At 55.2% G+C, this 57,671-nt stretch carries 47 protein-coding genes and 1 other annotated feature (1 of these 48 only partly in view); of the genes, 11 read left to right on the top strand and 36 right to left on the bottom strand.

What is annotated here, in order from left to right:
- The 7 genes from KXG62_RS01430 to KXG62_RS01400 all read right to left on the bottom strand — a co-directional run.
- Positions 1-644, bottom strand: partial view of a spermidine synthase gene (locus KXG62_RS01430; RefSeq protein WP_425517316.1) — the 5' portion only. Its footprint begins 115 nt before the window's first position; only the first 644 of its 759 coding nucleotides appear in the window; the start codon lies at positions 642-644; its stop codon lies off the left edge, out of view.
- Positions 645-846: 202 nt separating this feature from the next.
- Positions 847-1,212, bottom strand: a complete 366-nt coding sequence (locus KXG62_RS01425; protein WP_218090111.1) for a hypothetical protein — start codon at positions 1,210-1,212, stop codon at positions 847-849.
- Between the two features lie 225 nt (positions 1,213-1,437).
- The gene (locus tag KXG62_RS01420; RefSeq protein WP_218090110.1) at positions 1,438-1,776 is read right to left on the bottom strand and encodes a DUF1904 family protein; all 339 of its coding nucleotides are present in this window, start codon (positions 1,774-1,776) and stop codon (positions 1,438-1,440) included.
- Between the two features lie 209 nt (positions 1,777-1,985).
- Complete coding sequence (locus tag KXG62_RS01415; RefSeq protein ID WP_218090109.1) at positions 1,986-2,324, bottom strand: DUF1801 domain-containing protein; 339 nt, start codon at positions 2,322-2,324, stop codon at positions 1,986-1,988.
- A 126-nt stretch (positions 2,325-2,450) separates the two neighbouring features.
- A complete protein-coding gene (locus KXG62_RS01410) occupies positions 2,451-3,182 on the bottom strand; it encodes an SDR family NAD(P)-dependent oxidoreductase (protein WP_246627245.1) in 732 nt (243 codons plus the stop codon).
- A 290-nt stretch (positions 3,183-3,472) separates the two neighbouring features.
- Positions 3,473-4,888, bottom strand: a complete 1,416-nt coding sequence (locus tag KXG62_RS01405; protein ID WP_218090108.1) for an MBL fold metallo-hydrolase — start codon at positions 4,886-4,888, stop codon at positions 3,473-3,475.
- Between the two features lie 119 nt (positions 4,889-5,007).
- Positions 5,008-6,693 (bottom strand): glutamine--tRNA ligase/YqeY domain fusion protein, encoded by a 1,686-nt coding sequence (locus KXG62_RS01400; protein WP_218090107.1) that lies wholly within the window; start codon positions 6,691-6,693, stop codon positions 5,008-5,010.
- An 81-nt stretch (positions 6,694-6,774) separates the two neighbouring features.
- Positions 6,775-7,029: a binding site (T-box leader), on the bottom strand.
- Between the two features lie 156 nt (positions 7,030-7,185).
- On the opposite strand from KXG62_RS01400, the gene KXG62_RS01395 reads away from it, so the two are divergent.
- Positions 7,186-7,923, top strand: a complete 738-nt coding sequence (locus KXG62_RS01395; protein WP_218090106.1) for an SDR family oxidoreductase — start codon at positions 7,186-7,188, stop codon at positions 7,921-7,923.
- A gap of 99 nt (positions 7,924-8,022) precedes the next feature.
- On the opposite strand, the gene KXG62_RS01390 is transcribed toward KXG62_RS01395, so the two are convergent.
- From KXG62_RS01390 to KXG62_RS01370, 5 genes are all read right to left on the bottom strand, one after another.
- The gene (locus tag KXG62_RS01390) at positions 8,023-9,546 is read right to left on the bottom strand and encodes an MDR family MFS transporter (protein ID WP_218090105.1); all 1,524 of its coding nucleotides are present in this window, start codon (positions 9,544-9,546) and stop codon (positions 8,023-8,025) included.
- 101 nt (positions 9,547-9,647) lie between these two features.
- Positions 9,648-10,094: a MarR family winged helix-turn-helix transcriptional regulator gene (locus KXG62_RS01385; RefSeq protein WP_218090104.1), complete on the bottom strand. Its 447-nt coding sequence runs from the start codon at positions 10,092-10,094 to the stop codon at positions 9,648-9,650.
- 222 nt (positions 10,095-10,316) lie between these two features.
- A complete protein-coding gene (locus tag KXG62_RS01380; RefSeq protein ID WP_218090103.1) occupies positions 10,317-12,368 on the bottom strand; it encodes an ABC transporter ATP-binding protein in 2,052 nt (683 codons plus the stop codon).
- A gap of 15 nt (positions 12,369-12,383) precedes the next feature.
- Positions 12,384-14,138, bottom strand: coding sequence for an ABC transporter ATP-binding protein (locus KXG62_RS01375; RefSeq protein ID WP_218090102.1), 1,755 nt, complete (start codon positions 14,136-14,138; stop codon positions 12,384-12,386).
- A 516-nt stretch (positions 14,139-14,654) separates the two neighbouring features.
- Positions 14,655-14,861, bottom strand: a complete 207-nt coding sequence (locus KXG62_RS01370; RefSeq protein WP_218090101.1) for a DUF3973 domain-containing protein — start codon at positions 14,859-14,861, stop codon at positions 14,655-14,657.
- Between the two features lie 198 nt (positions 14,862-15,059).
- On the opposite strand from KXG62_RS01370, the gene KXG62_RS01365 reads away from it, so the two are divergent.
- The gene (locus tag KXG62_RS01365) at positions 15,060-15,938 is read left to right on the top strand and encodes an AraC family transcriptional regulator (protein WP_218090100.1); all 879 of its coding nucleotides are present in this window, start codon (positions 15,060-15,062) and stop codon (positions 15,936-15,938) included.
- Between the two features lie 251 nt (positions 15,939-16,189).
- On the opposite strand, the gene KXG62_RS01360 is transcribed toward KXG62_RS01365, so the two are convergent.
- From KXG62_RS01360 to KXG62_RS01350, 3 genes are all read right to left on the bottom strand, one after another.
- Positions 16,190-17,440: an MFS transporter gene (locus KXG62_RS01360; protein ID WP_218090099.1), complete on the bottom strand. Its 1,251-nt coding sequence runs from the start codon at positions 17,438-17,440 to the stop codon at positions 16,190-16,192.
- 307 nt (positions 17,441-17,747) lie between these two features.
- Positions 17,748-18,515, bottom strand: coding sequence for a TIM barrel protein (locus KXG62_RS01355; protein WP_218090098.1), 768 nt, complete (start codon positions 18,513-18,515; stop codon positions 17,748-17,750).
- Positions 18,516-18,540: 25 nt separating this feature from the next.
- Positions 18,541-19,509 (bottom strand): Gfo/Idh/MocA family protein, encoded by a 969-nt coding sequence (locus tag KXG62_RS01350; RefSeq protein WP_218090097.1) that lies wholly within the window; start codon positions 19,507-19,509, stop codon positions 18,541-18,543.
- A 312-nt stretch (positions 19,510-19,821) separates the two neighbouring features.
- Here KXG62_RS01350 and KXG62_RS01345 point away from each other — a divergent pair, with 312 nt between their 5' ends.
- Entirely contained in the window at positions 19,822-20,289 is a 468-nt protein-coding gene (locus KXG62_RS01345; RefSeq protein ID WP_218090096.1) for a DinB family protein, read from the top strand.
- A gap of 115 nt (positions 20,290-20,404) precedes the next feature.
- On the opposite strand, the gene KXG62_RS01340 is transcribed toward KXG62_RS01345, so the two are convergent.
- Complete coding sequence (locus KXG62_RS01340) at positions 20,405-21,409, bottom strand: SDR family oxidoreductase (protein ID WP_281426586.1); 1,005 nt, start codon at positions 21,407-21,409, stop codon at positions 20,405-20,407.
- Between the two features lie 247 nt (positions 21,410-21,656).
- On the opposite strand from KXG62_RS01340, the gene KXG62_RS01335 reads away from it, so the two are divergent.
- Together KXG62_RS01335 and KXG62_RS01330 are read left to right on the top strand one after the other, a co-directional pair.
- Positions 21,657-22,295 carry a TetR/AcrR family transcriptional regulator gene (locus tag KXG62_RS01335; RefSeq protein ID WP_218090094.1) on the top strand — a complete coding sequence of 213 codons (639 nt, stop codon included), beginning with the start codon at positions 21,657-21,659 and terminating at the stop codon, positions 22,293-22,295.
- Positions 22,296-22,460: 165 nt separating this feature from the next.
- Positions 22,461-23,504 carry an LLM class flavin-dependent oxidoreductase gene (locus KXG62_RS01330; protein ID WP_425517321.1) on the top strand — a complete coding sequence of 348 codons (1,044 nt, stop codon included), beginning with the start codon at positions 22,461-22,463 and terminating at the stop codon, positions 23,502-23,504.
- A 151-nt stretch (positions 23,505-23,655) separates the two neighbouring features.
- Here the strand turns inward: KXG62_RS01330 and KXG62_RS01325 are convergent, their stop codons facing one another.
- The 5 genes from KXG62_RS01325 to KXG62_RS01305 form a co-directional block, all read right to left on the bottom strand.
- Positions 23,656-24,441, bottom strand: coding sequence for a hypothetical protein (locus tag KXG62_RS01325; RefSeq protein WP_218090092.1), 786 nt, complete (start codon positions 24,439-24,441; stop codon positions 23,656-23,658).
- 108 nt (positions 24,442-24,549) lie between these two features.
- Positions 24,550-25,764 carry a cytochrome P450 gene (locus KXG62_RS01320; protein WP_218090091.1) on the bottom strand — a complete coding sequence of 405 codons (1,215 nt, stop codon included), beginning with the start codon at positions 25,762-25,764 and terminating at the stop codon, positions 24,550-24,552.
- 348 nt (positions 25,765-26,112) lie between these two features.
- Positions 26,113-26,739, bottom strand: coding sequence for a chloramphenicol phosphotransferase CPT family protein (locus KXG62_RS01315; RefSeq protein ID WP_218090090.1), 627 nt, complete (start codon positions 26,737-26,739; stop codon positions 26,113-26,115).
- A 252-nt stretch (positions 26,740-26,991) separates the two neighbouring features.
- A complete protein-coding gene (locus KXG62_RS01310) occupies positions 26,992-28,290 on the bottom strand; it encodes an ABC transporter substrate-binding protein (RefSeq protein ID WP_218090089.1) in 1,299 nt (432 codons plus the stop codon).
- A 16-nt stretch (positions 28,291-28,306) separates the two neighbouring features.
- Positions 28,307-29,869 carry an FAD-dependent oxidoreductase gene (locus tag KXG62_RS01305; RefSeq protein ID WP_218090088.1) on the bottom strand — a complete coding sequence of 521 codons (1,563 nt, stop codon included), beginning with the start codon at positions 29,867-29,869 and terminating at the stop codon, positions 28,307-28,309.
- Between the two features lie 150 nt (positions 29,870-30,019).
- Between KXG62_RS01305 and KXG62_RS01300 the strand changes: the two genes are divergently transcribed.
- Positions 30,020-31,075: a LacI family DNA-binding transcriptional regulator gene (locus KXG62_RS01300; RefSeq protein WP_218090087.1), complete on the top strand. Its 1,056-nt coding sequence runs from the start codon at positions 30,020-30,022 to the stop codon at positions 31,073-31,075.
- A gap of 178 nt (positions 31,076-31,253) precedes the next feature.
- Here the strand turns inward: KXG62_RS01300 and KXG62_RS01295 are convergent, their stop codons facing one another.
- The 5 genes from KXG62_RS01295 to KXG62_RS01275 form a co-directional block, all read right to left on the bottom strand.
- Positions 31,254-31,976: a glycerophosphodiester phosphodiesterase gene (locus tag KXG62_RS01295; protein WP_218090086.1), complete on the bottom strand. Its 723-nt coding sequence runs from the start codon at positions 31,974-31,976 to the stop codon at positions 31,254-31,256.
- A gap of 28 nt (positions 31,977-32,004) precedes the next feature.
- Complete coding sequence (locus KXG62_RS01290) at positions 32,005-32,904, bottom strand: NAD(P)-dependent oxidoreductase (protein ID WP_218090085.1); 900 nt, start codon at positions 32,902-32,904, stop codon at positions 32,005-32,007.
- 30 nt (positions 32,905-32,934) lie between these two features.
- On the bottom strand, positions 32,935-34,383 hold the full coding sequence (locus tag KXG62_RS01285; RefSeq protein WP_218090084.1) for an aldehyde dehydrogenase family protein: 1,449 nt from the start codon (positions 34,381-34,383) through the stop codon (positions 32,935-32,937).
- A gap of 145 nt (positions 34,384-34,528) precedes the next feature.
- Positions 34,529-35,635: a mandelate racemase/muconate lactonizing enzyme family protein gene (locus KXG62_RS01280; RefSeq protein WP_281426601.1), complete on the bottom strand. Its 1,107-nt coding sequence runs from the start codon at positions 35,633-35,635 to the stop codon at positions 34,529-34,531.
- Positions 35,636-35,757: 122 nt separating this feature from the next.
- On the bottom strand, positions 35,758-36,498 hold the full coding sequence (locus KXG62_RS01275) for a GntR family transcriptional regulator (RefSeq protein ID WP_218090082.1): 741 nt from the start codon (positions 36,496-36,498) through the stop codon (positions 35,758-35,760).
- 353 nt (positions 36,499-36,851) lie between these two features.
- Between KXG62_RS01275 and KXG62_RS01270 the strand changes: the two genes are divergently transcribed.
- Positions 36,852-38,216, top strand: coding sequence for an MATE family efflux transporter (locus tag KXG62_RS01270; RefSeq protein WP_218090081.1), 1,365 nt, complete (start codon positions 36,852-36,854; stop codon positions 38,214-38,216).
- A 296-nt stretch (positions 38,217-38,512) separates the two neighbouring features.
- Here the strand turns inward: KXG62_RS01270 and KXG62_RS01265 are convergent, their stop codons facing one another.
- The 4 genes from KXG62_RS01265 to KXG62_RS01250 form a co-directional block, all read right to left on the bottom strand.
- Positions 38,513-39,238 (bottom strand): metallophosphoesterase family protein, encoded by a 726-nt coding sequence (locus KXG62_RS01265; RefSeq protein WP_218090080.1) that lies wholly within the window; start codon positions 39,236-39,238, stop codon positions 38,513-38,515.
- Between the two features lie 278 nt (positions 39,239-39,516).
- Complete coding sequence (locus KXG62_RS01260; RefSeq protein WP_218090079.1) at positions 39,517-41,229, bottom strand: arylsulfatase; 1,713 nt, start codon at positions 41,227-41,229, stop codon at positions 39,517-39,519.
- A 94-nt stretch (positions 41,230-41,323) separates the two neighbouring features.
- A complete protein-coding gene (locus tag KXG62_RS01255) occupies positions 41,324-42,313 on the bottom strand; it encodes a glycoside hydrolase family 43 protein (RefSeq protein WP_218090078.1) in 990 nt (329 codons plus the stop codon).
- A gap of 225 nt (positions 42,314-42,538) precedes the next feature.
- Complete coding sequence (locus KXG62_RS01250) at positions 42,539-43,882, bottom strand: ABC transporter substrate-binding protein (protein ID WP_218090077.1); 1,344 nt, start codon at positions 43,880-43,882, stop codon at positions 42,539-42,541.
- Between the two features lie 319 nt (positions 43,883-44,201).
- Here KXG62_RS01250 and KXG62_RS01245 point away from each other — a divergent pair, with 319 nt between their 5' ends.
- Positions 44,202-44,918 (top strand): sulfite exporter TauE/SafE family protein, encoded by a 717-nt coding sequence (locus KXG62_RS01245; protein ID WP_218090076.1) that lies wholly within the window; start codon positions 44,202-44,204, stop codon positions 44,916-44,918.
- Positions 44,919-45,155: 237 nt separating this feature from the next.
- Here the strand turns inward: KXG62_RS01245 and KXG62_RS01240 are convergent, their stop codons facing one another.
- The 3 genes from KXG62_RS01240 to KXG62_RS01230 all read right to left on the bottom strand — a co-directional run bounded on the left by KXG62_RS01240 (position 45,156) and on the right by KXG62_RS01230 (position 49,799).
- Positions 45,156-46,937 (bottom strand): ABC transporter ATP-binding protein, encoded by a 1,782-nt coding sequence (locus tag KXG62_RS01240; RefSeq protein WP_218090075.1) that lies wholly within the window; start codon positions 46,935-46,937, stop codon positions 45,156-45,158.
- Entirely contained in the window at positions 46,934-48,679 is a 1,746-nt protein-coding gene (locus KXG62_RS01235) for an ABC transporter ATP-binding protein (RefSeq protein WP_218090074.1), read from the bottom strand. Before KXG62_RS01235 ends, KXG62_RS01240 begins: the two co-directional genes overlap by 4 nt.
- A 217-nt stretch (positions 48,680-48,896) precedes the next feature.
- Positions 48,897-49,799 (bottom strand): class I SAM-dependent methyltransferase, encoded by a 903-nt coding sequence (locus KXG62_RS01230; protein WP_218090073.1) that lies wholly within the window; start codon positions 49,797-49,799, stop codon positions 48,897-48,899.
- 657 nt (positions 49,800-50,456) lie between these two features.
- Between KXG62_RS01230 and sigV the strand changes: the two genes are divergently transcribed.
- The gene (gene sigV, locus KXG62_RS01225) at positions 50,457-50,975 is read left to right on the top strand and encodes an RNA polymerase sigma factor SigV (RefSeq protein ID WP_218090072.1); all 519 of its coding nucleotides are present in this window, start codon (positions 50,457-50,459) and stop codon (positions 50,973-50,975) included.
- Entirely contained in the window at positions 50,965-51,831 is an 867-nt protein-coding gene (rsiV, locus tag KXG62_RS01220; RefSeq protein WP_218090071.1) for an anti-sigma-V factor RsiV, read from the top strand. The genes sigV and rsiV overlap by 11 nt, the downstream gene beginning before the upstream one ends.
- Before the next feature lie 277 nt (positions 51,832-52,108).
- Here the strand turns inward: rsiV and KXG62_RS01215 are convergent, their stop codons facing one another.
- Entirely contained in the window at positions 52,109-52,930 is an 822-nt protein-coding gene (locus KXG62_RS01215; RefSeq protein ID WP_218090297.1) for a squalene/phytoene synthase family protein, read from the bottom strand.
- A 217-nt stretch (positions 52,931-53,147) separates the two neighbouring features.
- Between KXG62_RS01215 and KXG62_RS01210 the strand changes: the two genes are divergently transcribed.
- A complete protein-coding gene (locus KXG62_RS01210) occupies positions 53,148-53,771 on the top strand; it encodes a GyrI-like domain-containing protein (RefSeq protein ID WP_246627244.1) in 624 nt (207 codons plus the stop codon).
- Between the two features lie 268 nt (positions 53,772-54,039).
- Here the strand turns inward: KXG62_RS01210 and KXG62_RS01205 are convergent, their stop codons facing one another.
- Both KXG62_RS01205 and KXG62_RS01200 read right to left on the bottom strand, forming a co-directional pair.
- Positions 54,040-55,152: a Gfo/Idh/MocA family protein gene (locus KXG62_RS01205; protein ID WP_218090070.1), complete on the bottom strand. Its 1,113-nt coding sequence runs from the start codon at positions 55,150-55,152 to the stop codon at positions 54,040-54,042.
- 365 nt (positions 55,153-55,517) lie between these two features.
- On the bottom strand, positions 55,518-57,506 hold the full coding sequence (locus tag KXG62_RS01200) for a heparinase II/III domain-containing protein (protein ID WP_218090069.1): 1,989 nt from the start codon (positions 57,504-57,506) through the stop codon (positions 55,518-55,520).
- Between the last annotated feature and the right edge of the window lie 165 nt (positions 57,507-57,671).

The following is a 57,671-nucleotide window of genomic DNA, read 5'->3' as shown; positions in this document are numbered from 1 at the left end:
AGTATGATGTTCCGCAGGCCGGACGTCTCCGCTCCGGGAAGCATAAGCGCCTTCGTCTCCGTGAATACCGCTTTCAGCGTCGTAAGTATCGCGGCGATTCGTTTATCGTTTCTGGGCCTTCCCATAAGATTCATGATCATGGTTCCTCGGACGTTCAGTTTTTCCTTCGCCAGCTCGAAAAACGGCTTCGTCACGAGATGCGGCGGCGTCCCTTTCGCGGAAAACGCATCCACAATAACCGCATCCAGGGCATTCGCCGCTTCTTTCTCCAGAAGCTCACGGCCGTCTCCAATGAGCACATGGTCGGAACGATAGTTAAAATAGCGCCGGCTGACTTCCACCACCTGCGCATCGATCTCGGCGACCGTAAATCGCTTGTCCGGGAAATGTCCGACGATCGTGCCGATCCCGTGACCGATAAGAAACCCCTTTTGCAAATACGGATGGTTATGCGTGAGAATGTGGATGATGGCTCTAGGATATTCGAGAATGATGCGGCTGGCATGCTTCAGATCGACAGCGCCTTGAATGGCTCCGTCAGCAAATTGCAGGCAGCGGAATTTCCCCATCTCACCGTACAGCTCGGTCGTTTCGTACACGGATATCTCGTTATACTCGCTTACTTCTCTCGTTACAAGATGCAATTCGTCAATCTCCTTCATCAACCGGCAAGAACGATGCTGAGCGCAAAAAATGCACGCCGTACTTGAACTCATCCCTAATATTAACAGAATAAAATAATTTGGTAAATTATCCAATGACGATGCTTCCGTACTCCCTTTTCTATTAAACGATAACGCAGCAAACCGGCTGTATTCCAGCCGGTTCGAGAGCGATGGGATGATGCTATTTTCTGCTGACCAGGATCGTTTCTTCTTTGCCGTTCCACTGCACGTGCAGATTGAAATGGTCTTCTTCCCGATACGGCGCCACTAGCGTCGATTTGCCGCTTAGGGTCAAATGTTTCGCCAATTCATCGCTCTTCCCTTGGCTGTCGAAATTTTTGCTGTTTTTGAATGAATAATAGACTTGGGTTACCGCCGGACTTTCGCTGCCGATATAGCGGATCGCGAATGCTTTTTCCTTAGCGGAAGGTCTTATCGTACAATCTACGCTCCAATTGTCGCTCTTCCCGGTAAATTCGATCGGTTTCGCGCATCCCGCCAATCCGATTAGGCTAAGCGCCAATAGAACCGCTAACCACCGTTTCATCATCATCCCCCCTCCTGGTTATTCGGCCGCTTCGAATCCATTCCATCTATTTAACGAGTATATCCTCCAAATCTTAACAGAAACCGGGGGCATTTCTTATTCATTTCTTATTCATTTCTTAACTAAGGAAACGTTCCTCTACAATCCCGCCAACGCAAAAAGCCGACACGGCTTCATCGCCGGTGTCGGATTCGTGGTGAGAACATTTGTTAACATGGGAAGAGCTCATCCAAGATGATGCTCCGGAATAACCTTAAGCGGCTTGCCTTCTTTATAGTAAAGCGTGGGATAAAGAATAACGAAATAAATATGAACATGATGGCATCCGAACTCATCGAAGAGTCGGTTCATCGCCGAAGCGAGGGCGTCATGGGTCTCCTGCTCTCGTTGAAACATTTGGATTTCCACGGATAAAGGCGAATGGGTGATCTGCATGACCGGGAGCAGTTCGATCTTCACTTTCTCCTTCGGAATGTTGACGATATAAGCAAATTCGTCTACGATCAGCGGCGACATTCGTTCCAGTGCTTCACGCTGAAATCCTTTGAAACGCAAATACGGCACAAGTATCCCTTCATTCTGTAAATGGTGTCTATCCTTGTGATTTTAATCACAAATCTATCGGAAGTCAACCCTGCGTAAAACAGATGCGTAAAACAGAATGCGCATACCTGCCGATGCTCACTGGTCAAAGCAGCGACAAAAAAAGCATCGCAGAGTCACGGCTTCCGCCGTGATCTCCGGATGCTTAGGCTGATACTCCAAGCTGCCGCTTACAGCGAGCTCGAAGCTTGTACAAGAAGCTGGGATAGCAGGCTGTAATCCGGTGTGTCCCCTTCGCGGATTTTGAGCCATTTGCGCTCGGCCGGCCCTTCGAACTGTTTCGGGACGTCCAGACCCGTCGCGTTCATAATCATAAACGCAATGGCATCCTTGGATGGCGAAATGACGGCAGCGTAATGCCCGTTTTTCAGAAAATGCGGCTTTTTGTACTGAATCCGTTCCTCCACTCCCGGTATGCATTCATGGACCATATGGCGAAGCTGCTTGGACACTTCGACCTGCCATGGCTGATTAAGACTTTCGATAAATGAAACGACTTCTTGATTCATTGCTGCTGCTCCTTCCTACACCTTCGATCGGATATGTCCGTTACTGTGGCTCGCTCCATAAGTATAGCATGCACGGATCCGGGTCATTTCTTATATATTGCTATTTATTGCTATGCTCGAGCTGCGCTACCATGGCAAGACGTTGCCCGTATCCGCTTCCACATACATCGGCAGCGGCTGGATCTGTTCCCCGAATTCGCCGATTCGCTTCATAATATTCGCTGCCGCTTCCTCCGGCGTATACGTTCCCGCATCGTTCCAAACACCACTCATCCGCGTCTTGACCCATCCCGGATGAATCAGCAGCACCCGCCCGCCGTCCTTGCGCATGCGGTTGTGAATCAGCGTCGAACCCATATTCAGTGCGGATTTGGCCATACAATAGCCGAACCAGCTGTCGCGGAAGCTGTTGCCGATGCTTCCCGCTTCGGATGAAATGTTGACGATCAGCTTGCCGCCGTTCATGACGGGCATGATCAACGCATTGCACATACGGACCGCACCAAGCGCTGACACATTGTACACGCGCTGAATCTCTTCAAAGTCGAGCTCGTCAACGATCGTATTCTTCGTATCCCCGAGAATCGCCGCATTGTTGATGAGCAGATCCAGCCGATCCGTGCAGCTCCGGATCAGCTCCGCCGCCTGCCTGACACTCGAATCACTTCCCACATCCAACACGAATCGATGCAGCCGACCCGGGCAAGCTGCCGCGAACGCGTCCAGCTCCATGTTGTCCTGTTGAATGCCTCCGGCAAACACCGTATATCCCTTAAGCAGCAGCGCCTGGGACAAAGCCAGTCCGATGCCCCTGTCCGCGCCTGTGACACATGCCGATTTATTGACATTCATGTTCATGTTCTCCACCACTCCTGTACCCGGATTCGTGTGATATCGCGGTTGCTCCGTGAACAACCGGGTTCAATCCCTCTCAATGCGATTGATCTCGCAATAAGTGCGTTCCCCTGTTCCGTTCGTCCCATCGAAGCCTGCCTTCATTATACGGCCTGCACCGATGCTCAACAATACGAATAGTGGCGAATACCCCTTGCCCGCCCTTACATCCAACAGCAAAAACCCTCAGAGAGAAGTCCTCTGAGGGTGGTTCACAGCGCATTGGAACGAACGGCTGTTCGAAGCAGCCGCGTTTATTGTCCCGCAGCGACGGAGGCGGCCTCAATAATGGAAGCGACTGAAACGGTCTGCCCTTTTTCCGGAAAAAACGCCTTCACGCCTCGCGTATCCAGCGAGCGCGGATGCGGGCTGTGCAGCGTAATGACCGCTTTCGGCGCGATCCGCTCGACCAGATCGGAGATCGCTTCGGGATGGGCATGCCCGCCGTTGTTCAGCGTATGTCCGGTAATGCCGAAGGTTTTCAAAAATTTGGCCACATCCTTGTGGTCGACCTTGACGCTGTAGTCGGACTGAATGAAATGCGAGCAGCCCTGCAGCTGACCAAGCGTCTCCAGCTCGATCATTTGCGCCAAATCCGGGAATTTGAAGAAGTACAAATACTGATCCTTATGCTCGGCGACTTCCTCCAGCGCGACCGTATCGTACGGCACAGTCATGCCGTCCGTCACCGTCGCGTCCAGCACCCGGATCTCCGCGTTCAGAGCCGGATGGCCTTCCAGAATGCGCAGCCCTTCCTGATTGGCTGCATGCCAGATCAGCGCGTGAGACGATTCCATGACGATTTTGCGCCCTTTCTCCACGGCGATCGCGATCATGTTCGCCATCCGCTCAAGGTCCCTCGGCGACATTTGCAAATAGACGAGTCCTTCCGCCGCGCCGATCCATTCGGCAAAATCGTTCAGCAGTTCATCTTCCGGCTGCTGATAGGAAGGAACGGCTGCCGGATCGGCCGGCAGGCGCGTCCCTTCGGTAATCAGCACATCGATGCCCTTGTTCCGGCAAAGTTCGATGAACCGGTCGATTTTCTCCGGATGCTTGCCTTGACGGCGCCAGTCTCCCGTATATGCAATCTTATAATCGCCGCTGTCGATAATAAGGCCGGCTGCGCCCGTCGCATTGTGATCCATCTCGACGATCTGAATCGTGAACTCGCCGAAATCGATGATGCTCAAGTCTTCGCACGCTTCGATGCGCGCCGCCGTATCGGGATAATGGCCGCCCGCCACGATGCCCCGGTACAGCGCGTAGGAATCGTGATTCATGTACACTGGAAGATCCGGGTTCGCATACGGAAGCGCGCCGATATGGTCGGTATGCATATGTCCGATGAACAGACTGATTCGCTCGTATTGCGGGAATTCGCGGTCGCTCCAGACGCGGCTCACAATCGCCGGGTCGATCCCCTTGATCTGCTGCGGGTCGTACAGCTCCAGCAGCGGCGCGGTCATGCCGCCCAGTAAAAATTGGCGGATTTCCCGCCCGGTTGTCGCGCCTACAGGCTCGTACAGTGTCGTTTGTTTGGGAAACAGCAGCGAGCTGTGCTCAATGCCGAAATCGAATAAAATCGCTTGCTTGCCTTTGCCGTATAATACTTGTACGCCTCCCGACTTGCTTACCCCGCCAAAAAATGTCAACTGCCCTTCGTGCAAATCGATCTCCTCCAATATGAGTTAAATGGTATAGTTCCGAAAGAGAGAAGCTGTTCCATTTCATCATACAAAGGAGACCCGGGATCGAACATACAGGAATGAAACATAGTACATATACTTTATTTCAGCGACTTGCCCCAGCTGTCCTTCAGCGGCACGATCCGGTTGAACACAAGCTTCTCGTTCGTTGCGAGCTTTCCATCTACGCTGAAATAGCCGTGGCGGAAAAACTGAAATCTTTGTTCCGGCCGGACATCTTGGACGTACGGCTCCAGGAGCGCGCCCGGGATGGCGACAAGCGAACCGGGATTGATCACATCCGCCCAGTCTCCGCTGTCATCATCGGGAATATCGTGGTTGAGCAGCAGCGATTCGTACAAATGAACGTCCGCTTGGATCGCATGCGCAGCCGTTACCCAGTGAATCGTCCCTTTCACCTTGCGTCCGGTAAAGCCGGAGCCGCTCTTCGTCTCCGGATCGTACGTGCAGCGAAGCTCCGTAACTTCACCCGTAACCGGATCCTTGATGACGTCTTCGCATCGGATGAAGTACGCTCCCTTCAGCCTCACCTCCGCACCCGGGCTTAACCGGTGAAAGCCTTTCGGCGGCTGCTCCATGAAATCGTCCCGCTCGATATAGATCGTTCCGGAGAACGGCACTTCTCTTTTGCCGAGCGCCTCGTTCTCGCTGTTGTTCTCGATCGTCAGCATTTCCGTTTCATGCTCCGGATAATTGGTAATGACAACCTTAAGCGGCTGCAGAACAGCCATCACACTGACCGTCTTTTCCTTCAAATCTTGCCTGAGACAATGGTCGAGCAAGGAAATATGCACCGTGCTTTGCGTCCGGATGCTGCCGATTTCTTCAATAAAGCTGCGGATGCTTTCCGGTGTAAACCCTCTTCTCCGTAAGCCGCGAATCGTCGGAAGCCGCGGATCGTCCCAGCCGTCCACATATTCTCCGGCCACCAGCTGGCGCAAAAACCGTTTGCTCGTCACGACGCCCGTCAGACTGAGCCGGCCGAACTCCCTTTGCCGCGGCGGCTCCTCGATCTTCAGTTCGCGGAGCACCCAGTCGTACAGGGGACGATGGTCTTTGAACTCGATGGAGCATAACGAATACGTAATCCCTTCGATCATGTCTTGAATCGGATGGGCAAAATCGTACATCGGATAAATGCACCAGTCGCTGCCCGTCCGGTAATGCTCGGCATGAATGATCCGGTACAGGACGGGATCGCGCAAATTGATGTTGGGCGAAGCCATGTCAATCTTGGCGCGAAGCACCTTGGAGGAGGCTGGATAGACGCCTTTCTTCATGCTCATGAACAACTCCAGATTCTCCTCCGCCGAACGGTTCCGGTAAGGGCTGTTTTGGCCCGGCTCGGTCAGCGTGCCCCGATAGGCCGTCATCTCCTCCGGAGACAGCTCGCATACGTATGCTTTCCCTTGCTTGATCAAGGTTACTGCGGCCTCGAATATTTCATTCGAGTAATCCGAGCCGTAATAAATATACTCTCCGGGGTCGTAGCCGAGCCATCGGATATCGTCAATGATCGCATTTACGTATTCGATGTCCTCCTTCAGCGGATTCGTATCGTCGAAGCGCAAATGAAACGTTCCGTTGAACCGCTGCGATACCGAATAGTTCGTGTGAATGGCATAAGCGCTGCCGATATGGAGATAACCGTTAGGCTCGGGCGGAAACCGCGTGCACATCTTTCTTCCGAACGGATCGCTTTGCAGCTCCTCGGCAATCAGCTTGACGATAAAGTTTTCCGCGGCGTGGTCCTTTTCATAGCCCATGGTCGATTCCTCCCAAATGTAGATGCCGGTGCGGCGATGATGCAAAAACAAAAAAACTTCGCGCCCAAGACAAAATGTTGTCTCAGGGACGAAGTTATCGCGATACCACCCAGTTTCGTCCATATGTCGCCATATGGACCTCTTCAAGTACGCATGGCCATTGCTCCATGTTATACTCTAGCTCAGTAACGGGAGCTCCCGTCATGCCATCCCCGACATCCGGTTCCGGCATGCTGCTCAGAGGCTTGGTTCAGGAAAAATTCTTCGCTCCTTTTCAGCGGCTGGAGCTCTCTGTGGAAGAACGTTGTTCCCTACTCTTCTCGTCATCGCGTTTGAATTTGCTTCTTATCATAACAAATGATTGCCATTCATGTAAACCGTTATTCAACTGCACCGATCCTTTTTTGCAAACATTCGTTATAATAAAGGCACAGGCCGAACGAGGGACAAGCAGCGGACCGGCCGCAATTGCATACAAAGGAGCGTAAAATCATGAGCTTACACGGAAAAGTCGCTATCATTACGGGAGCGTCGAGAGGGATCGGAAGACAAATTGCCATTCAGCTGGCGCAAGCGGGCGCCAAGGTCGTCGTCAATTATTCTTCAAGCCCGGGAAAAGCGGACGAGGTCGTCAACATAATTGAGCAATCGGGCGGCGAAGCGATATCGATCGGTGCCGACCTAAGCAAGGTAATCGAAGTTGAAGCGTTGTTCACGGAGACGCTCGAGCGGCTCGGACGATTGGACATACTGATCAATAATGCGGCAATGATGGAAAATAGGGCGATTGCGGATATGACGGAAGAATTGTTCGACCGGCAATTCGCGATCAACGTGAAGGGAACGTACTTTGCCTGTCAACAAGCCATGAAGCATATGGCACGCGGAGGTACGATCATCAATTTCTCGACTTCCGTATCGGGCGCGATGCTGCCGACATACAGCGTCTACGCGGCGACCAAAGGAGCGGTCGAGCAGTTGACCCGTCAGCTGGCAAAAGAATTCGGTCCCAAGGACATCATCATCAACTGTTTGGCTCCGGGGCAGGTGTCGACCGAATTATTTTTGAACGGCAAGTCGGAGGAGCTGATCGAATCGTTCCGCCGCATGAATGCATTCGGTCGTCTCGGCGAGCCGGAGGATATTGCCAATGCGATCGAGCTGCTCGTCAGCGACAAAGCCCGCTGGATCACGGGACAGACGATTCGCGTCAATGGCGGATTCAATTAATACGCCCTTGCCGCGGGCAGAAGCTGGTGAATGAAAGGATCAGAAGCCATGTCGCAACACGGCTTCTGATCCTTTCGTATTTGAATCGGCGACACGGCTTCAGCCTCTCTCGCCGCTCAGCTTGCCTACCTTCAGCGGCACGCCTCTGGCGTCCTTCGGTACGGATCGTTTGATGAACAACGCGAGCACCAGCGCCACCGCGCTAAGCACGGCTGCCACAATAAAGGAGTAGTTCGTGCCATAAATGCTCGCGTCGGCCAATACTTCCGGCGCTTCCATCGCGAGTCTGCCCAAGGCCGCCTTATCGTCCATGCTGATTCCCGTCATATCGTGCAGATAGCTTTTCATTTCGCTGCTATACAGCGTGATGAAGACCGCTGTGCCGATTGCGCCGAACACGGTACGAAGCGTATTCAGCATAACCGTACCGTGCGCGTTCAGCTTTTGCGGAATATCGTTGAGCGCGGCGGTTTGAATCGGCATCATGAGCAGCGACATCCCGAACATCCGGAACGTATACATGAAGATCAAATGCATGTAAGAAGTCGTCATGGACAGCCTGCTGAATTCCCACGTCGTTACGATAGTGATCGCCAGACCGGTGATGCTAAGCCATTTGGCCCCGAATTTGTCGAAAAGGAAGCCGGTGATCGGCGACATAATCCCCATAATAATCGCGCCCGGCAGCATCAACAGCCCAGAATCGAGCGCGCTGATACCGCGCGTATTCTGTAAATAAATCGGCAGCAAAATCATCCCGGAGAACATAGCCATATTGACCACGATGAGAATAATCGAATTGAGCGTGTACATATTGTATTGGAATACGCGGAACTCGAGCAGGGGCGTCTCCAGCTTGAACTGCCGCAATACGAAGAGCAGCAGGGCAATGACTCCTGCAATCAAGCAGACGGTGACGACCGGGTCGCTCCAGCCTTTGGCGCCGGCGTCGCTGAACCCGTACAGCAATCCGCCAAAACCGACGGTCGAAAGTGCTACCGATGGCAGATCCAGACCAGGATTGCTCTGCGGTGTTACATTCTTGATGAACTTGATCCCGACCAGTATAGAAATAAAAGAAATTGGCAAAATGATATAAAACAACACTCTCCAGTTATAATGTTCCACGATAAAGCCGGATAATGTCGGTCCGATCGCAGGGGCAAGAATCATCGCAAGGCCGATCGTCCCCATCGCCCGTCCGCGCTGCTCAATCGGATAAATGTTGAGAATGACGACGGACAGCAGCGGCATCATAATTCCGGCGCCGGCGGCCTGAACGAGCCTGCCTCCGAGCAGCACCGCAAAGGTTGGACTGATCGCGCAAAGCAATGTGCCTAGCGTAAACAGGGACATGCCCGTAATGAATATTTGTCTTGTCGAAAATTTCGCCATCAAATAAGCCGTAATCGGCATCAATACGCCGTTGACAAGCATAAAGCCGGTGCTTAGCCATTGGACGGTCGTTTCGTTGGTATGCAGCTCCTTCATAATGCTTGGCAGCGCCACGTTGAGCAGCGTTTGATTCAAAAATGCAACGAAAGCGCCAAGCAGCATGGCAAACAGTATGGGGCCTCTTTTCAGCTGTTCATCCGGCCCTTGTATTCCCGTCAAATCGCTCATAAGAGTTCTCTCTCCTTCTCTCCGCCTTATTACGTTTAGCTTCTCTTGTTCTAACTTATACTATCCAGATCAAATGGAACGAGCCCGTAACAAACGATCCGCTAGGGCTCCCACTCATGACTGCTTTTTTGTTTTTTCAAATTTTCGTGGATCGTCGTAATGTAGGCATGCATCCGTTCCATTCCTTCGGCCGGAATGCCCTGCGTTATTTTCGATTGAAACGCCTCGATCTCGGACTCGATTTTTTGAATCACGTCGACGCCGCGCTCGGTGACCGTTATTTTCTTCGTGCGGCGGTCTTCGCCATGAACGGTATTCACATAGCCCAAGTCTTTCAGCTTATTCGTCAAGCGCGTAATGGTCGGCCCCTCCACGCTGCGCAGCCTCGCCATCTCATTCAACGTGTGGGCGCCGCGATAATGGAGCAAATATAATATCGCCCACTGGGAACTATATAGATGGTACTTGCTCAACAACTGGTTCAACTGCTCGATATAACTTCGGTACATGTGGTTCATATGAAAAAAGAGCGATCCGTTCTGTTCCATGCTGCGCCTCCTCTCCAAACAATTCATTACTTAGGGTAAGTAATAAATACAATAAAGGATTGACGCATCCGTCGTCAACCATTCCCAGCGCTTACCTAAATAGCTGAGGCGCGCTCCCTCCAGCCGTAAGCAGGCTCCCCTGCGACTGACTGTACGGAAGCGCGCCGTCTCGCCCGCTTTTATTACGTTACCCGCTGACGCCTCAATCAAAACCATCAAGCGCTAGTTTGTTGCCGCTTTGTCCGCCTCCGCTGAGAAAGCTTCTTGGTACTGGAGCTCGTAAAGCTTCCAGTACAGCCCGTTCTTCTGCAGCAGTTCCTGATGCGTCCCGGTTTCACGGATAGTTCCTTTGTGCAGCACGACGATCTTATCGGCATGCTGTATGGTCGACAGCCGGTGCGCTACAATAATGGTTGTACGGCCGGACGATATTTTGCGGAATGCATCCTGAATGAGCAGCTCGGTTTCCGTATCGATGTTCGCCGTAGCTTCGTCTAGAATTAGAATCGACGGGTTAAACGCGAGCGTCCGCGCGATCGCGATCAACTGCCGCTGTCCGGCCGATAAATTCGCTCCCCGCTCCATGACCGGCTCGTCATAGCCACGCGGCAGCTTCTCGATGAACACATCTGCATTGACGTATTCGCACAGCCTCCGGATGTCTTCGTTGCTCAGCGCGTCGTTGCCGAGCCGGATATTCGTCTTGATGTCCTCCGAGAACAGAAACACATCCTGCTGCACCAGCCCAATGTGACGGCGCAGCTCCTGCTTCGGTAAGTCGCGAATGTCTGTGCCGTCGAGGCGAATCGAACCTTCCTGCACATCGTAAAACCGGCACAGCAAGCTTATGATCGAGCTTTTGCCTGCGCCTGTCGCCCCGACAAAGGCGACCGTCTCGCCCGGCTTGATCGTCAAGTCGATTTGCTTCAGCACCCACTCGCCTGGATTATAAGCGAACGACACGTTGTCGAAAACAACGCTTCCTTCAACCTTCTCCAGATGGATGGGGCGGGCCGGTTCGGGCAAATCGTCTTTCTCGTCTAACAGCTCGAAGATCCGTTCAGACGATACCATCGACTGCTGCAAGATCGTGAATTTTTCCGCCAGGTCTTGAATCGGCTTGAAGAAGCGGTTGATATAGTCGACGAAAGCATACAGCACGCCGAACTCGACCGCGCCCTGCACCATTTGCCCGCCGCCAAACCAGATCAGCAGCGCCAGACCGATCGCATAGACGAAATCCATGACCGGGCGATACAGCGAGGATACATGAAGCTCCTTCGTGTTGGCGTCAAAGTGGCTGCGATTGATCGCCTCCACCTTCCGGTTTTGCTGCGCTTCCCGGTGAAACATTTGCACCACGCGCATGCCCGTAATGTTTTCATTTAAGGTCGCGTTGATTTGCGCCAGCTTGATCCGAACCTCCCGCATCGCTTCGCGCGCATACTTGCGATATACGAGGGTTGCCGCGATGATGAGCGGCAGCGTCAGGAAGGACACAAGCGCCAGTCGCACGTTCAGGCTCAGCATCACGATCATAATGCCGATGAGCATGAATACGTCCTTGATCAGGTTAATCATGACGTTGCTGTACATATCGTTAAGCGTCTGCGTGTCGTTCGTGACGCGGGTAACGAGACGGCCTACCGGATTGCGGTCGAAGAAACGGAATGACAGCCGCTGCAGATGGGCGAACAGATTCGCCCGAAGCGTATATATAATCTTTTGCGCGATCAGATTCAACGTATACGTTTGCGTGTAGTTCAATAGAAACGTAGCGGAGACAAGCAGCAAGTAAAAGCCCGACAACCGGTACAGCGCTCCGATGTCCTGACTGCGGAACCGGTCCACGTCCGCTTGCGCGAGCTGCGCTACGACCGTTGTCCCGCCGCTTGCGGACAGCTCCGCGAGCTCTGTCGACATGCCGTTCTTGACGATCCGGAAGCGCTGCTTGCCCTGCAGCTGGTCGAGCGGGAACTTCCCCTCCAGCTCGCGCTCTCTGACTAGCAGCCACGAGCCATAGGATACGGCCGGCGCCACGGCTGCGGCATTCGTCCCGCTCACATCGACCATCGGCAGCGAGATGCCGTTGATATGATCGTCAATCGCGATCTTGATCAAGTAAGGACCGCACAGATCGGCGATCGTAATCAGTACAACGAGGCAGATCGATAGCATGATCTTTTTGTAATGCGGTTTTGCATAGCGGAGCAATCGGCCGATCAGTCCGAGATCGTAAGCCTTCGTCAGCTGCGTTTCCTCATGGATACTCATGGCTTCTCTCCCTCCTCACGATTCGCCGGCGACCTGCTCTTCGAGCAGCTGCTTTTCGTACAAATTCCGGTACGGTCCGCCCAGCGCAAGCAGCTGCTCATGCGTGCCGCGCTCGACAATCGCGCCGTCTTCCATGACCAGAATCTGATCGGCATGCTGCACCGTGGACACTCGATGGGCGATCATGATCGTCGTCTTGCCGCGGCGATTGCGCTTCAATCGGGTAAGAATCGCTTCCTCCGTCTTCGTATCGACGGCCGACAAGCTGTCGTCTAATATGAGGATCGCCGGGTCCTTGATCATCGCCCGGGCAATGGATATACGCTGCTTCTGCCCACCGGACAGCGTGACGCCCCGTTCACCGAGCATCGTCTCGAACTGATTCGGAAATTCGACGATGTTGTCCAGCACCTGCGCCTCATCGGCGGCATTCCTGACCTTCTCGAAAGGAACGCTGTCCGTACCGAATGCGATGTTATCGCGAATCGTTTCCGAGAACAGGAAATTTTCCTGCGGCACGAACCCGATGTCGCGGCGCAGCACGGCCAGCGGAATCTCCCTCAAAGCATGCCCGTCGATGCGAATGCTGCCCTCCTTGCAGTCGTACAGCCGGACAAGCAGGTTCACCAAGGTCGACTTGCCGCTTCCGGTTCGCCCGATGATCGCGACCGTCTGCCCTTGCTCGATGTCGAGGTTGATCTTGCGCAGCGCATCGGCATCCGCCCCGGGATAGCGGAAGGACAAATCGGCAATCCGGATCGAGCCCGTCAACCGGCTGATTGGCTTCAGGCGGTCGGCATCGTCGGCAATGTCTCCTCGTGTATTCAATATTTCATTGATCCGGCTCATCGAAGCGGCGCCCCGTTGAAAGATATTGATCATCCACCCGATCGCCATAATCGGACCGGTCAGCAGCCCCATGTAGGCGTTGAACGTAACGAATTCGCCGAGCGTAATGCGCTCCTGTACAACCAGGATGCCGCCGTAGCCGAGCACAAGCAGCAGACTGACGCCCGTTATCCATTGCACCAGCGGATTGAACAGCGCCTGAATGCGGGCTACGCTCATATTTCGCTCGAAGTTATGGTTGTTCATCGAAGCAAACTTGCGAACCTCGCTCTCCTCCTGGGCAAAAGCTTTCACCACCCGCATGCCGGAAATATTCTCCTGCACGCGATCCGTCAACCCGGCGAACGCCTGCTGCGCGTCGCGGAACCGCTCGTGGATTTGCGAACCGAACCGCAAAGCGACGACCAGCATCACCGGAAGCGGCAGCAGTCCGACAAGGGTCAGCCGCCAATCGACCGTAATCGTCATCATAACGATCGCGGTGCTGAGCAGGATCAGCGAGTCGAACGCCGTGACGACGCCTCCGCCGAACGAAAATCGAAGCGCTTGCAAGTCGTTGGTCGCCAGCGCCATCAGATCGCCGGTTTTGTGCCGGTTATACCAAGAAACAGGCAGCTTCTGGTAATGAGCGAACAGCCGATTGCGCATTTCGTACTCGAGCGTGCGGGCCGCCCCGAAGATCATAACCCGCCACATATACCGAAAGACGAAGATGCCCGCGCTCGCCAGCAGCAGGTAACCGATGTACGTCCACAGCTGAGACGAGGCGATGCTGCCGTCCTTCACGTCGTCGGTAAACCGCCCCAGCACCCAGGGGATGCATAATTGGCATACATCGGTAATCAGGATGGAAGCGATGCCGATCGCATACCGGTAGCGGAACCGCCACAAGAACTCCTTAAGCGTCCATAGCTCTCTCATGTTCAGGTCCAAGCCTTTCATCTTTGTATTGATTGCTTATGAAGCCACATTAGCAACAAATCCAGCTTTTGTAAACCCTTCCAACCGGTGATGCGTCAATGGGCCGGCAGGCGCGGGTTAAGGAGCTGTAAGGCAGTAGGTCGAACTGCACTGACGGCGTAACGGCGTTAAATGGAAAACGGCAAGCCCTTGCGACCGCAAGGTTGTCTACGCTTCTTTCCTGTGGTTGTCTATGTTTCCTTCCTAATGAGGAGTAACGCAAGCCTGAATCGGCACACGCTTGTGCGGTACAGGAGGATTGTCGGGCGAATATCCGTACTATTGCTCATGAATAAGCTTTGGGGTAGGCTTGCTGGGGATGATCATCGATGGATCATGAGGAACTAGGGGAGGTTTTACGGTGAACTCGTCGTTACAGAAAAATAGGGCAATAAGCGGCAGCTTCCCGGTGCCGTTAATTACAGCACAGGCGTCCCTCGCCGCTTGCATTGCGAAGCAATGTGGACGCATTGCGGTTCAAGTTCGAGTGCTGCCGCCAAGTTTCACGATGGCTTGATTGCAGGCGCCAAGCGGATATTTGATATTGTCGACCGTAATAAGGCCGAAAGGATACACCATTTCGTTCGAATCTTTCCGCTTCTCATGCAGCTCTAGACATTCCAGACAATAGTACATCGATACGCCCCCGCAATCGTATGAGTTAAATACCTTGTGTTCCGTCATGTTCCATTACCGCCGTTCACCTGCGCAAGCGCACGTGAGCGCGCGCGGTCTGTTCTCGACTCGTTTACTTGACGGGTTTTCCCCGGTAAACTAATCTTAAAGTTAACAACATAGTTATTGTACAACAGCTGCCGTAATCCGCTATTCGCATTATTGCTATATAACCTATGCGATCTTGCTTACTTCAAGGAGTGCCACATGTATAACAGTCCGTTCCTAGAGGAAACCATTCCGCTGCTGCGGTATATCGGAGTCATGAATAAGCCGCCGGAACAAGCTTTCCATAAAGCCATTCACCATCACCCGGAGCATCTGGAACTGATGCTGATCGCCGAGGGCAGCGTCAACATCGTCATCGATAACCGCTCCTACGAAGCGGAGCCCGGATCGCTGATCCTATACAACGCCGGCATATGGCATGAAGAACACGCTCTGCCGGACCGCAGCTGCAAGATTATGTATTTGGGCGTCAACGGGTTTCAACTGCCCGGTTTACCCGGCAACTCGGTGACGGCCAATCCGGATCACTACGTGCTCCATCTGGCCGAACGCTACGATGACATGGAACGCAAGTTTTGGGACATGCATGCGCACAAGCATGCGAAGACGACGCATTCGGCTTGGGTAGCCAACTGCTTGGCCGCCGCCTACGTCATCGAAGTGCTCTCGCTTCTCTCGCCTTCCGAGCATCTGGCCGAGGAAAAGTCCAAGAAGCGGGACATTACCCCAGTCAAACAATATATCCATGAGTATTACAGCAAAAACCTTACACTTGCCGATTTATCCAGGATCGCATTCATGAGCCCGTTTCACCTGTCGCGGTTATTTAAGGCCGAGACGGGTTGCAGCCCGCTCCAGTATATTATTTCGTACCGCCTCGAGGTAGCCAAGTATTACTTGCTGAATACGGACGACACCATCGCCTCCATCGCGGAGAGGGTCGGCTACACAAGCGAAACGCATTTCCATAACCTGTTCCGCCGGTGGACCGGAGAGTCCCCGGGATGGTTTCGCGACAACCATAAGGATACGGCCAAGGACAACGAGCGATTCCCCGGCTCGGAGCCGCCGCCTTAATACGCTCAGTCTCCGTCCGGCTTATTCATCCGTATATTGCCGCCGGACAGATGTCCATGCAAGTCCTCACAAGCCGTCGCCGTGAGCCATAAACCAAAAAGCCGCTCCATGAGTGAGCGGCTCAGACTTGATCCAGTGGAAGATGTATCGGATAAAGGGGACCTTGCTTGTTAATAGACTGAACCTGCTGTACGTGAAAGTCTTGCAGCGGAATACTGCAATGCGGCATTCCAGCGCTGCAGGATGCGTTATTAATATTCCGGTTCCGGCCTGTGCTCGTCGACCATAAGAATAACGACGAACTGGCATAGCGCGGCAGCAAGCAGGACGAATCCGAGCGAATGCCCGGATAAATTGCTGGCGCTCGCGAGCAATAGCCCTATAGCTGTGATGCGCCCAAGGTTAACGAACAGTTCCCGCATGACGATCGACTCGATGCGCAGTGCTCCTTTCAGCGGCAGCTCGCTGATCATCCGGTAGTAATGATTCGTCAGGATATTGCCCTGAATCACGTTGAAGCTGGAGTACAGCACCATGTAAACGACAATCGAGACAATATCCTGCTTCCATAGCAGCAGCGATGCGCCAGCCGTATATCCGATCGCCGCAACGGCCAGGTAACGTTTGGAGAACTGCAGCCTCCCCCACTTGCCGAAGCCGTATCCGGTGAGCACCGCCAATCCGGAAAACAATACCCCCAAATACCCGACCAGATCTTCGCGCGGCGTCGCTTGGTAAAGCAGCAGGTTCGGCAAAAATATCATCAGCCCCTGCAGCGTAGCGTAAATATAATAAGCGATGAGCGAGCGCCGCCAGTTCCGGTTTTTGCGAAACGGCAAAAACATCATGCGCAAATAATAAGCGCGGTGATGCGACTCAATCGTCTTGATGCGCAGGCTCCCGATCGTTGTCATCAAGAACATGACAAAGGCAAAGGCGAAGACGAGCATATAGCCCTTCAAGCCGTCCATCCGGCTAATGATAAATCCGGCCAGCGCAGGACCGGCCAAGCCCGCCAGCGTAAAGACGATCATATTCAATGACACATACCTTATCCGATTTTGTTCGGTGGACACTTCGTACATCAGCGTCAAGTAGGCCGTCCAATAAAATGAGGACGCCAGCGCGTTCAGGATGGCGAACAGCACGTAATACTTCGCGACCGCTTCTCCGGATAAAATAACGAGCAGGTAAAACAGCACAAAGCCGATGATCCCGATCCGGTACGCGATCATCCGATCTTTGCGTTTCGCAAACCAGCCCGCGAGCGCAAAGCCGACGGGCGTCAAGAGAAATACGACGATGTTGAACATTCCGCTTACCCATAAGCTGTGCGTCAGGCGCCATAAGTACAACGTCAAAAATACGCTGGACATGGAAGCACCGAATTGAAAGAAACCGTGAAGCATAATCGATGTGACCGCTTCTTTAGACAATCTCTTTTCGACGGGCACCGCAGCCCTGAACTGCTGCATCATTCGTCCCATTTCAACTTTCATCATCTGTCCCCCCGCGATGTAAACCCGTTGCTTACACAGGTCATTATAGCGGATGAGCGGCTGTACTGTAACCAAGTTTTTTGTGTCGCGCCATTCCGCTCCTTCCCACTCCATTGCACCTGCGAGAGGCGAAACGCTGCGGCAAGCGACCGGAATAAATGCTGCCCGGATAACAACGATTAACCGGGATCATATACAAAAAGCTTGCCCGTCGAAGGCAAGCTTTTTGTACCACAAATTGTAAGCAGCAATTAAAGAAGCTTCCCGCAGTGATGATTTCCCACAGTAATACCCGTGCGGTTCGCTCCGATCAACCGATTTTGGCGAGAATGTCGTTCTTGAACTGCTCGATCGCTTCGTCCGTATCGATCGTATAGCCGCATTCGAGGCCGACAAAGCCGTCGAAGCCGGTATCCTGGATCGCTTTCAAAATATGAACGTAGTTCAGTTCCCCGGTTCCCGGCTGCTTTCTGCCCGGATTATCGGCGATATGGTAATGGTTGATCCGTTCGATATAGCCGGTGGCGTTGCGAATGACATTGCCCTCGGTAATTTGCTGATGATACACGTCAAATACGAGCTTCACATGACGGCTTCCCACTTCGTCGATAATGTCGGCCGCTTCATCCGAACGCTGCAAGTAATGGCCTTTATGATTGACAAGCCCGTTCAGCGGCTCGATCTCCAGCACGACGTCCGCCTGCTCGCACAGCGGAGCGCATTGCTTGAGCGTCTCGACCATCGCCTCATGCTGAAGCTCGCGCGGAACGCCTTCCATCTCGTTGCCCGTTTGCGTAATGATCGATTTCACGCCAAGGATACGGCAAGCCTCAATCGTCTCCCGCAGCGCCCCAATATACTGATCCCGCACGGACGCGTCGACCAGGTTGAAAAATTTGGTGCAGGTGGCGATGATGCCCACGCCGATCCGTTCCTGCTCCCTGGCGATCTGCTTCAAATCCTCAAAATTCCACCATCCGTAATACTCCAAGCCGTGCAGGCCGTGCTCCTTGATTTTCTCCAAATGATACACGGCGTCTTTGCCTTTATAGGCGCCGATGCATAACGAATATTTCATGAGTTCCATTGCCCCTTTCCGTTCGTCACAGCTTCACCGGCAGGCCGCTTGCGGCCGACTCGTTGGCGGCGATCGTCACTTCATGCGTCTTGATCGCGTCTTCATATGTAGATAAGATGCCGGAGGGGTCTCCCGTACGAATCGCCTTCAGGAAGGCCGCATCCTCCGCAAAATAAGCGTTGGTCGAGCTCTTGTATTCGGTGACCCGGTCTTTGCGAATTTCTTTCAGATTGCCGCCGCGAATTTCCAGGATGCCTTGATCGGTGTACAGATCGAGCCCGACGTGATGCCCCACCGGAAGCAGACACGTATTGGAGACGGTCGCGACCATGCCGCTGCGCAGCTTCATCGTAACCGTACCGACATCGGCGACGTCGGTCCCTTCCACCTTCCGGTGCATGACGCGCTGCCCGTAAGCGGCATACACTTCCGTCACATCGCCGCACAAGTAACGAAGCAGGTCGGTAATATGCGTCGTTTGCTCAACAAACTGGCCGCCGGAGCCCTGCTGCACTCTCCACCACGGAACCATAGGCATCCCGCCCATCCAGTAGCCCAGCGCCATGCCCGCTTCGCTGTCCGACAGCAGCTGCAGCGCTTTTCGCGTCGAGTCGTGGTAGCGCCAGTGGAATCCGACAGATGTCGTCAGCCGTTTGGCCTTGATTTGCTCCGCGATGCGCGCCGGCAGCGCGCGATCGATGCCGAGCGGCTTCTCCACCAGAAACGGAATCTCCCGCTCGATCAGACTTTGTTCCGCTTCACCATGCGCCATAGGCGGTATGCAGATGTACACGCCATCCAGCTTCCTGTCGTCCAGCATGTCCGAAATGCTCGTAAACGCTTTCGCATCGGACCATTGCCGAGCCGCTTGCTCCGCCCGTTCCAACGCGATGTCGCAAAATGCGCTCACGGTAACGCCTTCCATTTTCGCCAAGTTGCCCAAATGATTTTTGGCAATGCCGCCTGTGCCGATAAACCCGATTTGTAACGTCATGTTTCCCGCCTCCTGGAATGGACAATGTCGTTAGCTACTATATTCTGCAAAACATGAAATATGAGCTGCATTCTCAGGTGATCGATGGCGAAGCGGAATTTGGATGTGTGCTTGAACGTCCCGTGAAGCGGATCTCCTTCGCGCACCGTTATGCTTATTGTAGCATTTCCGGCGCTCGAATGAATACGGTATTGGATATTTTTTCTATTCGCATGACCGCGATCGCATGGCCCGGACCGATGATGAACCGGCGAAACTATGTTATACTTACCCTAACTTTTGACTTTATTCTATTGATAAGGAGTGGATTACATGGAAGACATCGTATTCAATCAGATCGCATTCGTGCGCAAGCAAACGCTGAAGGCGCTCGACGGGGTGACAGAGCTGACGGCTACCACCCTACCAAACAAGTTCCGCAACCATATATTATGGCAGGCCGGTCATATTGGCCTCGTGCAGGAACGGTTTGCTTTTCTCATCCACGGGTTCGACGCCGAGCTCCCCGAAGCGTACAAATCGCTGTTCGGTCCAGGAAGCGCCCCGGCGTCGTGGACCGAGACGGCACCGTCCTTGGCGGAGGTGACGGAATGGCTGCGCGATCAGCCGCAGCGTATTGAACGACAGCTGAAAGGCAGGCTCGGGGAAGCATCCCCTTCGCCTTACACGACCTCCAGCGGGCTGACGCTTGCGACGGTCGGCGAATTTGTGAACTTCTCCTTGTATCACGAGGGCATGCATTTCCAGGCGATCAAAATGTACAAAGCGCTGCTGGCCTAGAATACAGGAAAGCGCGGCGTCCATCCCCTGCACTGCTGCCTAGAACGTAAAGCAACCTCCGCATTCGCTTGTCTAAGCGTGGCGGAGGTTTTCGGCATGCGCCGGGTGCGGTGCGTTAGGACCCCTTCGGGTCTAAGCGCAACCAATCGGCGGTATCGCGCAGCGTCGCCTCAAGCGGACGGAATTGCACGCCGAGCTCCAAGGCTGCTTTGGCCGAGCTCGTGCGGTGCATCATCGTGAGTACGCGGACCGAATCGACGGTCAGATTCGTCTCCTTCCCGAATAAAGCCGCCATCGTCTGCGAGAACCAAGCCACCGTATAGATCATCGGCCTCGAAACGCTTCGCTTCGGCTCCTCCACGCCGGTTACGCGCCCCAACACTTGGCACAGCTCAGCCAAACTCGTATGATGCGCAGCGAGAATGTAGCGTTCGCCCGGCTTCCCTTTGCTTACGGCAGCCAGCATGGCTGCAGCGACATCCCTCGCATCGACGACGTCGAAGCCGGTATCGAATACGCCCTGCAGCCGCCTGTTCAAATAATCGAGCACAAACCTCCCGCTGCTTGTCGGCGCGGCGTCGCCGGGGCCGAACATCCAGGCCGGCAGTACGGTCATGACGGGCAATTGCGTTTGGGATACGTACTCGGCTATCGCTTTATCCCCGAGTATTTTACTGCGGGCATAAGGCGTCGGCGCTTTGCTGGGCAACAGCACGTCGCTCTCTTCGCTCGCCTTGCCGTCCGTACGCTTGCGGATGGTGGCGTTGCTGCTCGTGTGAATCACCGTACCCACCTCGTGCCGCTGCGCCAGCTCGAACAGCCTCAACGTATTGTCGATGTTGATCCGCTGCAGCATCGGCCAATGTTCGCTTTTTCGCTCGAACGCTTCGCGAAAATAAGCTGCCGTATGAAACAATACGTCGCAGCCTTTCAACGCCGGAGCGAACGCGTCGACATCACCCATGTCGCCGACGACGATCTCCGCGCCGGTACCCCCGAGCATCGCTTCCGCTTTAATCCGGTTTCGCGCAAGCGCCTTGACCTCATATCCTTCCCGTATTAACAACCGCACAAGATTATTTCCTAGCAATCCGGTACTTCCCGTCACAAAAGCGCGCATAAACCTTCCCTCTCCCCTGATCGATGTGATTTGGTTAAACGCAAATACGTCCGCATCTATTACGTATCTCTTTCGATGGCTGATCAATTTATAAGATGAACCAAACTATATAGTAAAATTTGAACAAAGTAAACTATTTTGTATATAATTAGTTTAGTTAGTTATAAACCGTTCAATTCGTTTCATAATGAATTGGGTGTGCTATACTAGTGAAATACCGGACAGTCGCAGGAGGAACTACCACGATATGGATAAATCAAAGAGCAAGGGCAAATATTTCGATAAAATTAAACCGGTGCTGCGGAAAAACCGCTTCAGCCAGCTCAACATGGATGACATGGCCAGACATATGGATATAAGCAAAGCGACGCTGTATAAATACTTCTCGTCCAAGGACGAGATCATAACGATGTTCGTCGAGCATTGCGTGGACTATTTCGAACGCGCCGACGGCTTGATTGCGAATCCCAATCTTTCGTATAGCGAGCGTTTTCAAAAAACGTACGAGCATTCGCTGAAGGCCGTCATTTATACGCCTGATTTTTTGCTTCAAGATCTTAAAGAAATTTATCCGCATCTGCACGACAGTCTGATGCTGGCGCAGTTGGAGCGCATTCGAAGCTTGGTCAAATTTTTCGAAGCCGGCACGGCCGCGGGCGTGTTCAACCCGATCAACGCCACGATGTTTATGGTGCAGGACGATGTCGTGCTGCGGCGCATCCTGGAGCCTTCGTTCACGATTCAGTTCGATCTTACTTTGAAAAAGTCACTGATCGATTTTTACATGTTGAAAAAATACCAGCTGTTCGCTGCGGAGTATTTGCATACCGTGGACGATTCGCCCATGGAAAAAGAAATTGCGCTGATCATTCAGCAAATTTCTTAACTCTGCATTTTTTTCGAACAGCACGAATGTTACCGCAAGCCACGGCGGCGTCCTTCCGCTTCGCTTCCGCCACGTCATTTACTTACTTTAGTTGAGAAACGATAAAAAAATGAGTACACTGTAGATATGAAGGGGGAGAATCTAATGTCGGATCAGAAAAACCGCATGGAAATAGGAATTAGTACGTTTTTGGAGGCAACGCCGAACCCGGTGACCGGAGAAGCGGTCAGCCATGCCGAGCGGCTGCGCGATGCCGTCGAGGAGATCGTGCTGGCCGATCAGGTCGGCCTGGATGTATATGGGATCGGTGAGCATCATCGTGCCGATTATGCGGGGACTGCGCCCGCCGTCGTCCTCGCGGCTGCGGCGGCGATGACCAAGCGGATTCGGCTGACGAGCGCGGTGACCGTGCTGTCCTCCGACGATCCGGTACGCGTGTATCAACAGTTCTCCACCTTGGACGGCATCTCGAACGGACGGGCCGAAATTATGGCGGGCCGCGGCTCGTTCATCGAATCGTTTCCGCTCTTCGGATACAGTCTGGACGACTATGACGCATTGTTCGAGGAGAAGCTGGAGCTGCTGCTGGCTATCCGCGATTCGGAAAAAGTAACGTGGCGCGGCGGCCATCGCCCTGCGATCCGCAATCTCGGCGTCTACCCGCGGTCCGTTCAACAGCCGCTGCCGGTCTGGATCGCCAGCGGCGGCAACCCGGAGTCCGCGATTCGCGCCGGCATGCTCGGGCTGCCGATCGCCTTCGCCATCATCGGCGGCATGCCGGAAAGCTTCCGGCCGCTTGTCCACCTGTATAAGGAAGCGGCCGCAAAAGCGGGCCACGACCCGGAGAAGCTGTCGATCGCCACGCACTCGCACGGGTTTGTCGGGGAAACGACCGAGCAGGCGGCGGACTTGTTCTTCCCGCCGACACAAGCCCAGATGAACGTGATCGGGCGGGAGCGGGGCTGGGGCAGCTACACCCGCGCCACGTTTGACGCCGCCCGAAGCCTACGGGGCGCGCTCTATGTCGGCGATCCGGAATACGTCGCCGAGAAAATCGTACTGCTGCGCAAAAACCTGGGCGTCAACCGCTTCTTCCTGCATATCAATGTCGGCACGATGCCGCACCGCGATGTCATGCGCGCCATCGAGCTGCTCGGCACGAAAGTTGCTCCTCTTGTGCACAGGGAGCTGGAACATACCGAAGCTTAGCCATAACCTGCGGGATGTCGCGCCGGCGACGCTTCCTGTTCATACTTGAATGTAAAGAAAGTGTGCGGGCCCACGAGCTGTGGTTTCGCACACTTTCTTATGGTTTATGACCGTTTGCGTTATGACGGTTAACACATCGCCCGCATACGTTTTACGTATCTCGGCTCCCTTCCATGGAAGCCAGCATGCGCTCAGCCTCCGCGACGCTTCGGCCAAACAGCTCGTCGGCCTTGCCGATTCGCTCTGCAATATCCTTTGTCGTACGCACGCCGTACAAATATTCCAGCGCCTTCGTCACCTCGGCAGGAAAATCGCGCGACGCATGCACGAGAAAGCAGTCGGCCTGAAACGGCGTATGTACGATCCGCAGCACATCGACAAGCGGACTCAGGACGTACTTTTGATAATAAATGAAAGCTTCCAGAAACAATCCGCGATGCGTGTACTTGACCGCCCGGCTCCGCTGGCTGTACACGCCGAGCGCTTCCGTCAGCTGCGTACGCAGCGCGGAAGCATGAGACGCCGGATCGGAGTGACGATACTGGACGATCGACGCTTTATCGAACAATACGACCGGCACGACGGTGCGGTCCTCGCGAACGAATGAGACGGGAAATGGCTCACTCTGGATCGTTGCATCCACGAGCAGATGTTCCGGCGTTTCCCTCACATGATACACCTTATACCGGTTATGATCCGGACGACCGGTCTGCTCGTATTCGATGTCCAGCGTTCCTATTCGGCGCATGCACGCGTCCAGCCGCTCGATCGCCTTGCCGGTACAGCCTTCTTTGGTATAACAAACCAGATCGATATCGGAATATGCGTCCACGCTGCAAGTACCGTCTGAGCCTTCAAGCCATAAAGCAAGAATGAACTCCGCCGGCTCCAGCTCGGCAGCGATCTCGCGCAGTATCGTATGGCGAGTGATCTCCATGGCCGGCTCCCCCTTTCATAAGCACACAGAAGCTGCTATCTATTGTAGCACTTCTGCCTGCTTCAGCCGTGGGAAAGTTCGCGTAGGAACGAATTTTTCCGGCATCTGCTATCGCTGCAGCGGCCGGAATTCAACCGGATATTGTTTGACGCCAAACACGAACGGGCTTTGAATCGGTTCAAGCGCCGCATTCGGCGCCAATCGAATATCCCCCATCCGTTCGATCATCGCGCGCAAAGCGATTTGGCTTTCCAGCCGGGCGAGCGGCGCTCCGAGGCAAAAATGAATGCCGAAGCCAAAGGACAAGTGTGCGTTCGGCTTGCGGTCGATGAGAAACGTCTCGGGATCGTCGAATTTCGTCTCGTCGCGATTGGCGGAAGCAACCCAAGAGATGACTTGATCGCCTTTCTTCACCTGCTTCCCGCCAATCTCAACGTCTGCCGTGGCAACGCGGCCGATCGCTTGAATCGGCGGATAAAAGCGCAGCACTTCTTCGATGAACGATGCGGTCAGCTCGGGGTCATTCCTTAATCGCTGCTGCAGCTCCGGCTTTTCCGTCAACAAGCGCACGGCATTCGTGATCAGGTTAGTCGTCGTTTCGTTGCCGGCCGCCAGCAGCAAGGTGGAGAAGCCGAGGATTTCCTTATCCGTCAGCTTCTCCCCTTCGATCTCCGCAGAGAGGAGCAGCGAAATCAGATCGTCCCGCGGCTGTACACGACGCTCATCGACGATTCGCGCGAAGTAATCGTTTAATTGCTCGATGGCTTGCCCTTTTTCCGCCATAACTTGATAGAACGCTTCATCCGTATTTTCCTCCGGCCCCTTTACGAGAATATCGGACCATTCCTTGAACAGATCGCGGTCCTTCGGCGGGACCCCAAGCAGCTCGGCAATGACGATTACGGGCAGCGGAACGGCAAGGTCATGCACCAGATCCATCGCCCCCTTGTCCGCAACCGCGTCCAGCAAATCCATCGTAATCGAGCGGATATGCGAATCCATTCCGGAAATGATCTTCGGCGTGAACGCTTTGTTGACAAGCGCCCTCATCTGGCTGTGCCGGGGCGGGTCCATCGTCAGAATCGTTTCCCTGTCTTTGTCGGACAGCATGCGAACGGATGAAAAAGCAGCGGGGTCTTTCAAGATGCGGTGAACGTCCTCATATCGGAACACATCCCATGTGCTGCGGCTTTCGTCGTAGCGCACCGGCGACAAGCGGCGAAGCAGGTTATATACGGGAAACGGATTCAGCCGCTTCTCCTTCGTATGCAGCTCGGCCACCGGAATGATGTTCGCGTACCGTTCCGTTTTTTTGATTTCCATTCGTCAATCCCCTTCCATAGAATCCAAAGCTTACTAATAATGTACTGTTCCCGCAAACTTGAAAATTCATCCATCTCCCCGTGAACCATGCGATCCGCAGACATGACCTGCAGGACCCAGCCGGTCGGTTCGCCGCACGTACGCAAAAAAACCGGAGCCGCAGGCGGAAGCGTCTCCCCCATTGACTTCGGTTTCATTGGCTGTTCCACGGCGATCGGCCCGCGAATGGCGGCATCCGTGCCTCGGTCTGTTCCATCCTCATGATCATGACGAGCATGTCTGCTCAAGCCTTCAACATCCTTACGGAAGAGCGGCTCCGGCGCCTCAACAGCATCATATGGCGCGCTTCTATCTCCTTGCCATCGCTTCGAGAATCTGGAACGCGGTCGCCGGCGAACCATTATCCATCCGAGCCCGGATAACAGCCGCGCACGCCTCCGGGCTCATCGCCGAGGTGTCGACCTCCAGATCATAAATGCCCGGTTCATGTACGACCTGCTGCCACAAGCGCACCGGCTTCGGCACCGATCCGTCCGGCGCCGCGCCTGTCCCCCACGTCGCCAGCCGCCGCTCCAAGACGACCTCGAGCGGACAGCGAACGCCGACAAACCATACGGGTAGACCTTGTAATTGCAATGCGCTGTTCGGAAGTATATTTCTCGAGACCGAATATGCGTCATGATGCCCGACATCAACCACGACATTCAGCCCCAGCCGGCTGTGCGCCGCAATCGACTCGTACATAGCGCGATATAAGGTCGCGATGAGCGGCTCGAGATCGGGACGCTCTCCTCCGGGACGGAGCCCGATTCCGGGCTGGTAACGTTCGGGCGTCATCTGCATAAACCGGTCGACACCCATATTCATCCATACGCCCTCGAACGAGTTCTGGATGACGGCGGCGATGCTCGACTTGCCGGACCGGGGCGTGCCGTTCAGTATTACGATTTGGCCGGGGGTAACGGATTGCTGCATAAGCTTCTTCCTCCGTTTCTGTTGTTTGGCGCATCCCTCCCTACGATCGGGATCATCGGATGCCGCTTCGTCTATGTTCACTGACGCAGACGATCAAGCAACCTGATTATACATGCACGCCCCCGGCAATAACAGACTGAACATTTCTGGATTCGTATGGTATACTTTGCTTATAAGCAGTTATTTTGCTGCAAATCTGTTTGTAAGCGATTACAAAATCGTGTTAAGCGTAATCCCTCCCCAACTCCACCGTTACTTTGCGTTTCTCGCCTCGGTAATCTTCCGGTTAATTTCTTCCTCCACCTCGCGGAGAATGGTGTTCACGTCTTTCGCCCGGGTATAAAAGTCTTTGCCGAGCGCCGTCTTGTAAAATACGTCTTTGGCGATACCGTCGTATTGGGTCACGGGGGCGGGCTTGCCGATCGTATCTTTCAGGAATGCGCCCATATTTTTGCCCGACACGCCGGGAAGATCGGCGGCAAAACTTTGCACCGCAGCCGGGCTGTTCATTATCGGAACCTTGCCCTGCCTGGCTCTGGCAACCTGCGCTTCATCCGACAGCAAATACGAAATGAGCTGGAACGCCTCGTCCTTATGCTTGCTTCCCGGAGGAATCGCATAGAACGGCGCAATCATCTGCGTGCCTCCGGCCGGACTGCCGGAGAACTGCGGCAAGGCGGTCACATCCCAGTTCAGGCCGGCGTTCGCGGCCTCGATCACGGAAGACACGATATTCGGACCGGTCCACATCGCCACGGTCTGATCCTTGTAGAACGTCAAATTTTTGTAATCGTTATTCGGTATGAAATAAAATCCGCCCATCACCTCCAGCCATCGCTTCCATTCCGGCGTATTGACGGCCGCCTTATTCGTCTTCGGATCGACGAACGGGAGCCCCAGCTGGTTTTTCCAGACCAAATTCTGATGCTGAAATAAAAATCCGCGGTATTCCGTCCCGTTGTCGCTGCGGGATACTTTGCGCGCAAGCTCGTATAGCTGCTCCCACGTCATTCCGTCGCGGGGGTAGTCGACCCCAAATTTGTCAAATATCGATTTATTGTAAAATAATACGTTGCTGTTCAGCTCGAACGGCAAAAACAGCATTTCCCCTTTGCTGGAGTACGAACGCACGCTTTCCAGCACGCCGGGGATGAACCGGCTCTCATCGAACCGGTATTTTTTCATCAGCGGCGCCATGTCGGAGATCAGACCGGCGTTGTTCAAATCCCAAAACGAGCCGAGACTGAACGAAAGGAAGTCCGGAATATCCCCGGAGGCAACCAGTTGATCCAGCGAGCTATCCTTGGACAGCGTTACGTTCAGGGTGACGTTCGGGAATTTTTTGGCGATCAGCTGCTGCTCCAGCTCCAGCCACTTCGTATTGTCGTTCGTGTAGTAGCGCAGCGTGATCGGTTCGGTTAAAGCGGCCGCCGGAGGGGCATCCGCATCGCCTCCCGGCTTGCCGGTATCGCTCTGCGTGCAGGCGGTCACTACGGAAGCGCTTAATGCCAACAGACAACCTGTATAAATCCATTTGGTCATTCCGTTCATATCACGATCCCCTAATTTACGATTTGTTCCATGCGATGACCTGTTTGTCTTCCAGCAGCTTCGTACGCAGCTTGCCGTACTCCACTTCTTGTACGGCACATCCCGCTTCCAGAGCGAGTGCGGCCGCCGTCGCCGCCGACTGGCCCAATATCATGAACACCGGCTCCATTCGAATCGAGCCGAAGGCGATGTGGGACGCTGACAGGCAGACGGGTACGAGCAGATTGGCGCATTGCTCTTGCTTCGGCACGATGGCGCGATACGAAATCGGATAAGGCGCGCTCGGCGCTACCTCGACATTCCCTTCATTGATGCATCTGCCGTCGATCACGAGCCTGCGGCAGTTATGAGAATCCATCGTATACGCCGCCAGCCCGACCGGATCGTCGACAACCGCATAGCCTCGGCAATGATGCTCGGTCATGACGACCTCCGATACCATGCGCCTGGCCTCCCGAATATACAGCTGCGGAGTCCAATGCCCGCTGTCCGTATATTCGTCGGCAGGCAGTCCCCACTGGGCGGCCTCCCGCCGAATCGGCTCCGGCACCCGCGAATCGTGAGTCAGAAAGTACAGCATGCCCATATTGTACCGGAGATGCTCCTGGAACAGACGTTCCCTCGTCTTCGCATCGCCCTCCGGCCAATGATCGCTGCCGCCGATATGATCGGTGGATACGGCTCCGAAGTTGTTCAGGTCGGTCTTCCCATTCGGCATCATCTTGAGCAGACGCAGCGCATCCCAGACGCCGGCCTCTATGTACCGCGCCAGCAGCGTATACGTTTGCGGATCGTAGCCCGGCGGCTGCGCGATCGGAATCCGGTTCTCCGGCACGTTCGTCAGGCAGATGCGGAAGTTGTACGCTTGAACGCTCGAATCGCCGTCTCCCTGCCGCAGCAGGGGCGCCTCCGTCACGCCCGGTAGCAGCCCGCTGTCGGGTTTGCCCGGAATGACGTAAGGGTCGACCCACGCTTTGAAATTATGGTTCGGATGTCCGTAATGAACGCCGTTCAGCGTTTCCCGGTACAGCGAATTCGCTTCCCGGCCGACATGATATGCGACGCCGGCGCGGGCCAGCAAATCGCCCTCATAGGTCGCGTCAATAAACATCGGCGCGCTGAACCGGCTGCCGCTCGTCATAACCAGCTCCGACAGCTTCCCCTCCTTCTGTTCCACCCGGTCCAACTGCTGCCCGAAGTAGACGGCCACCTCCGCCGACTGCAGCCATTCCTCGTAAATTCGTTTTGCCGTGCTTGGCTCGAACGTCCACATCGTCCCATCCGGCTCCGTACTTCCGTAATGGCTGCCGACTGCACGGTAAAATTCGCGCGCGATGCCTCCGATCGCCGCCTTATTGCCGATATCCGTCGCACCCAGCCCGCCGGTCGTCAGTCCGCCCAGATGGCGGCCAAACTCGGCAATGACAACGCGAAGCCCCATCCGCTTCGCTTGGATAGCTGCGGCAATCCCGGCAGAGGTCGCCCCGTAAATGCATAAATCCGCTTCAACCCGCTGCGGGCTGGACGGCGCAGCGGGACCGGCGTCGTACTTGATCTTTCCGAAATCGATGCTGTGCATGGCTGCTCTCCTTGTCGTTTAATGTGAAGCACTGAAAGCAAACGTTTGTTTCAACTCGATTTTATTCAAATTCAACCTTCACAACTAGTTGAAGAAAACTTTCATTTTCATTAAAATCAAGCTATCGACAACAGAGTAAAGGAGCGCATTATGCGGAAGAAAAAGTCGATTACGCTGCAGGATTTGTCCCGCGAATCGGGACTGTCGGTCCACACCGTCTCCAAAGCGCTGCGCGGGCTCCCCGGCATGTCGGAGGAGACCCGCAATCACGTGCATAAGGTCGCCCGGGAGATCGGATACCGGACCAAGGATCAGGAGCGCGCGCATGCGGTCGAACGCATTCCGCTTCATCCCCGCAAGCCGCTGCGGTTCAAGCTGGTCATTCCCGACCAGCACGAACCGTCGGACATGATTTTGTTCATTCTCGACGGGCTGCAGGAGAAGTTGTCGGAATACGGCCATTCGCTTGAAACGGTTACGATTCCTTATCAGCTCGAGTCAAGCGGCACGCTTCGCGCCTGGTCGGACATGCAGCAGCTGGAATATTGCGACGGCGTGTTCATTACCCCGATGATCGGCCTGAAGCAGGAGGCCCATCTGCTGCAATATGCCATCCCGCGCGTATTGATCAATTTTCCGGGGCCGGAAGCCAAGGTGGACAGCGTCGTCTGGGATGTCGGGACGGCGATTCACCAATCGGTGCGCAAGCTGCTGTCGAAGGGGCATACGCGCATCATGTATATCGGAAATATCGGCACGCATCGGGGATTCGTCCTGCGCTGGCAGTCTTTCGTGGCGGCTATGAAGACGGCCGGACTTCCGGTCGATCCGCAGGATCATATGACGAGCGGTTTGAATAGCCCGCTCAGTTGGGGAGACCAGCTCGTAAGCCGGCTGCAGCAGTACCGGCCGACAGCCATCTTGAGCGGCGTTCATTATGATCTCGTATGGATCTATAACGCCTGCAGCCGGCTCGGCTTGCGAATCCCCGAGGACGTGTCGCTGATCAGCGTGGCCCATGCCGAGAACGCCTTCGTGCCGGAATTGTCCCGGCCGCTGCTGATGATCAGGGAGTCTGGCATCCGTGCCGCCGAGCGCATGCTTTGGCGTATCGCGAATCCGCATCTGCCTTACGAGCATATTTTGCTGCAGGGCGGGTTTTACGAAGGAACGACGATCCAATCGACAAAGAGCCGCATCTTGTGAGCGATGCGGCTCTTCTTCTTGCATGACCCGTTCGATTCGACGACAAGCTTCTTCATTTCGAGCGCCTTTCGGGACGAACTGACGCGGGAAACCGAAAATTATCGCTTTTTGCGGTTGCCCGGGAAATAAAGCCTTCATTTACGGGGAAATAAAGCAATGAAACCGGATGTCCTTGGTATTATTGCAGCCGGTCTTTATGCTCGAGATAAAACTGCTGCCAACGCTCCAACTGATTCGTCGAAGCCAGCACGGAAGGAAATTGCAGCATCTTGTTCATCGTGTCTTCCGAATCGACCGGTCTTGTAATGAGCTGGACACCGTTCTCCCGGCAATCATCCACACAGGGTTCCGTCAAATAAGCATGCGGAATGGACATATACCCGGAGCCGATCTCCTTCATGAAGGGGAACACAGCGGGAGAGGAGCCGCTCATTAACAAACCGATCGGCACTTGGCCGTTCAGTCGACGCATCTTCGCCAGAGCATAATGGTCGAATGAAGTGATCACGACTTGATCGACCATATCCAGCCCGGTAACGACCTCCAGCACTTTCTCTTCCAACCCTTCGTACAGGTTGCCTGTCTGTTTCAGCTCCACCAGTACGGTAATGCGCCCCCGCACGAGCCGGAACGCCTCCTCCAATGTGGGGATGGACTCCGTTTCACCTACTTTGAGACGCTTCAGCTGCTCAAGCGTAAAGTTTCTGATCGGCCCTTTGCCGTCGCTCATTCGCTGCAAGGTATGGTCATGCATGACGACCGGCACGCCGTCCTTGCTCAAATGCACGTCCAGCTCCATGTGCGTGAACGCTGCATCCAGCGCCGACTGAAACGACGATAACGTATTTTCCGGGTAACGGGCCGGATCGCCGCGATGCGCAATGCCTCTGATCCTGTTCATGGAATTCCATCTCCCTTTCTCTTGTCGACTAATCGATTCGCACCTTGACTCCGGCGCATTCCTCTACGACGGAGATGACGGACGTATAGTCATGATTGTCGTGTCCGAGCCCTCTCGCCATATTAAACAGCTGCGTGCTCGAGGCGGCTACGGAAAGCGGGACGCTGAGCTGCCCCCCGAGGCTTAATGCAAGGTTCATGTCTTTGTAGGCGAGGCGGACGGCAAACCCGGGGGAGAAGTCTCCCTTGAGCGCCTTGACGGGATAGGTGGCATGCAAATGTCCGTTATTGGCCGCCGTGCTGCGCAGCACCTGGAGCAGTGTCTCCAGCTTCACGCCCGCTTTCACGCCGAGCGTCAACGCCTCCGCGTTGGCCGTGACGATGATGCCGGTGAGCATATTGTTGACGATCTTGACGATCTCCCCCGAGCCGATCGGGCCGCAATGCACCAAATCGCTGCCCATGCACGACAAGATCGGCTTGCATGCCTCGAACACATCCTCCTCCCCGCCCGCCATGATGAGCAGCGTGCCGTCCTCCGCGTTGGCGGTGGAACGGCCTACCGGAGCGTCCAGCATGCTGCACCCTTTTGCCTGCACCGCCGCCGCAACCTTTCTTGTCGTCGCCGGATCAATCGTGCTCATATCGATCAGGGTCGAGCCCGGCCGCATGCCTTCAAGCACTCCGCCCGGCCCCAGCACCGCCGCTTCCACGTCGGGCGAATTGGGCAGCATCGTTATGATGACATCGCTGTTCTCCGCCACCTCCGCTGCGGAAGCCGCCGCTTTGGCGCCGTGCGCCACAAGTTCCTCGACCGCCCGGTCGACCACGTCATACACGATCAGCTCGTAGTTTCCTTTGCCGATAATATTTTTGGACATCGGTCTGCCCATAGCGCCGAGTCCGACAAATCCGATCTTTTGCGTCATTGCGCACTCCTCCTTGGTATAATGAATCGTTTATGTATGCTTGAGGTACACCGTCTTGATGTCGGTAAAAAAGTCTTTGGTTGTCGGGCCCACCGAGCCGGGACCGACACCCGAAGCTTTGACCCCGCCGAACGGCATATGGCTTTCCGGAGCGGTACCGTGATTGACATGCACCATACCCGTTTGGATGCCATCGACAAAGCGACCCGCGATGGACAAGTCTTTCGTAAAAATGGCCGCAGTCAGCCCGTATTCGACATGATTCGCCACAGCCAGCGCTTCCTCGAACGTGTCGACAGGCTGCAGCGTCAGCACCGGCCCGAACACTTCCTCTCTGGCGATTTCCATCTCCTCCGTAACATCGGCCAGCAGCGTCGCCGGGAAGAAGAAGCCTTTGGCATATTCGCCTTCCAGCAGCGGTGCGCCGCCGAGCGCCAGACGGGCGCCTTCCCGAACCGCTCGCTGCACGAAGCCGCTCACTTTCGTCAGCTGCGCCTCGCTGGTTAACGGGCCGAGCGTCACGCCGGCCGCCAAGCCGTTGCCGGGACGCAGCTCGGCTAGCGCAGCGACAAGCGCACGCTCGAGCTCCGCCGCCTCCGCCCGGCGAACGATGACACGGCTGATGGCCGTGCAGCGCTGCCCCGAGCACAGGAAAGCGGCGCTGACGATGTGCTTGACCGCCTCATCCATGCTCGGCGGGTCCCAGACGACTGCCGGATTTTTGCCGCCCATCTCCGCCTGCACCCGGACGAGCCGCTCCGCCGCAAGCTTATAGATGGACCGGCCGGCCGCTGTTGATCCGGTGAACGTGATCGCTTGAATCGCATGATGCTTCACCAGCGCTTCTCCTGTTGAACGGCCGCCTGTAACCGCATTCAGCACACCGCCAGGCAGCCCTGCGGAATTCAGGATCTCCACAAGCTTTAGCCCGGTTAGCGGCGTGTACTCCGACGGCTTGAGCACCGCCGTATTGCCGGTAACCAGCGCGGGCATCAGCTTGCGCATCGGCGTCAGCACGGGGAAATTCCAGGGGGTGATCGCCGCTACGGGACCGACGGGCACCCTTACGGTTTGCGCCCAAGTGCCCGGCTTCTCGCTCATCGCCGTATAGCCGTTCAGCCGATACCCCTCTCCAAGCATGAACTGGGCTTCGCCGATCGATTTGCCGATTTCGTTCATCGATTCCTGGAGCGGCTTCCCCTGCTCCCTTGTCATGACGCGGGCGAGCTCTTCCTTTCGCTCGCCCAACGCGATTAGCGCCTTCTGCAGCATGGCGGCGCGCTCCGTGCCGGGAGTGCTCGCCCACCGCGCTGCGACTCCGGCGATGGAACTTACCGCCTCCGCCACTTCCTGAACGCCGGAGTCGACAAACAAGCCCAGACGCTCCTCCCGGTCGGCCGGATTCACCGATTCGAACCATGCAGCCCGCCTCGGGGCGACATAGCGTCCGCTAATATAGTTGCCGTAATATTCGGCCATTTCGCTGGCTCCTCTCCTCATATTGCATCCATGTCGCGTTCGATCACATCAGCAGTCGATCACATCAGAGATCGATCAGTTGCTGCTTTCGATCATTGCACCGTTTCGACATACCAGCCATTCCGTCATTGCAAGCGGATTCACGTCACTCCGGCGCCGATACGGCAATTTTGTAATAATCGACGAATTCGGGGTCCAGCTCAAACCCGAGACCCGGCCCTTCCGGAACGGCCAGTGTTCCGTCTTTGACGACGAATGGCGCCGTAAACAGCTTCTCGCGGAACGGGTTCGGGTTAGCATCCAGCTCCAGCCATACACCGCCGGGAACGCCGGCAAAGAAATGCAGGCTGGCGGCGAGGCAGACGGCTCCACCCAGGAAATGGGGAGCGTACGGAACGTTTGCCCGGCGCGCGGCCTCCGCCATCGCTCGGCCCTCCGAGATGCCGCCGTTTTTGCTCAAATCGGGCTGAATGACATCAAGTGCGCCATGCTCCAGAGCCAGCATAGCGTGGCGCTCGCCGTACAGATTCTCTCCTCCCGCCACCGGAATCCCCGTGCGTTCGCGGATCATCCGGTATCCGCCGAAGTCATCGCAGCACAGCGGCTCTTCAATCCATGTCAGCTGAAACGCTTGGAAACGCAGCAGGTTGGATACGGCAGTCTCGCGATCCCACGCCTGATTGGCGTCGATCATGATCTTGTCGCCGGGACGCAGCATGTCGCGCATGCGCTGCAAATTGCGGAAGTCCTTGTCGGCATCCTTCCCTACCTTCAGTTTATAGGCCGTGACGCCCATCGCCTGATGACTCTCGATCAGCGGCTCGATCCCATCTGGCCCGATGCCGCTAGCATACACCTGAACAGGCTGGCGGACATCCCCGCCAAGGAGTGCCGCTACCGGCTTGCCCTCATGCTTTCCTTTCAAATCCCACAACGCCATGTCGATCCCGCTGATGCTCTGGTAAATCGGCCCCAGCGCCCCCCATTGCAGACCAAGCACCGTAAGCGCGCGAAGCAGCTTGGTGTTCACGCCGGCGATGTCAAGCGGGTCTTCGCCGATCAGCATCGGGACAATTCCGTACTTCAGCGTCGTGATCTTCTCGTACATGCCCCAGGAAGGGAAGTTGTTCCAGATCTCTCCTATTCCGTATTCGCCCGTATCCGCTTCGACCTTCACAAGCACCGTCGTTCTCGCATCCATCCTGCCAAACGATGTGACAACCGGCTTGTCAAGCGGTACATGAAGAACAATGGGTTCTACTTTGATAATACGAATAAGCCATCCCTCCCAAGCTTGTTATGACTTCGAATTAAGGACTGCCGTCCCCTACCGCCATCGCTGCGCTGTACCGAGTACCCATTGTGCAGGCAGACTTAACGCCGCAGCTGAACGGTGTACTGGAAATAATCCGGCCGGTATACCGCCTCCAAATACTCGACAGGGGCTTGATCCGCTGCGAAAATCACCCGTTCAATGGATAGCAGGGCGCTTCCTTCGGCGATACCGAGCAGTTTGGACTCGTGCTTGCCGGCGATCCTCGCGCTGATGGTCTGCGTGCCGCTGCGCAGCGAGACCCCAAGCTCCTTCTCCAAGTAGGCGTAAGTCAGCACGGAGCCCAGCTCCTGCTGCTCCATCCGCTTGCCGATCGGCTCGGGAAAGTATGAATGCTCGATCGCGATCGGCAGCTCATCGGCGTAACGCAGACGCTTCAGTTCCCATGCCGTCCGGACCTGCAGCTTGCTTCGGATTTCGGCGGGAAGCTCCTGGACGATGCCGTGCTGTAGCGTCTTGCCTCCGGGCGTGAAGCCCGAGGCGGCAATCGTCTCGGCAAATCCGAGCAGCTGCCCTGTCCACTGTTCGGCATGATTCGTTTTCAGAAAGGTTCCCTTGCCCCTCTCCCGGTGAAGCAGCCCTTGGTCGACCAATTTGGAAAGCGCCTGCCGCACTGTAATGCGGCTCACTTCGAACCGGGCCATCAGCTCGTTCTCCGTCGGCATCTTGCCGCTTGGATCTGCGAGCTCCCCATTTAACGCTTCGTGCCTGATGATCTCCTGCAGCTGGTAATGCAGAGGCAGCGGGCTGCTGGAATCCAATTGTTTGCGCTGTTTATCCATCCGAGCCTCCTGATGATTTATTATATTGTTATAACAATATGTCATTAAGCTAAAAATATACCAATGCGTTCCACTTGTCAATCCTCCGTTTGACATCTTCTTCCGTTAAACCACTTGATCCGTTTTACAGCATTGTCGTTGTTACAACATCCGCGCCGCACCAATCCCGATTGCTTATTTCAGCGCTGCACGTCACGTGATCGAGCCCCGGCCGGTTCCCAAAGCTCTTCCGCCAATGCCGAACACGCATGATTTTTTTATCGCTCGCGCGACAACTTGTTACGGCAAATTCCCGCCTTCTCGCTTATAATGAGACAAAGGAGCCACACCACACCGGGAAGAAGGTACACCTCATGTCCACTCCGAAAAAGCTGGCGCTATTCGCAATCACCTGGCCGTTATTTATCGAATCGTCGCTGCAAATGTTCATGCGGACCGCGGATACGTTCATGGTCAGCAAAGTATCCGACGCGGCGGTTGCTTCCGTCGGCGTGTCCAACCAGCTGATCCTGTTTGCCTTTTTGCTGCTGCAGGTCGTTTCGGCCGGCACGGCGATCGTGATCTCGCAATATTTGGGTGCTAACAAGACGAGTGACGTTAAGCGCTTCGCCGCCGGCGCCATTGTGTTGAATTTGGCGTTCGGACTCGCCGTCAGCTTCGCCATGATCGTCTTCAGCCGTCCGCTGCTCGGCCTGTTCGGCTTGCAGCCGGAGCTGCTTGGTCAAGCGCGGACCTACCTGGTCATTGTCGGCGGGGCACTGTTCGTGCAGGCGGTCAATTTGACGATCTCGGCCATTACCCAGGTGCACGGGTTTACGCGTTATACGATGATGGTCAGCGTCGGCATGAATTTGCTCAACTTGACGGGCAACTTCCTGTTCATCTTCGGACCCGGCGGCTTTCCGAAGCTTGGCGTGCCCGGCGTCGCCATCTCCGCGGTCATCAGCCAATGCGTCGCTCTCGCCGCCTACGGCTTCATCCTTCGCAAAGTCGTGCGGCTGCCTATCGGCTGGAAGTCGTTTTTGCAGTGCAGAAAGGACGATTTGAAAAAAATTATCGCCGTCGGCATCCCGACAGGGAGCAATCAGCTCTCCTATTCGGCCAGCCAGCTTGTAACGACCTATTTCATCACATCGCTCGGCGCCGAGCTGTTGTCTACGCGCATTTATACACAGAACATTATGTATTTCATTATGGTGCTCGCCATCTCGCTGGGCCGGGGAACGATGATCCTGATCGGCCGTCTCGTGGGCGCCGGGGACAAGGAGTCGGCGTATCGCCAACTGTACCGCAGCCTCCGTCTCAGCATGCTGCTGTCCTTGTGCGCGGTTACGGTCATCGTCGCATTCCGGAAGCCGCTGCTCGGTCTGTTTACCCAGGAAGCGGATATTATCTCGCTCGGCGCTTTCCTGCTCTGTCTGGGGTTTCTGCTGGAGCCGGGCCGTTGCCTCAACATCGTCATCGGCGAAGCGCTGCGGGCGAGCGGCGACGCGCGATTCATCGTGATCACCGGCTTGCTCGTGATCTGGGGAGTGAGCATCCCGCTCACCTACTTGCTGGGACTTCATTTCGGCTTCGGTCTGATCGGGATATGGATCGTGTTTATTATCGACGAATGGGTGCGGGGATTCATTCTGCTGTACCGGTGGAGAAGCCGGGCATGGGAGAGCAAGGTGCTCGTAAAGCCCGAATCGAAGCCCGCCTCGGCGGGTGCATAAACGGGAGCGAATGCGAAAGCGGTGCGCATGTCCTTATTCCGTCGCTTGTACCAATCCAAAGGGAAGACGCCAGCTATTATTCGGCAGTCTTCCCTTTTGAGTGTCCAGTATTTGTTTGTCGCTCACGACCAGCCCATTCGGCCGCCCTAAGCTCGTCACGAGTACCGAATTCAAGCCGACGATAGCAGTCAACGATACGGCGATCCGTGCCTCAACGACATCCGTGTGCGCCTATACGGTTTATTCCCGACCGTTCGTTACGGCTGCGCCATTCTTGCGCATTATGAAATCCGCACTCACAGCTTCACGCTCGCATTACGAATAACGGACGCCATCATCTCCGCATTAGGGTACTGCGCTTCCTCATATTGCCGGATCACGCCCTCCGCCGGAAAAGCAACCCGCTCCAGCGAAGTACGGATGCTTCCCTGCTCCACCTCTACGATCGCATAGGACGCTTTCGTCATCCCATCGAAGGGTAAACCGACGCTTCCCGTATTGATGACGACTTTCCCGTCCAAATACCGGATATACGGTTTGTGGATATGGCCGTATATGTAAATGTCCGCCGCTTCGGCGGTCATGAGCTTCGCTTGGATCTGCTCGTCAGCCGCAAAGGGCGGGACGATCTCGAACAAGCTGTCCGGCGTCGCGTGGAAGGCGCTGATCGACACGCCCTCGAACTGCAAGCGAAGCGACTGCGGGAGCCCGTTCAAATATGCGACGTCGTCCGCATCCAATCGCGCCAGCGTCCAGTCGCGCTCCCGGTTCATCATCCCGATCGCCTGCTCCGGCACTTCTCCGGGACGTACCCCGCGCACAACCCACTCGTCCGCATTTCCTTTGATCACTTCGGTCCGCAGCGACCGGACCCGATCCAGCGCACGCTTCGGCTCCGGCCCGCGATAGCACAGATCACCAAGCACGTAAATCCGGTCGACCGCTTTGCCGCCGATATCTTCCAAAACCGCATCAAGCGCGGCAGCATTGCCGTGGATATCCGATATAAATGCCAGTTTCATTCGATTCCCTCCTATTTCCTGTTCTTACCTAGTATAAAGGAATGCTTCACGCTATAAAACAAAAAAAAGCTTCGCATCGAAGCTTTTCCATAATCGATAAACGGTAAACGATATATCCCCAAGAGCGAATGTCCCGCCGGGCATCCCGCAGCATATAACGGGAAGCCGTTGCCATGCAAAGTCGGAGACGACGAAGGCCGGACCCTTCCGCTTCATCTCCGATTCAAACGCTGCCATGGCAAATGGCAGATAGAGCACGCTCGCCAGCCGCCGATGAGTTATTTCCCAGCTGCGCCCTTGAACGTTCGCAAATTGATCGGTCCGTTAGGGCCTTCGCCGTCCTTATCGCCCTTGGCATATTTCATATAATCTTCCTTCTTCAACACGTTCGCCCGTTTGGCCCATTTCTCGTACTCGTCGCTCAACTGCTTGACAAGATCGGGCTGCTGCGCGGCAAGGTCATGCATTTCCGTCCCGTCCTTCTCCAGATCGTACAGCTCCCAAGCATATTTCTCGAACTTTACCAGCTTCCATTGGTTATGCCGCACCCCGCAGTTGCCCTCATGCTCCCAGAACAAGTACGACTTATCCGACTGGTCGCTCTGAAAGATCGGAATCATGCTGCGTCCTTCGGATGGGATGATCGCGCGGCCCTTGAACGTCTCCGGATAGCTCGATCCGCTTGCCTCGAGCACCGTCGGCATCATGTCCGTCAGCTGCGCCGGCGTTTTCCTCAGAACCCCCTTCTCCTTGAGCCCTGCGGGCCAATGCACAATGAAAGGCGTGGCGATGCCGCCTTGATGAACGTAATGCTTGAACATGCGGAACGGCGTGTTGGAGAGACTGGCCCAGCCTGCGCCATAGTGACCGTTCGCGACGGCATACCCGGGGCCTCCGGGCAGCTTCGCCGTATTCTTGATGTTAAGAAATTCCGCATTGCCGCCATTGTCCGAAAGAAATAGCAAGAGCGTGTTCTCGAGCTCGCCGGATGCTCGCAGCGTCTCGACCAGCCTACCGATGTTTTGATCCATGCAGTCCACCATGGCTGCATACACTTCCATGGCCCGCAGCCTCCAGGATTTGGACGTCTCCTTGTCCCAGGAAGGAGCGCCCGAATCGCTCAAGGCCGGCAGCTCCCAGCGGGGGTCGATCAGACCCATTTGCTTCATGCGGTCGAACTTTTGCTTCCGCAGCGCATCCCAGCCCTGATCGAAGCGTCCTTTGTACTTGGCGATGTCTTTGGCCTTCGCCTGCAGCGGAAAGTGTGGAGCCGTATACGTCATATACAGGAAAAACGGCTTCTCCGCCGCCTGCTTGCGGTGATTCTCCAGCATGCCGATCGCCCGCGTGGTCATGTCGTCCGTAGAGTAATACTCGCTGCCGAACGCATCGGGATTTAGCTTTCCGCCATTGAGCATAATCCCCTTCTTGGAGAAAAAATCGCCTCCAGGGTAATGATACGCCTGATCAAAGCCCCGCTGATGCGGCAGTCCGCTGCCGAGATGCCATTTGCCCGCCATATAGGTACCGTAACCGCTTTCTTTCAAAACCTCCGCGATCGTTACACAGTTGTCGTTGAGCTTCTCCGTGTACGGACCATACATGCCCTGGAGATGCGCCATTCCGGCTTGATGCGGATGCAGGCCCGTCAGAAGCGATGCCCTGGACGGAGAGCAGCGGGCCGTATTCGTAAATTGCGTAAGCCTGACGCCATTCGCAGCCAAGGCGTCGAGGTTAGGCGTATCGGTCATACCGCCGTAACAGCCGATATCCGAATACCCCATATCGTCCGCGAGAATGACTACGATATTCGGCTTTTTCTTCGGCGGCAGGGAAGGAGCCGGTCCGCCCAGCTCTCCGGACGCAGTCGATTCGCCGGGAAGCTTCGGAGAACCGCCAAGCAGCCATGCGCCCGCGGAAGCCGCCGCAATCGTTCCTCCCAATGCGCCCAGTCCAATCATAAATGCCCTGCGGGATATTTTCTTCTCCATTGTATTCACATTCCTTCGGCTGCAATGTCATTCCCCGAACAAGCGCAGGCGACACCGTGATCGAGTGCCGCCGTGTTGTGGTACGAAAGGCTGTTTATTCGTTGCCGGCCTTCATTGTCGTTCCCGCTCCGGAAGGCACCGGCTGCTCGCTAAGGGTCGGACCCTTGACGAAGATCGTACCGTCCTCCCTGAAGCCCATCCGGTCTATGCACACTTGCCGGTTGCCGCCGCCCTTGGCAGGATCGGTATGCGTGTGATACACCATGAACAGCTCCGTGCCGTCAGGCGAGGCGATGATGCTGTGATGCCCCGGACCGGATATTTCCTCGCAATTGCTGGCCAGCACGGGATTGTGCTCGTATTTGCGGAACGGACCGAGCGGTTGGTCGGATACGGCATAGCCGACCGAGTAATGACGTCCTCCAAAAAAGTTGGCGGAGTACGTCAAATAATAAACGCCGTTTCGCTTGATCGTGAACGGGCCTTCATTCCATAACCGCTGCTGAGCGAGCGATTTCATCTCCCACTCCTGATCCGGCCTCGTCAAGCAGACAGCCTCGCCTACGGTCGTAATCATATCGTCGCCCAACTGAATGCCGTATATATGGCTTTCGTACCGGCCGTTCACGATATTTTCCGAGCAGTCTCTCGAATAATACATGTACATCTTTCCGTCATCGTCGAACAAAATATTCGCGTCGATGGCGGCATAGCCGAAATCAAACATCGGATGGTCGTATACATCGACGAACGGTCCCGTCGGACGGTCGGCTACGGCAACGCCGATCCGCAAGCTGTCCTTCTCTTTCCAGCGCGCCGTATAGTACATATAGAACTTGCCGCTGCGTTCAACCACTTCCGGCGCCCAAAACTGCCTGAACCCCCACGAGCGTTCATTTTTCTCGTAGATGAATCCTTCTTCTTTCCAATGAACCAGATCGTCCGAGGACCAGGTTTTGAACCCTTTCTCGCCAGCGGATGTAGGATAGCAATAATATTTGCCGTCAGACGCCCGCAAAATGTACGGATCGCCAATATGTTGAATCGGCAGCGGATTTTTGTAATGTGAGGTCGGTGTAGACATGAATCGTTCTCTCCTTTGCTGTAACGAATCGGTTGCCGAATGCAGCCCGGTTGGTTCGTCGCCGGCACACCTAGTATATCAATTCGCCCCTTTCGTTCCTATGCTCGAATCGATTAAGAACTTGCCTAATTCGACTATTTGGCATATGCGTCCAGAAACGCAAAAAAGACCAATGTCTTGTCATAAGCACAAGCGCACCGGTCCTTACATAAGGTATGTATTCCGCTATTTGGCCGCCGTCGCTGCCAATTTTTCCTGTATCAATTTATTAGCCGCTTCGCTGGCTTCCCTCAGCGCGGTATTGATGTCTTTGCCTTTCTCCGCTTCGGCGAGCGCCGGGCTCAAGCGTCCGGTAGCAAGCGAATCGTACGGCGTAAATTTATGGAATGGCGCCGGCTTTGTTTTGAAGATGGCGTCAAGATGCTTCCCTTTCAGCTCCGGCTGATTCGCTCCGAAGCTTTTGAGCGGTTCGGGATCGGTCGTCACGGGCAAATAACCGGATTTGCTCAATTCCAGCTGTGGCTCGAGCGACGTTAAATACGACACGACCATGAACGCGGCGTCCTTGTTCTGGCTGCTGCTGCTGATCGACAAATTATGAGAGTCGACTTCGTACCCGATTCCCGGCCGTTCGGGAAACGAGGGCAGCGAGGCCATATCCCAGTTGACCGGCGCGCCTTTGGCCGCCGAGTCTGCGAGCAGCGTTACCATGTCCGCGTAGAAGGGATACATCGCCATCGTTCTGTCCTTCAGGAACGTATCCCTGGAGACACCCCTCATTTCGTTGCCGGGAATTTTATAGGCGGTCAGGAACGTTTGGAAAATTCGTTTGAAGCCGTCGTTCTCCAGCAGCGCCTGATTCGTTTTCGGATCGACGAAGTTCAAGCCGAGCTGATGGGCCATTCCCGTAATACTCGTAGGATCCAATCCTCTGTAGGCAACGTTATCCTGCGTTCGGGTCAACGATTTGGACAGCTCGATCGCTTCGTCCCACGTCATGCCGTCTTTCGGATACGCAACGCCAAACTTGTCAAATATATCCTTGTTATAATACAGCGCCGTGAAATTCATCCAGAGCGGCATGTGATACAGCTCTCCGCCGCTTCCCCATACTTTCAGCGCGTCGACGACGACCGGGTTGAGCTTGCCGACATCGAATTTGTACTTCTTGATCATGTCGTTCATGTCGTACAGCAGCCCCAAGTCTTTGTACGGCGTGTAGCGCGGGATGCTCTCGTAGATCAGATCCGGAAACATCCCCGCGACGACGAGCTCATCCGGATTGGTCCCCTTCCCTTTCCTTACAATATCAATGCTAATATTCGGGTACTTCTTCTGAACCGGTCCGATAATATGCTTCTGAATCCATTCATCCGGCTGCAGCAGTCCCATATAGAGACTGAGCTTGACAGGCTTGGACGTATCGAACGAATCGGCTCCTTGCGGAGCAGGCGGTTTCTCCGGGCCCGGGCTTGCTTCCTTGGAACAGCCTGACATTAAAGCGAGTATGACTGGAATCGATACAACAACCTTCGTTAGCTTCCTTCGTCCCCCGAACATGTTCATCATTCCTGACCCTCCTTGAGTAGAGTTGCATGGCTGCGGCTTGCAAGCCGCATGCTTCCCTCCATAATGAAACGCTTACAACATTTGCTGCGCACCGTGTACCCTCATTCCGCTCCTTTCATTTCAGCAACGTTTCCGAAACGTTTCATCATTATCCTAAATGAAAACGCTTCAATATTCAACCCTATTTTTCCTATTTGCCTATCTCGTCGCATGCAGGCGCTCATTTGCCAGCAAACCTCTCATTTCACCAGGTCCACGGCCCGAATATTCAGGTATAATGGAAACGATAGCAAATTTTCATGTTGGAGGATCATTGCATATGGATACATGGGTATGGCTAGCCTGTATCGTTTTTGCGGCCTCGCTGCTGCAAACCAGTACAGGCTACGGTTTTTCGATCGTCGGGACGCCGTTCCTGCTGCTCCTTTATCCGGCACAGTCTGCGATACAGATCAATATTATTCTTTCGCTTTGTTTGTCCGCATTCATGATGTTCCGCGTCGGAAAAGAAGTGGATAAGCGTTTGCTTGGCAAACTGATCGCGGGAAGCATAGCGGGGCTTGCGGCCGGTTTGTTCGTTTACTTATACGCCGACATCCGTTTCATCAAATTAGCGGTAGGCGGCCTTATATTGCTTCTGACCGTTCTGCTGCTATCTCAGAGAACGATGCGGCAGACGAGCCGCCGGGATTATGCGGTCGGGGGAGTCTCCGGGCTGTTGACGTCAAGCATCGGGGTACCGGGTCCACCGCTGCTGCTGTATTTTGCGAGCACCGGAATGGATAAAGCGATACTGCGAAGCACGACATTAGCCTACTATCTCTTCGTATACTCCGTCAGTCTCGTCTTGCAAATCGGGTTCGGCGGCACCAGTCTGGATGCTTGGACGGATTCGCTCGTCGCTCTTCCCCCGCTATTGGCCGGCATCCTGTTCGGGCAGCTATGCTTCAGATGGATCAGTCCCGGGCTGTTCAAGATCATCACGTATGTCATCCTGCTGTTCACGGGAGGCTATCTGTTTGTGACCAGTCTTTAGCCTGCAAGGCGAACAAGAACACGCAGGAGCGGAACAAATGGACACGGTTTGCCGAGGAATGCGGGAGAGAACGCCGGGCTTTTCCATTAGAGCGATTATCCGGTTTGAGGTTGACAGACGATTGAAGCTGCCATTAAGCAGCAAGAAGGCTCCTCCCGCCAAGACAATGCGGTGAGGAGCCTTCTTTCATTCGATTGTATTCTCATGAACGTGACGGACTGGCGGAAAAGCGGCCGATTATGCGGGCTGCTCGGCCGCTTCCCCCCGCGTCTCTTCTCCCTGCCACAGCAGCCGCATCTCCGTGCTGGTTGCCAGCAGCTCGGCCAGCGTGCCTTCGGCTTCGATTCGGCCGTTCTTCATCACAATGATATGGTCCGCACGGGCCAGCGCCGCCCTGCGGTGCGATACCGCGATGCAAGTGACGTCCCCTTCGCGGAACAACCGCTCCCACAGCAGCTTCTCCGTCTCGACGTCGAGCGCGCTCGACAGATCGTCGAACAGGAGCAGGTCCGACTGCGTCAGCATCATCCGTGCCGTCGCAGCACGCTGAATTTGTCCGCCGGACAGCATGACGCCCCGCGGCCCGACCATCGTCTCGAGCCCGTGCTCGAGCTGCTTGATGTCCTGCTCCATGACGGCGAGCCAAACCGCGTGCTCCAGCATTGCCGGAGATACGGCGCGGCCCTGCGTAATATTCTCGCGCAGCGGGTCGCTGAACAGCCGCGGCACCTGCGGCGTATACGCTGCTCTCGGCGGAATCAGGAACGACGCGGGCTGTTCTACAGCGCTCCCGTTCCATGTAACCGTGCCGCTTGTTTTCGGCAATAGACCGAGCAGCGTCCGCATCAAGGTTGTTTTTCCCGAGCCGATCCGGCCGGTAATGACCAGAAATTGTCCGCGCTTCAGCCGGAAGCTGATCTCCGAGATGCCGGCAGCGGCGTTCGGGTACTGATACGACAGCCCATTCACCTCCAGGCTTTGCAGCCGCTCGGCCGGGCTTCTGTCGATCTCCGGCACATCCGGCGGCGCATCGTCCAGATAGATCGCGTTATGCTCTACGATCCGGTCTTCCCGGCCCGGACGGAACAGCACCCGCATCCGCTCTATGGCCACTTTTAACCGTTTGTGCTGAAACACCATGTAGCCGAACAGCGAAATACTGGAGGCAAATGAACCGACATACATCGTAAACAGCGCGAAGTCGCCGACCGTGAAGCGTCCCGCCTGCATTTCCGCGGCGCACATCAGCAGGATGATGCCCGTGCTGACGCTCATCACGTGCTGGTTCAACGAGCGCATCCACTGCTTGAACAAATTGTCTTTGAGCGCCGCCTGTCTCCGCGCTTCGTTGAGCGTCAGAAACCGGTTCAGCACATGCCTCTCCGCTTGCCCCAGCTTCACGGCTTGCGCCGCGCCGAACGTCTCGGCAATGAATCCGGTAATTCGTCCGGTCGCTTCACGATTAAGCCGGCTGTAATGCCGCGCCCGATGCCCCGACAAATTGTTGAGCAGCGTCACGACGATCAGCGGCGTAATGGCGACGACCGTAATCAGCGCGTTGATGTTGGCCATAATGGCGACCGCGATGACCGCGTACGCCAGCTTCCCCCAGAAATCGACCCACGATTCCACATATTCCACGACTTCGTCGACGTCTTCGCGGAAGCGGGTCATCGCTTCGCCCGGCGAGGCCGGCAAATTGCGGCCGGGCCATTCCATGATGCCGATTAACATATTAGTCCGCAAAATCGCTTGCAGATGATACGTATACGTAATCCATTTGTAGAAGGCGACGAAAAACACGCCGACCCGCCCGACTCGCAACAGCGCCACGACAAGCAGCGGCGCCGCCAGCCACAGAAAGCCCGGGGACTCACCGACGGCACGGTCGAAAAACCACTGCATCCCGATGCCGAACAGCACCGGAATGGAGTGAAACGCGCACCACAGCAAGCCGTTAATGATGAATAACGACAGCCGGTAACGCACCAGACGTCCGGCAAACTGACCTACGGTCATGCTAATTCCTCCTGACGATCCGTTCGTAATAATTGTGCAAAATGCGTGGAAGGGTTCTGCGCGAGCGCTTCCCGGTCGCCGAACTCGACGATGCGCCCTTGGCCGAGAACCATAATTTTGTCTACTTTTTCCAGCGTCGACAGCCGATGGGCGATAACAATCGCCGTGCACTGCTCCAGCAGCTGATCCACCGCGCCCTGCAGGGTGGCTTCCGTAGCGGCATCCAGCCTTGAAGACGGTTCATCCAGGATGACGAGGCTCGGTTTGGTTAAAAACACACGCGTCAGGGCAAATAACTGCGCTTCGCCGGCGGATAACGAGCTGCCTCCCGAGGCCAGATGCGTATTCAGACCCTCCGGCAATTCATCGATCCAGGACTGTAGGCCGAGCTTGCCGGTCGTCGCGAGAATGTCTTGATCCGATATACGGGGATCGAACAGCGTGAGATTGTCCCGCAGCGTCCCGTCGAACAGCTGCACGTCTTGGGTGACCATGCCGACCCGGCGGTACAGCGCCTCCAGCCTTAAGGTGCGAATGTCGACGCCGCCCACACGGATGACGCCGCTGTCGGCGTTATACAGGCGCAGCAGCAGGCGGCTGATGCTCGTTTTGCCGCTGCCGGTACGGCCGACAAGGCCGAGCCGTTCGCCTGGCTTCAAGTTGAAGCTGATGTCGTGCAGCACACGGCTGTCCTTGTTGTAGCCGAAGCTCACCTGCTCGAACTGTAAACCGAGCGCTCCATCAGGGAGGGTGTCCCCGGTGCCTTCCATAACTTCGCTTTGCATAGACAATATTTCACGGGAGCGCCGCATGCCGGATTTGGCCTTCTGGAACTCCTGCACCTGATTGCCGATCTGTTCGATCGGATCGTTCAGCATTTGCGTATATTGATAGAACAGGAACAGCGTACCGAGCGTAACCTGGCCTTTCATGTACATATAGACGCCCAGCATGAGCACCACCGTGACTGCAGCAGTAAATAAGACGACCGTGGCGTTCCAGGGGACGACCCGGAGCATCCACGCTTTCCGACCGGTGAGGAACAGGTTTCGCATCGAGCGATGAAACCGGTTCATGACATAAGGAACGCCGCCGTTCGACTGCACGTCTTCAATCCCCGAGATCCGCTCCTCGATTAAACCGAGCAAGGCGGCTTTCGCTTGACGCTCCGCTTGCGTCGCGTTGACGCCCAAATCGCGAACATACACCATCGCGCTGATCGAAATTCCGGTGAACAGCAGCATGACGACGGCAATCGGCCAATTCGATACGAACATGTAACCCAGGATGCCGGCAAGCAGCACGAAGCTGCCGATGATCTGCACGATAAACATGGAGAAGAAATTCGACATGTTCGTTACATCGCCGTCCACACGCTCGATCATTTCCCCGGGCGTCTTCTGATTATGGAAGCGCATGTCGAGCCGGAGGCAGTGCTGCAGCAGATCGGCGCGAAGCCGATTCGTCGACCGCCAGGCTACGTCGTTGCCCAGGTAGCTGACCGCAACGGTAAGCAGCTGGTTGCAAGCAGCGGCGACAAGATACAGCCCGGCGAGCGCCAGCAATCCGGAGACGACGCCTTGGGCTGCGGCCGTATCGATAAACTGCTTGATGATTCGCGGTTGAAGCAGTTGAAGCGCGGTGGCAGACAGCAGCATGACGAGCAGAACGGCAAGTCTTCCTTTGACCGGACGCAGATAACGAAACAGCCAAAATATCGATAATTGTTTGCTTTGCGACATATTCAATACCCCTCTGCAGGTGAATCGGAGCGAAATCCGCGGACCTTGAGCGCGACGGCCCGCAGCCGTCCGGAGAAAAACAAACCTCCAGGCAATTCGCCTAGAGGGCCAACCCGATCATAAAGCGCCAATCGTACTCCCATCATACACCATATTTTGGCAAACCATAGGGAGAGTTTGTGTAAAAGAAAAGGTTCCGCGCCCGCTTCATCGCCGGTCAATCGGTCATGCCCTGCGATGCTCTATCCACCCTGCCGAACGTAATTTTCATATTGCAGGCATAGGTGAAGGACGAATCGGACTGAAACTGCTTGGATAACAGCAATTCATTATCATATTGCTGCTGCGCCTCCTCGAATCGGGCTCCCCGTTCCATCAGCTGTGTAACGAACGTCTCCCTTTCCTGCGCCGGGGCATCGGCGTGTCCGCTATCCCGGAGGCGCTCGTACAAGCCCGATTTGCGGTCTTGGTCCATATTCGAGTGCAGGAACAGCACCTTATCGCTCACTCTGCTTTCAATCTCCTTCACTCCCAGCTCGCTTAAATAAATCGGTACTTTCGCGCCGATATTGCCGTCTTTGCCGCTGCGCTTCGTGTCCTGCTCATACAGCTTTTGAAGAATGCCGAGATGAACAAGCCGCGATTGATCGTACCCGTGCAAATAATAATTCGCCATGTTGCTGATCCAATGGGGCTCGAACGTGATGATCCGGCCTTGTTCGACTACACAGTCGATCATGTTGCGCAGCACCTCAACCGGTTGGGGCATATGCAGCAGGACCGCATGACAAAGCGCAATATCATATTGCCGTTCCAGCCTCACCTCCTGGATATCGGCGCGGATGAACTCGGTCTCGTAGGGCAGCGGCTCAAATAGCGATCTCGCTTCTTCGAGCAGCTTCTCCCCGAGGTCGATCCCCGTGTAGGTCGACCCTTCCGGCAGCAGCGGCAACAGCTTGAGCCCCAGGTAGCCGTATCCGCAGCCGAAATCGACCATCCGGACCGGCGTATCCACGCGCCATACCTTTTCCACCAAAAACTCGATATAATCGTCGTTGTAATATAAATCTCTGGAGCGGCGCAAATAATCGATTCGGGAATCCCAATAATACGTATCCACAGCACACGTCCTTCGCTGGATGATGGCGCAGCCGCACGCCTCGTTAATAAAGGTAAAGGATTTTACCAAATATTTGTAGACTTATGTTTTCCCGTGCGTTATAATACTATTGTAAGGGGCTGGAAACGACCCCCTTGCTTAAATCGTGTCTGAACCCGGAACTCCACATCATTTGTGGTGTTTTTTTATTGCCCTATGCTCCTAACCGCCAGCCAGGCGCTCGTCCTCGAGCCGCTTGGCTTTATTATTTATACACTCCTCATCTGGACGTCCGCCATCGGCAACGCAGTTATCCCCGCTCTCATGTCCCTGCATTTTTTTGGCCGCTGTCCAAACTTTTCACCCCCCCTCGTTCGTCTTGTATATGTCCCGTTTCATTCCAGCCATCACCGCTTCCGGCAATAAGATACTGCATGGGGATGACAGAATCTGGTATCTTTTGCGCAGGGGCAGGTTACCTTATTACCGAACTTTTGGCATCTCTGTGACAATGCGCACGGCGGATCGGCCTGAGCGGATTCCGAGCCTGGCGCTGGCACCGGTTGAACCCGTCTGTGCCGTGCATATTTGCGCCGACAGGATTCATTGAACGCTGGAACGTCTCAAGATGATGCCTCATTTTTGAAGTAAAGCCGTACTGCATAGGAGCGAAACTTCGTGAAATCGTTAGACGAAACATCCGAACTCGTACAATTTATAACGACGAACAAGGAGAACATTTACCGGCTGGCCTACAGCTATGTCAGAAATAAAGACGATGCGCTCGATATCGTACAGGAAGCGATTTACCGCGCGATGAAGACGAAGGCCGCCCTGAAAGATCCGGCGGCGGTGAAGAGCTGGTTTTACCGCATTGTCGTACATGCGGCGCTGGACCTTGTGAGAAAGCGCCAAAGGCTTCAGCCGATGGAGGATGAGAAGCTGCACGCGTTCCTGCGCGACTCCGAGGATGTGTATCCGGACGTCGATATCGAGAAGACGCTGGACGAACTGCCGGAGAAATATCGAAGCGTGGTCGTGCTCCGCTTTTTCGAGGATTTGAAGATCGAGGAAGTCGCCGAAGTGTTGAACATTAACGTAAATACGGTCAAAACAAGGCTGTATCAAGCGCTTCATTTGTTAAGAGCGGGAATCACGAACTTACTTTCCGAGGAGGCCGGTCATCATGGATCATAAACTGGAGGAGCTTAAGATGCAGTATGCGCAAATTCCGATTCCGGAGGAGCTCGACTCCGTTGTCAGCCGTGCATTGAATCAGCAGACGAGACGCCGCGTTCGCGCCAGGTGGATTTCCGCAGCCAGCGCAGCCGTGCTGCTGCTCGTGATCGGCATCAACGTCAGCGCTTCCGCGGCGCAAGCATTCGCCGCCCTTCCCGTCGTCGGCCCGCTGATCAAGGTGCTCACAATCCGGGAATATATCATGAAGGACGATCGTCACCATGCCGACATTCAAGTGCCAGGCATTAGCAACCTGGACAACAAAGGTCTGGAGCTTGGCTTGAATGAAAAATATTTGGCCGAAGGCAAGGCGCTGTACGAGCAATTCGAAAAGGACATGAAGGCGGCGCAGCAAGGTCATTTCGGCGTAGATGCCGGGTACATCGTCAAGACCGACACCGACGAAATATTCGCCATCGCGCGGTACGTCGTCACAAGCGCCGGCTCCTCTTCCGAGGAACGCAAATACGACACGATCGATAAGAAGCATCAAATATTGCTGACGCTCCCCCTGTTGTTCAAGGATGACCGCTACATTGAGGCGATCAGCCGCAATATTACGGAGCAGATGAGACAGCGGATGACCGCCGATCCGGGCAAAACCTACTGGGTCGAAACCAAGGATGGCGGCGTCTCGGCGGAAACGTTCAAGCGCATTCGGCCCGATCATAACTTCTACATTAACGCCGACGGCCAGCTTGTCATTTCGTTCAATAAATACGAAGTCGCACCCGGCTATATGGGCGTTCAAGAATTCATCATCCCGACGGAAGCGATCGCCGACCTGCTGCTCAGCCGCAACTATGTCAAATAAAAGACGCTCCATGAAACCGCGGCAGCGGGACATCAGCCGGGTTCCTGCAATGGCAGGCCATCCGGCTGTTCGCGCATCATCGGGCGAATCCCGGTGCGGGTCCCAGACGGTATGGGCTGCGGCGTCTCCCGTCGCCCCTCTCCGCTGTCAACCGCTGTTCGTTTTCCAGCATGCGCCAGTCCCAGACGCACGCTGCAAACAATGCGAGACAGTCGGTCAGACCCCACGCTTGCACACCAAAAAAGCTGCCGATTCGGCAGCTTTTTTCCTACGTCGCTTATTTGGTCACCCGGCTGACGATGTCAAGCACGTTGGCCCGCGTCAGCTTGATTCCGCCGGCAGCGATGATCTTCACCGTCGCATGAGCGAGGGCAAGCGGAATTTTGCAAAATTCCAGCGCCGGTCCTTTCTTCAGGTCGGCAATATACGCATCAGCCGTCTGCAGATTGCGCCGCGTGTACCGGAGCATCTCTTCCTGCCCCCAGCCGTCCGGGTAATAGTCGACGCCGCGTTCCAGGTCTTCCTTGCGGTTGCGAATGATGTTAACCGCTTGCAACCCTCTGCCGAAGGCCACCGCTTTGGTTAAATCCGATGTCGTGCCGTCATGCCACGCCCACAGCTCCGAGAGCATTTCGCCGACCATCCCGGCCACGCTGTACGTGTACCCGTCCAAATCCTCCTCCGTGTGAATCGCCCAGTCGCGGCGCACCCATTCGGCCATCTGCTCGGACATCATCGCTATGTAGCGGTAGACGGTCGGAGCGATCGATTCCGGGCAGAAGCGCAGCCAATCTTCCAGCTGCAGCGTCACCTGCGGCAATTCCGCTTTGTACGGCAGCAGCAATCTGGAAAGCTCCTCGAGGCGCTGTGCGCGGATCGCTTCGCTGACGCTGTCCAGCAGTTCCGCCTTCGTCCGTCCGGAAAGCTCAGGATGATCCTCGATCTCGTCTATGGCGCGCATACATAAATATGCGGAGGACACAGCTTCTTTCAATCCGGGCTCCAACCGACTAATAGGGATGTAAAAAGTTCGGCTCGTGCTTTTTAGCATGGTCATAGCCGTGTTCAAGATGTTGTTAATGATGTGTGACCCCTCCATTAGTAAGCTTGGCATTCGCCTTCATCAATTCTTATTTTTTTATCATACCATATGTTGTGTGGACTGGCTATTTCTCAGCATTTGCCCTCCCCGTTTTTTTAAGAAAGGCAATATTACTTTATACTAGAGTATTTATATTTGACGCTAAAGAACGTATGTTCTATAATCGGGTTAATGGTAATATTTTCAAGAATCGTACATAAAGGAGTTATTGGATTTGAGTAAAAAGGTAGATTACAAAAAAGATTATAAGCAGCTCTATATGCCAAAAGCGTTTCCCGAAATTGTGGCAGTGCCGAGGATGCCATTTTTTATGATCAGCGGTTCCGGCGACCCTAACGGCGAGGCATTCGCCATGGCAACAGAAGCTTTATACAGTATGAGTTATGCGGTGAGAATGTCTTACAAAAGTGAACATGTCCCCGTCGGTTACTATGAATACACGGTTTTTCCGCTTGAGGGCGAATGGGACTTGATTGACCGGTCAAAGCCGGCAACAGACAAAAGCAATTTGAAATACACGATTATGATACGCCAACCCGATTTTTTAACGGAAGAGCTTTTTGAGCGTTTTTGGGAACAAACAAAAAAGAAAAAACAAAACCCGTCCCTTGAGAACGTTCGGTTCGAGCAGATGGAGGATGGATTAAGCTGTCAAATGCTGCATATCGGAAGCTTTGACGATGAGCCGGAAAGCTTTGCGCGAATGGAATTGTTTTGTACAGAACAGGGGTTTATTCGTTCAAGTAAAATTCATCGGGAAATTTATTTGTCGGATCCTCGTAAGACGGAATCGTCGAAGTTGAAAACAGTGTTAAGATTCCCTGTAATCCAAGCCTGATATTTGGAAGTATCATTCGGCTTATCCATAAACAAACCGATACGATGGGAGTTCGGTTTGCCGCCTTTACATAAGGGTCGGTATCTTCCGAGCGGTCGAAAAAAGCCGTAACGCAAACAAGGCTTCCGTCGCATGCCGGCCGCCTGTTGCTTTACTTGCATTCTGTCCCATCTTCATCGCAATATGACGCCGCTTGCGCGCTATGACGGACCTCGCTGCCGTTTCCCCACAGTACCGGTCTCGACGCCAAGAACATTCCGGGCGCATCCTATATAAAATCGCTGCGGGTATCGAAAATGTCCTGATCGAGCTTGTCCCAAGGCACAAATGTCGTTGTTAGCGTGTACCTCTGGCCGATTTCCGCCGAACGATAGGCGCCGAACATAATCTCATGAACATGCAGTTGCTGCCTTCCCGACTGCACCGGCTGCGTTCCAGTGCGCAGGCAGCGTACAAAATGGCTCATGACGTCCTCGTTCGGAAACGAGGCGATTTTGCCGTGCGGCACGTAGCATTCGGTCAAGCCGCGCCAAGTCACTTGCTCGGCGTCCGGCAGCGCTTGCGTCGGAGAATGAATGACGAGCGGATAACCGCTGTCGTTCATCGCGATTGTCCCGCACCGTCCGTAGATCAGCGTATTGTTCTGCTTGAACGACGTTCCCCACAATGTACGGACGACGGCGTGCTGCCCGCCGGCAAACTGGACGATCAGGGTGACGTTGTCGTCGACGTCGCTTTTGACCCGCTTGCCTCCTCCGACGATCCGGTTCGGTATGAGCGTATTCACTTCGGCCATAACCCCGACCGCGGGACCGAGCAGCGATACGAGGCGGCTTACAGGATAGACCAGACAATCGAGCACCGCGCCGCCGTGGGCGATCGATTTGTTGTAGTACCAGTTATCCCGCCACGGTCCGGGCAAGGAAAGCTGCGACTCGGCGCCGGTAATTTTACCGATATACTGTTCCTGCACGAACTCGGAGGCGGCAAGAAACGTCGGGGACAAGTTGAAGGGCAAGCTCATGAAGATCGCCCCCTTCTTCTCCGCGAGCGCAACCATGCGGCAGCAATCCTCGAACGATGTCGCCATCGGCTTCTCGTTGAGCACGTGCAGCCCTCGTTCCAGTGCGGCCAGCACGGGCTCCGTATGTACGGAATGCGGCGTCGTGACGATGACGGCGTCCAGTTCTTCGCTATCCATCATGACGCCGTAATCGTCGTACCAGCGAGGTACCCCATAGGCTGCCGCTTTGCGTTCCGCGTTCTCCAGCCGCTTCGCACACGTCGCGGCAATGCGGACGCCTTCCAGCTTGGCGACCTGCGCAAAGTATCGGTCGCTGACATGGCCGCATCCGATCATTCCGAGCTTGATCTCTTTCATCTTCATTTCTCCTCGACACATTTGTTATATTGGTTATACAGCGTTCCTTTTCACTCCGGTCTTGTTTTTCCGTAGACTGTACCTATTCGATTTCCGAAGCGACAATTCCTCCTTTTTTATATAATTAAAGTCATTTTATTCCATTTCATGACAATGCCTTTACCGGAACGACACGGATTGACGAACCGGATCGAACCGTACTACGATAAAACCGATACGCCTACGGTTTCGTTCATCATGGAATCGCGAGAGGTCCGCGGCTGAATCATGCGGATGACCCGCAACGGGACAAAGCCGCCGATCCCATGCGTCAAGCCTGACACGGATAACCATGCCGGGCTTGACCGCGGGTCGGCGGCTCTGCGCTACTCCCATGTCACAAGTTCTATCGAACTGTCCGGAAATGTAAGCTGAATCGTCCGATCGTCGGCCAACTCCACGAGAAGGCGCCCTTCCCCTTCGCGGCAAGCGCGGAGAACCGTAATAAACCGGGTGCTTCTCACACTTCGGCGCCGCCTGATGAGTGTGCTGTGCTTGCCGATCGACGGCATGGCCGGAGACGTCGCCAGCATCAGCTCCTCGCTTTCCCCCTGCGGTATAAGACCGTATGCTTCGAAGCGGTCCCCGCTGAATGCGGCGTCGTCCCATGCCCAAGTCCGGCACCAGAACTTGCCGTTCTCCGGATTCCATCGGGCGACAGGCTCCATGTATTCGTATCCGTCAGACGAGCCGATCCGAAATTCAGGATCTCCATCCGCCGCCATATCATCGCTTGGCCGCAGAACAGGCACAGGCAGCCCCTTCGTATGCAGGATCCAATCGACGTCCTGCTCCTGTTCGCAGCTAACTTCAAACACATCGACCAGCAGCTTGTCCGTTAGTACATTCAACCTGCGTAGAACCGCGCCGGCATAAGCCTCGTCCGTTACCGTCTCCAGACGAATCCAGCCGTTGTCCATCCGTTCCGCTTGAACAACGCGCCCCTCTGCTTCCGCTTGCGAGCGCCCGCCGAGCGTTACCGTATTGTGCGCCGCCGTCTGCTTGAAGAACGCTTCATGCATCGCATTGCCGTAGGGCAGCATGCCCGCGTCGCTCAGCCAAGGATGCCCGCCTGCATAATACAGCAGGCTCAGCTTATCCCGATGCCCGTGGTAGCCGCCGTGCATCCCGTAATCGATCATGGCCGTCTGTCGGGACGCCGGCTGTTTCATGAAGATCATGCCTGCCTTTTTCAGCTCGACGAGCGCAGGAGAGCCGGCTTGCTCCTTCCGGCCACCGCTCGCATCGGCGGGACCGAACAGCAGCGCCTCCGCAGAATCGCGTGAAGAAGCCGCAATCACCTCAAGACCTACGCCGAAGAAACCGCTTGCGTATTCATACAGCGGCGCATGGTGGCGCACCTGGACGGTAACGGAATCATGTACAGGGGGCAGCGTGCCGTCGGGGAACATGCACTGGAGCGGCGAGCGGAACATCGACTGAAACCGGCCATGCTCGTGCAGCGTAACCCCCATGAACTGCGCGGCCAGCACCAACTGGACTTGAGCCGTTAACGTGTAAAAGTGATATCCCCACGCGCCCTCATACCAGAAGCCGTCATCCGACAAGCTATGTTCCATCTGAAACCTAAATCCGTTGGCCGGATCTTCAACGGCCTGATCCAATAAGTCTTCCCGTCCGGTCGCCGCAGCGATCCACGCTTTCGCGGCGTTATGGTACGACTGCCAGTTGGAGATGCCCATCGGATTGCCGTCCAGCAGAGGTACCACTCGCAGCAGCAGGTTATGCTCGATGGCCTCGCGCTCTTCCGCCGACAACATGCCGTGCAGCTTCAGAATGCAGTATGCTTGCGCGATCGGCAGCAGCCAGCTGGACTCCGACAGCGTCTGGCACATGACTTTGCCGCCTACCCGGGACGTACCGCCGAACCGGTCGTGTAGTGCGTAATCTTCATAGTGCGCGGCATAAAAGAGCAGCACCCGCTTCGCCCAGGAAGCCGCCCGCTCGTCGCCCGTGATGCCGAACAGCAATGCCATGTGCTTTGCCCCGGTACTGTAATATCCATGCTCGTGGGTGACCGCCACTTCATCCCATGGACTTCCGCTCCAGACGCGGCCGCAGGTCGGGCAGCGGTGATGGTGCCGGTCGATCGGCACGAGCCGGTCGCCCTCGTCGGGACAATTATAATCATGGCTCCAGCCTCCGCCGAGCAGCGGAATATCTATCGGTTGCTTCCAGCGCGCCTCCGCCTGTTCCTTCAGCTTCTGTAAAGCAAGCCTTGCCCACTCTGCCTCATCGCATTTCTGACGGATCTGACGAAAAAAGGCCGGACTGAATAATGGATTATGCAGCATAAAACGCACCTCCGGACATGATCTTGCATGCCTAGGACAGCATGCTCGTATAAGATACAAAGAAACAATTCCCTGCCGCTGCACACGTTTCCTGCACAATCGTTCAAGCGGACCTCAGCAAACTTTCGCAGCTCCCTCCTATACACCTAGGGAGCAGCCTGCACC

It is taken from the genome of Paenibacillus solanacearum, from assembly GCF_910593845.1.
GTDB classification, from domain to species: domain Bacteria; phylum Bacillota; class Bacilli; order Paenibacillales; family NBRC-103111; genus Paenibacillus_G; species Paenibacillus_G solanacearum.
Note: the sequence above shows the minus strand (reverse complement) of the source record. Positions and strands in the feature narration are given on the sequence as shown.

Excerpts from the sequence above, each read along its gene's own strand:
- KXG62_RS01410 (WP_246627245.1), bottom strand. The coding sequence starts at position 3,182 with ATGAACATGAATGTCAATAAATCGGCATGTGTCACAGGCGCGGACAGG.
- KXG62_RS01275 (WP_218090082.1), bottom strand. The coding sequence starts at position 36,498 with ATGGATAAACAGCGCAAACAATTGGATTCCAGCAGCCCGCTGCCTCTG.
- KXG62_RS01400 (WP_218090107.1), bottom strand. The coding sequence starts at position 6,693 with ATGGGCTATGAAAAGGACCACGCCGCGGAAAACTTTATCGTCAAGCTG.
- KXG62_RS01265 (WP_218090080.1), bottom strand. The coding sequence starts at position 39,238 with ATGAAACTGGCATTTATATCGGATATCCACGGCAATGCTGCCGCGCTT.
- KXG62_RS01355 (WP_218090098.1), bottom strand. The coding sequence starts at position 18,515 with ATGAAATATTCGTTATGCATCGGCGCCTATAAAGGCAAAGACGCCGTG.
- KXG62_RS01415 (WP_218090109.1), bottom strand. The coding sequence starts at position 2,324 with ATGAATCAAGAAGTCGTTTCATTTATCGAAAGTCTTAATCAGCCATGG.
- KXG62_RS01360 (WP_218090099.1), bottom strand. The coding sequence starts at position 17,440 with ATGATGAAAGTTGAAATGGGACGAATGATGCAGCAGTTCAGGGCTGCG.
- KXG62_RS01365 (WP_218090100.1), top strand. The coding sequence starts at position 15,060 with ATGTATAACAGTCCGTTCCTAGAGGAAACCATTCCGCTGCTGCGGTAT.
- KXG62_RS01285 (WP_218090084.1), bottom strand. The coding sequence starts at position 34,383 with ATGGCCGAATATTACGGCAACTATATTAGCGGACGCTATGTCGCCCCG.
- KXG62_RS01330 (WP_425517321.1), top strand. The coding sequence starts at position 22,461 with ATGGAAATAGGAATTAGTACGTTTTTGGAGGCAACGCCGAACCCGGTG.
- KXG62_RS01240 (WP_218090075.1), bottom strand. The coding sequence starts at position 46,937 with ATGACCGTAGGTCAGTTTGCCGGACGTCTGGTGCGTTACCGGCTGTCG.
- KXG62_RS01345 (WP_218090096.1), top strand. The coding sequence starts at position 19,822 with ATGGAAGACATCGTATTCAATCAGATCGCATTCGTGCGCAAGCAAACG.
- KXG62_RS01395 (WP_218090106.1), top strand. The coding sequence starts at position 7,186 with ATGAGCTTACACGGAAAAGTCGCTATCATTACGGGAGCGTCGAGAGGG.
- KXG62_RS01375 (WP_218090102.1), bottom strand. The coding sequence starts at position 14,138 with ATGAGAGAGCTATGGACGCTTAAGGAGTTCTTGTGGCGGTTCCGCTAC.
- KXG62_RS01385 (WP_218090104.1), bottom strand. The coding sequence starts at position 10,094 with ATGGAACAGAACGGATCGCTCTTTTTTCATATGAACCACATGTACCGA.
- rsiV (WP_218090071.1), top strand. The coding sequence starts at position 50,965 with ATGGATCATAAACTGGAGGAGCTTAAGATGCAGTATGCGCAAATTCCG.
- KXG62_RS01310 (WP_218090089.1), bottom strand. The coding sequence starts at position 28,290 with ATGAACGGAATGACCAAATGGATTTATACAGGTTGTCTGTTGGCATTA.
- KXG62_RS01340 (WP_281426586.1), bottom strand. The coding sequence starts at position 21,409 with ATGCGCGCTTTTGTGACGGGAAGTACCGGATTGCTAGGAAATAATCTT.
- KXG62_RS01320 (WP_218090091.1), bottom strand. The coding sequence starts at position 25,764 with ATGGAAATCAAAAAAACGGAACGGTACGCGAACATCATTCCGGTGGCC.
- KXG62_RS01290 (WP_218090085.1), bottom strand. The coding sequence starts at position 32,904 with ATGACGCAAAAGATCGGATTTGTCGGACTCGGCGCTATGGGCAGACCG.
- KXG62_RS01350 (WP_218090097.1), bottom strand. The coding sequence starts at position 19,509 with ATGACGTTACAAATCGGGTTTATCGGCACAGGCGGCATTGCCAAAAAT.
- KXG62_RS01335 (WP_218090094.1), top strand. The coding sequence starts at position 21,657 with ATGGATAAATCAAAGAGCAAGGGCAAATATTTCGATAAAATTAAACCG.
- KXG62_RS01325 (WP_218090092.1), bottom strand. The coding sequence starts at position 24,441 with ATGGAGATCACTCGCCATACGATACTGCGCGAGATCGCTGCCGAGCTG.
- KXG62_RS01215 (WP_218090297.1), bottom strand. The coding sequence starts at position 52,930 with ATGGAGGGGTCACACATCATTAACAACATCTTGAACACGGCTATGACC.
- KXG62_RS01380 (WP_218090103.1), bottom strand. The coding sequence starts at position 12,368 with ATGAGTATCCATGAGGAAACGCAGCTGACGAAGGCTTACGATCTCGGA.
- KXG62_RS01245 (WP_218090076.1), top strand. The coding sequence starts at position 44,202 with ATGGATACATGGGTATGGCTAGCCTGTATCGTTTTTGCGGCCTCGCTG.
- KXG62_RS01235 (WP_218090074.1), bottom strand. The coding sequence starts at position 48,679 with ATGTCGCAAAGCAAACAATTATCGATATTTTGGCTGTTTCGTTATCTG.
- KXG62_RS01200 (WP_218090069.1), bottom strand. The coding sequence starts at position 57,506 with ATGCTGCATAATCCATTATTCAGTCCGGCCTTTTTTCGTCAGATCCGT.
- KXG62_RS01390 (WP_218090105.1), bottom strand. The coding sequence starts at position 9,546 with ATGAGCGATTTGACGGGAATACAAGGGCCGGATGAACAGCTGAAAAGA.
- KXG62_RS01315 (WP_218090090.1), bottom strand. The coding sequence starts at position 26,739 with ATGCAGCAATCCGTTACCCCCGGCCAAATCGTAATACTGAACGGCACG.
- KXG62_RS01305 (WP_218090088.1), bottom strand. The coding sequence starts at position 29,869 with ATGCACAGCATCGATTTCGGAAAGATCAAGTACGACGCCGGTCCCGCT.
- KXG62_RS01255 (WP_218090078.1), bottom strand. The coding sequence starts at position 42,313 with ATGTCTACACCGACCTCACATTACAAAAATCCGCTGCCGATTCAACAT.
- KXG62_RS01425 (WP_218090111.1), bottom strand. The coding sequence starts at position 1,212 with ATGAAACGGTGGTTAGCGGTTCTATTGGCGCTTAGCCTAATCGGATTG.
- KXG62_RS01270 (WP_218090081.1), top strand. The coding sequence starts at position 36,852 with ATGTCCACTCCGAAAAAGCTGGCGCTATTCGCAATCACCTGGCCGTTA.
- KXG62_RS01370 (WP_218090101.1), bottom strand. The coding sequence starts at position 14,861 with ATGACGGAACACAAGGTATTTAACTCATACGATTGCGGGGGCGTATCG.
- KXG62_RS01260 (WP_218090079.1), bottom strand. The coding sequence starts at position 41,229 with ATGGAGAAGAAAATATCCCGCAGGGCATTTATGATTGGACTGGGCGCA.
- KXG62_RS01300 (WP_218090087.1), top strand. The coding sequence starts at position 30,020 with ATGCGGAAGAAAAAGTCGATTACGCTGCAGGATTTGTCCCGCGAATCG.
- KXG62_RS01295 (WP_218090086.1), bottom strand. The coding sequence starts at position 31,976 with ATGAACAGGATCAGAGGCATTGCGCATCGCGGCGATCCGGCCCGTTAC.
- KXG62_RS01250 (WP_218090077.1), bottom strand. The coding sequence starts at position 43,882 with ATGATGAACATGTTCGGGGGACGAAGGAAGCTAACGAAGGTTGTTGTA.
- KXG62_RS01205 (WP_218090070.1), bottom strand. The coding sequence starts at position 55,152 with ATGAAAGAGATCAAGCTCGGAATGATCGGATGCGGCCATGTCAGCGAC.